Raw genomic sequence first — 44,863 nt, forward strand, 5'->3', positions numbered from 1 at the left:
TGAGCAAGAATTACACCCGGATCGCCGCTTCGGTGTCGGCGCTCGCCGCCGCCGCATTGCTCGCGTCCTGCGGGTCTAATGCGGGTCAGAACCAGAACGCGGCGGATCCTGCAGCGGACACCGAAGTTGCCGCGATGGAGAAATGCTACGGCGTGGCGCTGGCCGGCAAGAACGATTGCGCGGCGGGGCCGGGCACCAGCTGTGCCGGTACTTCGACCGTAGATTACCAGGGTAACGCCTGGAAGAATGTCCCGGCCGGCGAATGCGAACCGATGGGCGGCACGCTCACTGCGCATTCCGGAAACCCGGCACCTGTCCCCCAGGGGGCTTAAGCCCTCGGGTCGCGGCGGCTACTGGCTGGCATGAACATCCTTTCCGAATTACCCCCCTCGGTGGGAATAGGGCTCAAGCCGCAACATTATGCGGAACTCCTTGACCCAGTGTCAGCCAGTACTCGCTCCTCGGATACGCGCCCTGCCGCCAAACCGGGCTGGGTGGAGGTTCACCCCCAGAACTACTTTTGCGACGGCGGACCGCCGCACCGCTGGCTCGGCGAGATCGCGCAGCATTATCCGCTGAGTTTCCATTCCGTCGGCTTGTCTCTCGGAACGGCATCGGGTGTGGATCGCGGCGAACTCGGCCGGCTTGCGGCGCTGTGCGATCGCTATGCTCCCGCTTCCGTGTCCGACCACCTGAGCTGGAGCGGTTCCGCCAGCAATCGCTATCCCGATCTGCTGCCTGTGTCCTATACCAATCTCGCGCTCGACCATTTTGTCACTCAAGTCTCTGTCGTCCAGGACAGGCTGGGCCGGAAAATGCTGATCGAAAATCCGTCGCGCTATCTCGCCTTTGCCGGTGACGAAATGGGCGAAGTGGATTTTCTCCATCTGCTTTGCGAGCGGGCCGGATGCGGGATCCTGTTCGATATCAACAATGTCGAGGTATCGGCGACCAATCTCGGATTTGATCCCTGGGCCTTTGTGGACAGCGTCGATCCCGCGCTGGTGGGCGAAATTCACCTCGCCGGGCATGCGCATGAAGACCATCCCGAGGGGGCCTTGCTGATCGACGACCACGGATCACCGGTGTCGCCACTGACCTGGGCGCTTTTCGAGCGATTTGTCGCCCGTTCGGGTCCGAAGCCCGTCCTGATCGAATGGGATACCGATGTTCCGGAATACCCAATTCTGATGGACGAGGTCCACAAGGCGCAATCGATCATGAACGCCGCGGCTGGCTGCGCCGACGCAGAGACATCCTATGCTGTCGCTTGAACAGATGCAGGCGTCGATGATGGAGGTGCTCGATCACGGCCCTGCCTATCTTCAACCGGATATGTTCGAGGGACCGCGCGCAATCTGGCTGCGCGGCCTGAAGGTTCATGCCAATACGATTTCGCACGCGCGTCTGGTGGCGCTCGAGGAAACATTTCCCAAGACCCGAGAATGTCTTGGTCATGCGGTTTTCAACGAATTGTCTCGCGATTACGTCGAGCATCCGGGTGTGCCCGGCTTGTCCCTCGACCAGATCGGCCACCAATTCGCCCAATTTCTTGCTTCGCGGGATATCGAAAAGCAAGTGCTCGATCTTGCCCGGTTCGAATGGGAGTGGCTCGAGAGTTATCACGCTGCGGAAGCAGCGGTGCTGAACCTTTCGGATCTGGCCGGCTTGTCCGACGCAAAGGTCCTCGCACTGCCTATTGCCTTGCACCCTTCGGTTCGGACGGTCCGTTTCGAAACCTCGCCGCATGAAATTCTGGCTGCAGAAATTCCGGGCCTGGCCGATGCTGCCGGGCTGCTGATTGTTCGCCCTTTCGAGCAGGTGCTGCTATCGTCCCTCAACTCGGCGCAACTGAAAGCGATCAGTCATGCGGGCGGGCCGATCACGATCGGTAACCTTTTGACGAAAGTTGGCGAACAGCACGACGATACCGAACTTCTGCCGACATTTATCTCGTTGGTCGAGGCCGGTGCATTGACGAGAGTTTCAGGGGATTTGGCATGATTGCATTTTACGACCGGGTGATTGGCTGGATTTCCGGGAAGATTCCGGAATCTTTGATGCTGCTGTTTGTCCGGATCACGCTGGCAGGGATTTTCTGGCGGTCGGGCCGGACCAAGATCGAGGAGGGCAGCTGGTTCACGATCAGCGACACCACCTATTATCTGTTCGGCGAGGAATACGCCAATGTGCCGCTGCCGACCGATTTCGCCGCGGTCATGGCGACCGTGTCGGAGCATGTCTTTCCGATCCTGCTGGTCCTAGGCCTGCTGACGCGTCTTTCGGCGACCGCGCTGCTGGGGATGACCATGGTCATCCAGATCTTTGTCTACCCGGACGCATGGTGGTCGGTACACTCGTTGTGGACTGCGCTTGCGCTGGTGTTGATAGTGCGCGGCAGCGGCCTGCTTTCTCTCGATGCGGCCTTGCTCGCAAAGACCCGCCAATGATTGCAGACGATGCCACGATGGCGCGGCTGATGGCGATGTCGCAGGGGGGAGACCGCCAGGCCTATGCGACGCTGCTGACCGAATGCGAGAAGTGGCTCAGACGCTTCTACGCGCGGCGGATCGTTCCTCACCAGATCGATGATCTGGTGCAGGATACGCTGCTCTCGCTGCACCGCAAGCTCGCCAGCTACGATCCAGAGCGGCCCTTTCTGCCGTGGCTCGCCGCTATCGCGCGGTATCGCTGGGTCGACCATCTGCGCAAAGTCTACAAGGCGGACGAGACCGGGTTCGACGACAGCTTTGCGGCGGACAGTGCCGAACCGGCGATTGTCGCCCGGATCAGCCTGGACCGGATGTTTTCTTATCTACCACCGGCCCAGGCCCGCGTCATCGAGCTGGTCAAGATCGAGGGGCTGTCCATCTCCGAAGCCTCCCACGCCTGCGGCCAGAGCGAGTCCTTGGTCAAAGTCAATATTCACCGCGGGCTGAAGAAGCTCGCGGCCATGATCGAGAAAGAGTAATTTCCATGCGTACCAATAATCATGATCTCATCGGAGAACTGGTAGACGATCTCCAGCCGCACCGACCATTGACGCTGCGGCGAGGGCTAGCGACCGCGTCCGGCAGCACTGTGCTGACCATCGGAGTTATGGCGCTGCTCGCGGGCGTCAGGCCCGACGTGGCGGCCGGGCATTTCAATCCAGTGTTCCTGCTCGCCACCGGCCTGTTCCTGATGCTCGGCGTAGCGGCAACTTTCGCGGTCATCAGCATGAGCCGACCGCAGGTGGGAAACACCCATGGCGGCTGGATCTGGGCGGCCGCCATGGCGGCGCTACTGCCCGCGTCGGCCGCTGTGTTGGGGTTTGCCGATCGGGGCAACGCCTTCTTCCAGTCCCAGCCGGCGCAGGGGATCAGTTGCCTGGTGAACGGCAGCCTGCTGGGCCTGATCGTGGGCGGAGCGCTGACCGTGTGGCTCCGCCGCGGCGCCCCGACCTCACCCGAGCAGGCCGGCCTCCTCACCGGCCTCGCCGCCGGAAGCATAGGCATCTTCGCCTATTCGCTGCACTGCCCCTATGACGATCTCTACCACATTGGGCTCTGGCACAGCCTCGCCGTCGTCGCCAGCGCTGTGGCCGGTCGAATCTTCGTCCCCAAACTGATCCAATGGTGACGGGGCCCCTGAACCCTGCCAACGTGCCGGTCGGGTGCGGGCCCCGCACGGATTTCTGATTGGCACACAATGACACATTTCAAGCGTCTTGCACTGGCCTCGGCTATGACGCTGGGGATGTTCGGCTGCGCCGCACCAGCCCAGTCCCAATGCGCCGGGACCGTGTCTCTCCAGATACTTGGCTCGGGCGGGCCGGTTGCGGAGGGACACCGCGCGGGAACGAGCGCAATAGTGTGGGTGGACGGTAAAGCGGCGCTGCTGGTCGATGCAGGAAGCGGCGCTTTTGTCCGATACGGCGAATCCGGTGCCAAATTCACCGACCATCAAGCCATCCTGATCACCCATTTTCATGCCGACCATGTCGCCGATCTGGATGCGATCCTGAACAGTGGCGGGTTTGCAAACCGGGCCGCGCCGCTGCCGATCGTCGGGCCGAGCGGCGATGATCTGTTCCCGGGCATCAAATCCCATCTGACCGCGCTGTTCGACGAACAAACGGGGGCATTCCGCTATCTTTCCGGCTATCTTGACGGCCGCTACGGCTTGCCGGTACTCGAGGTGACCGAGGTCGATGTGACCAACCCGGCTTTGCAGACTGTCTTCGAGGCCGAAGATTTGAAAGTCAGCGCCGTCGCGGTGCATCATGGGGACTTGCCGGCTTTGGCCTATCTGGTGGAGAGCGGAGGAAAATCGGTCATTTTTGCCGGAGACCAGAGCTTTCTGAGCCAGGAATTCGTTCAGGTCTTCCGGAATTTCAAACCCGATATACTGGTCATGCACAATGTCATTCCGGAAGGCGACGGCCAGCCGCGCGGGCTTCATCGCTGGCCCGGTTCCATCGGAGAGGCGGCCGCTGCAATCCAGCCGAAAAAGCTGGTCCTCGCACACAACATGGAACGCGCACTTGCGCGTCAGGAAGAAGGCGAAGAGGCGATCCGGCAGAGCTATCGGGGGCCTCTCGAAGTAGCTGACGACCTCGGTTGCTTCCCGCTGTAATCTGATGGCAGGGACCGTGCAACGCGTGGTGCTGGCGGGCGGCGGTCATGCCCATCTGGCGGTGCTTGACGATTGGGCCCGCGCGCCGCTGCCCGGGGTCGAGAAGTGGTTGGTGACGGCGGCTCCCTTTACGGCCTATTCCGGGATGATCCCCGGATGGATAGCCGGGCATTATCCGCCAGGGGCACACCGCATCGATTTACGGCCGCTGGCGAGACGCGCCGGGGCCACTCTGGTGATCGACAGCGTGGAGGCACTCGATGCAGACAAGCGCAGACTGACCCTCGCCTCCGGCAGGACGGTCGACTTCGATGTGCTGTCACTCGCTGTTGGGGGCGAAGTGGACACCGGGCCGCTGTCGCAGCTGGCCGGCCGCCTGTTGCCGGTGCGACCGATGGACGCGTTCGCCGAAAATTGGCCCGCGGTTCTGGAAAGTGCGTCCGGGCAGCAGAACTTCAGTCTGGTCGTCGTCGGCGGAGGGGCAGCCGGGATCGAACTCGCCTTTGCCGCAGAATACGCACTTCGGCAGATTTCGGCCAATGCCAAGGTGTCGCTGGTAGCAGGGGAGCCAGGAATTCTGGCGGGCCATTCCAGAGCGGTCATCGCCTATGTCCGCGAGGAACTGGCGAGACGGAATATTGAGATATTTCCAGCTGATGCAGTCGGAACTCGCGATTCCGTTGTACTCTCGACCGGAGAGGCAATATCCGCCGATTTCGTCATCGCGGCCACTGGCAGCACGCCGCCGTCATGGCTGGCAGGATCGGGGCTGGCGCTTGACGGCCAAGGCTTCGTCGAAATCGGCAGTGATCTCAAATCCCGTTCCCATCCCAATATTTTCGCGGCGGGAGACATCGTCACGCGGACGGATGTTCAGGTGGCACGGTCGGGCGTTCACGCCGTCCATGCCGGTCCGGCGCTTGCCGCAAACCTTCGAGCGACCTTCGACGGCGCCAGCCTTCGCCGCTATATTCCGCGGAAACGGACGCTGTATCTCCTCGCGACCGGAGACAGGCGCGCAATCCTGTCGTGGGGCGGGCTCGCCGCGAGGGGGCGGAGTATCTGGCTGCTGAAGGACTGGATCGATCGCCGGTTCGTGCGGCGTCACACGGTTCGGGCCAAGGAGTCGGCGGCAAAGCTGGGCCGGCGCATGATAACAAATCCGGTGAGAGGTAACGCACTGCGTGTTGCGCTGGTGGTCGGAACATGCCTGAATGTCATTAACCAGGGTGCCGACATTTGGCTCTTGGGCGAACTGGACTTGCCGCGCTTCCTGATGAATTATGCAGTGCCATACCTGGTTGCGAGTTACAGTGCGGCAAAGGCTCGCGGATTGATGGATTCTTGAATGGACCAGCTTGTTTCGGGCAGATTTGACGCCGGCGGGCCTGGCAGCACGTTCGATGAACCGTTCATAGAGCAGGTTCGCGCCGAAATGCTGCGGTTCGCCCGGCTACAGCTCGGCGATGACGCGGAGGTGGAGGATGCGGTGCAGGAAGCGCTGGCGGGTGCCCTAAGGAATGAGCGCAGTTTCCGCGCCGAGGCGGCATTCAAGACCTGGATCATTGCCATTCTGAAAAACAAGATCGCCGATATCTTGCGGCGTCGGCAAAGGCACAAGTCACTTGCAGCGCAGGGTCCGAATGACGATTTCGAGACAGGCGAATATTCCGCAGCTTTCGATTCCCGGGGAAAATGGCAGGAGATGTCCCGACCAAGGCCGTGGGGCAATCCGGAGGAATCGCTGCACAGCCAGCAATTTCTGGCGATTTTCGATTCCTGTCTCGGCTGCCTGCCTGCCCGGCAGGCCCGCGTCTTCATGATGCGGGAAATCATTGAGCTGGAACCTGCCGAAATCTCCGCCGAGACCGGGCTGTCCATGGCCAATATCTATGTCCTGCTTCACCGTGCACGGCTCGGCCTGCGTGCCTGTCTGGAAAGCAACTGGCTGGGGACGGGAGCGCAAACATGCTGAATTGCCATGATGCAACCTTTCTGCTGTCGCAGCGTCTTGAACGCGACCTCTCGGTTACAGAACGCGCAAACTTGCGGCTTCATGTAACCATCTGCCGGGGCTGCACGAACTTCGAACGACAGCTGCCGACACTCGGCAAGGCTGCTCGCGCATTCGCTTCGCACGATCCCGGCGCCGAAGACTCCAGTTCCTGATGGCACTTGATTGGCTTCCGGCAGGATCGCGAAGGGAGGTTCAAATCCGTAATCGAATGACGGTCTTTCCAGGAATTCTCGCATGAAGAAAATTGTCATCCTTATCCTTGCCGCCCTGGCAATTTTTGCTTTCGTCTATTTCGATTTGGGCGACACACTGACACTGGCAAACCTCAAGGCCCAGCAGCACGCGATCGATGCGCGCTACCAGGCAGAGCCGCTGACCATCATTGCGATCTTTTTCCTGGTCTATGTCGCCGCCACCGCGGCATCGTTCCCGGGTGCGGCAATACTGACTCTGGCGGCTGGGGCGATCTTCGGTGTCGTGCTCGGCACGGTGATCGTATCCTTTGCCTCGACAGTCGGCGCGACCCTGGCTTTTCTGGGCTCCCGCTTCCTGTTCAGGGACTGGGTGCAGGCCCGCTTTGGCAGCCGCCTGAAGGCTCTGAACGAAGGCGTGGAGCGCGATGGCGCATTCTATCTGTTCTCGCTGCGCCTGGTGCCGGTGTTCCCGTTCTTTCTGGTCAACCTTCTGATGGGGCTGACGCCGATCAAGACTCGCACTTATTTCTGGGTCAGCCAGGTCGGTATGCTGCTGGGGACGATTGTCTATGTTAACGCAGGTACGCAGATCGCCCGGATCAATGATCTGAGCGACATTGCCTCGCCCGGATTGCTGGCGTCCTTTGCCGCGCTGGCCCTGACCCCGTGGATCGGCAAGTGGATCATGGCCGCGATCAAGCGCCGCCGGGTCTATGCACGCTGGACCCGGCCCAAAAGCTATGACCGCAATCTGGTGGTAATCGGCGCCGGGGCGGCCGGGCTGGTATCATCCTATATTGCCGCAACGGTCAAAGCCAAAGTGACTTTGGTGGAAGCATCCAAGATGGGCGGGGACTGCCTCAATTACGGCTGTGTGCCGAGCAAGGCGCTGATCAAGAGCGCCAAGCTGGCCGACCAGATGCGCCGCGGCGATGTGTATGGACTGGCGGCAATCAATCCCGAATTCAGTTTCAAGCGGGTCATGCAGCGCGTTCACGACATCATCGCCGAGATCGAACCGCATGACAGCGTGGAGCGTTACACGAATCTGGGCGTGGATGTAGTGCAAGGCTACGCCACGATTATCGATCCCTGGACAGTCGAGATCAAGCGCAATGACGGCGAAATCCAGCGGTTGACGACCCGCTCGATCATCATTGCCGCGGGCGCAGCGCCCCATGTTCCGGATCTGCCGGGGCTGGAGGATGTGGGTTATGTCACCAGCGACACGCTGTGGGAAGAATTCGCGCATTTGGAGACCATTCCCGAGCGGCTGGTCGTGCTGGGCGGCGGACCGATCGGGTGCGAATTGTCGCAGGCGTTCGCCCGCCTTGGCGCGCAGGTCACACAGATCCAGCGCGGGCCGCGGATCATGCCGCGCGAGGACGACGATGTTTCGGCAATCGCGCTGGAGGCGCAGCAGGCATCGGGGATTACCGTTCTGACCGGTCACAATGCAGTCCGCTGCGAAGTGGTCGATGGCGAGAAGCGCCTGATCGTGGAGGCAGAAGGCCAGGAACACTCGGTACCTTTCGATGCGCTGCTAATCGCGGTGGGCCGATCGGCCCGGCTGACCGGATACGGACTGGAAGAACTGGGCATCCAGACCGATGCGACCGTGGTCACGGATGACGGGCTGGCCACGCTGTATCCCAACATCTTTGCCGCCGGCGACGTATCAGGGCCTTATCAATTCACCCATACGGCAGCCCATCAGGCGTGGTTTGCCAGCGTAAACGCGCTGTTCGGCCATTTGCGCAAGTTCAAGGTGGATTACCGGGTCATTCCACATGCTACATTCGTCGATCCCGAAATTGCCCGGGTGGGGATCAACGAACGCGAAGCCGAAGAACGCGACATTGCCTATGAACTGACCACCTATCCGATGCATGAACTCGACCGGGCGATCACCGAAAGCGCCACGAAAGGCTTTGTCAAAGTGCTGACGGTTCCGGGCAAGGACAAGATCCTGGGCGTGACCATCGTGGGCGAACATGCCGGTGAATTGCTGGCGGAATATGTGTTGGCGATGAAGCACGGGCTGGGCCTGAACAAGATATTGGGCACCATCCATACCTATCCGACAATGGCCGAAGCCAACAAATATGTGGCCGGCGAATGGAAACGGAACCACGCTCCGGAAAGGCTGTTGATCTGGGTTGGGCGCTATCACCGCTGGCGGCGCGGGAAAAGCAGCGCAGAATCTTCGACAATCCTGCCGCGATCCGCATCCGCAGGTAACCAGACGCCTCTCCCCAACGAACAAGGGTAAGATACCAGGTTTGACAGAGGAGAAGCCGCATGGCCAAGTCGTTTGGATCATCCGCAATGCCTAAGGATACTGCTTCGCTGCACGCAGCGCGGAACCGCGTCAGCTACGGTCGAATCACCGACAAGCCCAATATGGTTACAGCGCGGATGGCTGCTTTTGCGGTATCCGTGATGGTCGCAATTCCCGCCTTTGAATTTGCCCGGAATTCGATGGACAGCAGCATCGCCGCCTTGATGGCGGTCAGCCTGTTGCTTATCTCACTGCTCGGCATGATGCGCTGTCTGCTTGATCCCTGCTCCCCATAGCATGACGCAGCTTGCGGTCTGGATCACGCCGCTCGCCGGATTTCTGCTTGGCGCCGCGCTGGTCCGGGCCAACAGTTGCACGGTGGCCAGCACTCGGCGCCTGGTTATCGAACGACGTCCTGACTGGATGCTGGGGTTGCTGATTGCGATCAGCTGGGCGGGAATGGTTCTGCTTGGCATGGCGTTTCTGAGTCCGCAGGATCTGCGGTTTCCCGCCGATTTGCCAATCACGATGCCGATAGTGGGGGGTAGTGTCCTGCTGGGTGCCGGCGCCTTGCTGAACCGGGGATGCTTCCTTGGAAGTGTCTCGCAGCTGTGTCGCGGCAATCTGAATTATCTGCTGACCCTTGCGGGAATTGCGCTGGCGCTGGCTCTGTTCGTTGATCCCGTGGCAGACAGCGCCCCCGTTAGCGGGCGGTTCGCTGCCGATGCTATCGATACTGTGCGCCTCACCTGGTCGGGTTGCCTCACAGCGCTGCTGTTCGCTGTCCTGATCCTCTTCAGTCTGGCGAAACTGCGCAAACGCCGGACCACCCCGTTGGTGGCGCTCGTGACAGTCGGAATTTGCGGCGGCGTGATTTACGCGCTTAATCCCGATTGGAGTTACACTTCGGTGCTCGACCGGGCGGTCAACGGAAATTTGACCGCATCCAGCTTGCCGCTCGAAATTGGGGCAATCAGCATGTTCGCCGGCGCTATTCTCAGTTCGGCACTGGGCTCCGGCTTTTCGCTTGTCCTGCCCTCCATTCCGGCAAGCGCCACTTGTCTGGGCGGGGGCTTCCTGATGGCTTCGGGAGCCCGGTTGATACCCGGGGGCAATGACACGATGATGCTCTGGTCGATACCTGGTCTCACCAGCTACGGGATCGTCGCCTACGCCATCATGATCCTCACCATTGCAGCGGGTTTGTATCTTTTGCGATGGGGAGAATCCAAGCAGCGCTGGTTCCTTCGGGGACAGGATGCCTGATCCCACCCGCCCCGCGTGGTTAGACGCCCGCGTCTAAGGGCTGCAGGTCCGACGGATCCTGCCACGCCAGGCTACGGTGGTCGAAGCCGTTTTCAAGCGTTGGCTTCACAATTTCGAAGTAGGGCGAAACATCGAAATCACGCGGTGTGAACAGGCTGTGGTGCCGGATGTGCAGCAATTCCCGGATGCAGTCGCTGCAACCGAGTTCGTTCGACTGTTCAATAGTGATCCGCGGCAGGATCGGGTAGCGGATGGATTGGAAGGACTGCGCCACCAATGTCGAGCAGATCGCCTTGGTCGGCTCTCCGCTGCCGAAGGCGATCATCCGTCTTCGCCAGGATGTTGGCACTGGCGGGGTTGGGAATAGATATCGGGCCAGATCAACCACGTTCCGCAAGTCATAGCTGTCGCCGACATGGCTGACGGCATGGGCGACCACCGCAGCTATGTCTTCTGCGGAAAGTCCCACCGGGCGGCATATTCGGGAATGCAATCCCTCGAACTCCTCGATTCCGACGAGGCGAACGCCGTCCACCGCGTCGGCTTCGATGAGCACGGGATGCGGCAATCGACCGGCGGCCGATTGAACTTCGGTGCATAAGGCAGCGTGGGACCAGGTCGATTGGGTCAGATATTTTATTGCGGTGCTGATCCGCTGCTTTCCTTCGACCAGCAACACATCACCCGGTCTGATCGAGCGAGCGAGAAGCGCCGGATCGGTGGGGGCATTGACATAGGGCGCGCGCGACGGGCCGGTCAGGAAGCCGGCCAGCAAACGACCGACCGAGAGCAGCAGGCCCATGCGCGCGCCTACCCGGTTCTACAACGAGGCGGGCAGCAGATGGGAACGCGCCATATCCCGCAGTACATTGGCTTCGAGCCGGGCTTCCTGCAATTGCGCTGCCACCAGATCCCCGATGGAAACGACCCCCTGGATCGAACTGTCGGAACCCGTCACCACGGTGTGACGGCACCGGTCACGGGTCATCTGGCTCATGACCGATCTGATGTCATCGTCCGGATCACAGACCGGGGCCGGTTTGCGCATCATCCCGGTCACACAGTGAGTCATGCTGGAGGAACCGAAGGTCGTCAGTCCTGCCAATATCTCCGGCTGGGAAACCAGCCCGAGAAGCGCGCCGCTATCGGCATGGACCACCACTATCGAGCCGATCTGCGCTTCGTGCATTTTCGCCAAAGCCTTCCCAAAATTCTGGTCATGACCGATAGAGCGTGTGGAGGTTCCCTTGGCGGCAAGAATCTGTGAAATCTTCATGTCTGACCTTTCAAGCTTCTGTTCTCTCCCCAGGATGCAATTCGCGCAACGCACCCGGCGGGTTACAAATGCGGTGAAGCTCAGGCCATTCAGGCGGCTGCTTTGACACTCGTCCCGGTATTTATGAAAAGTGCGAAATTTTTTTTGCCAATTTGTAAGATTGAGCGCCATGCCGCGACGAACTGTCATCAATCCATAAGCCGGGCGGCACTTCGCCCCGTCTCGTCTGTGTTACCGGAGATCTCGATTTGCCTATTCTGCACCGCGCCGCGCTTGGCTGCGCCCTGGTCGTTACTGCTGCCACCGTCACGACACCAGCCTTTGCCCAGCAGGCAGGCTTGCAGATTGCGGTTGTCGACGCGGAGACCGGCCTTGCGGTGGCGGACGCTGAAATCGTGATCGAAAACAAGGCCATCGGGCTGCGGCGCGTTGAAACCAGCAATGATCAAGGCATGGTCCGTGTGGAATCGCTGACGACCGGCGGGGCCTATACCGTTTCGGCACCGGGCTCGGACCAATACGAAGCTTCGGAGGCCCAGCCGGTAACGCTGCGGTCCAATTTCGCCAGCAGTGTAACCCTGCGCCTGCAACCTGTCGGGACGGCCGCGATCGTCGTCACGGGCAGCCGGGCGGTTACCGCGATAAATACTGTGAATGCCGAAATATCGGCATCGCTGTCGGATAAGGAACTGCAGGCTTTGCCGATCGAGGGCAGGGACGTGGTTGGCGCGCTTGTGCGATTGCCCAATGTTGTCGCGTCTACCGGCTTCTTCCCCGAAGCGCCGGGCATTTCCATCAACGGTTCGAACGGTCTGGACACGAATTATCTCGTCGACGGACTCGACAATAACGAGAATTTTCTCGGCGGAATGAAATTTCCGGTGCCCCTGGGCTTCACCCGGGAAGTTACCGTCCTCGCCAACAGCTATTCGGTCGCTTACGGCCGGACACCCAACGGGATCGTCAATTTCACCAGCCCATCGGGCACCAACGACTATCACGGCGAAGTTTATACGCTGGTCCGCCCGGGCCGCCCACTCGATGCACGCTCTGCCTTCGCGCGGCGTGATCTCAGCGGAAATCCGGTCGGGGAAAGTTTCGAACGCTATCAGGCCGGGGCGAGCATCGGCGGTCCGATCGCCCGCGACAAGACATTCTTCTATGCCAATTTCGAATACACGCGCGACCATAACGAACAGATCGTCGATGCCCCTGCGCTGGGCACAGTCGCCAATGTCACCGGCAACAATGAATTCTATCTCGGGTCGGTCAGGCTGGATCACCGGCTGAACGATGATTGGGCCATCGGACTGCGCGCCAACATCGGCCGGGTCACGATTGACCGCCCTGGCGGCGCATTGGGCGGCGGCAATGTCACCTTCCCCAGCGCAGGGTCGGATCAGGACCGGTTCTCAACAGTGATCGCCGCCAACGCCAGCTATTCGGGGGATGAATGGAGCTATGACGGCGCGGTGCAGTTCAGCCGCTTCCGCTGGGATTACGGCCAGCCCAAGGGCCCAGCGGGGCCGCAGGTCGCGATCCAGGATCAGAGCGGCCTGACGGTCGGTGTCGTCGGCCATCCGGGCTTCGTGTTCAACGATCTGGAGGAAACCTGGCAGACCACCCACCGGCTCCAGCGGACCCTCGGCAATCACAAGTTGAGCTTTGGCACCGATGTGATGCATTCCGATTTCGCGCTACTTGGCGGCGGCAATCCCGATGGCAATTTCACCGTGCAGCTGACCCCGGAACAACTGGCATCGCTGGCGGGCAAGGGTCTGGAGCTGTCGGCGGGCGATGTGTTGTCGCTCAATCCGGCAGTGATCAATTATTCCGTCGAATTGCGGCCGCAGAGTTTCGGCACCGGACAGACGCAGCTCGCCTTCTACGTGGAGGACGAATGGAATATTTCCCCGCAGCTTTCCGCCACCCTCGGTGTCCGGTGGGATTATGACAGCCTGACCGGCAAGGGCGCGGCTGGCAGTGACACGGATAATTTCGCGCCGCGCCTGGCGGTGAATTATCGCCCTGATGCGCGTTCGTCCGTTCGCTTCGGCGCGGGTCTTTTCTACGGCAAGCTCAGCTACGCCGTGATTTCGGATGCGCTCCAGCGCAATACGACCTCCGCGCCGTTCCTTGCGCAGCTGGGGCAATTGCAGGACCTCGCAATCATCGCGCCGGACATCAATCTGGCCGACGTAACTTTCGACGGCAATCTGACGGTTTCTCCGGCCTGCGCGACCGTGGATGCCTGTCCTTCGCCGGCAGAGGTGCAGGCGTTGAGAGATACCGCGACCATCAACGAGGCACGCATCCTTAATCCGGATGGCTATCAAAGCCCGTATAGTTTGCAGCTGAGCGGCGGCTATCAATATCAGGCAACCGACACCATCAGCCTCAGCGCGGATATCATCTATAGCCGGTCGCATAATCTGGTCCGGCTGCGCGATCTCAATGCGCCCGCACCCTTCACGCCGAATATGGCCAATCTGACGGACGCGAATATTGCGCTGCTGCGCGCACAGCCGGACAATGCAACCCGGTTCGCCTTGGCGCAGTCGCTGGGGCTGGTGCGTTCGCAAGCAGACGCAGACGCTACCCGGCCGGTTGCGCTGGTGCCCGGCGGCGCACGCCAGATCACCGTTTCCGAAACAGGCGGCACTGCCACCTACCGCGCGCTCAATCTGCAGGCAAACAAGGCGCGGGGGGATGATTTCTACGCTTTGCGCCTGTCCTACACGCTGGCAAAACTGACCAACAACACCGATGACATCAACTTCAGGGCATCCAATGCCAATGATTTCAGTGCCGACAACGGCCCTTCGGCCAATGACCGCCGCCATGTCATTTCCGCAGTCGGGTTCCTGTACCCGGTTGACGGACTGACGCTCACGGTCGCGGGATTGTTCCAGTCGGGGCAACCGATCAATCTGGTTCCCGATGCACGCATTTTCGGAACCCAGGACCTGAATGGAGACGGGGCTTCCTTTGGCGAGAATTTCGTCGGCAATTCGGATCGCTATCCCGGAGCCACGCGCAATTCGGCGCGCCTGCCCTGGTCCGCCTCGGTGGATCTGGGGGTCCGCTATGCCATACCGGCGCTGGCTGGGCGGCTGGAACTGAGTGCGGATGTGTTCAACCTGTTCAACGCCAATAACGAATCCGGCTTTGCCAATGCGGCAACAACGTCCAATCAGGTGCAATTCGGCGGCGGCGCTCCGTTTGTTCAGCGCAATGCGGGACCGCCGCGCCAGTTCCAGTTCGGCGCGGCGTGGAAATTCTAGGGGGCACGGCAAGTATGGCGATTTTGCAGCAGGGCCAGGGACTGATCGGCATCGGCTTCCTGCTGATGCTGGCCTGGGCCGTGTCGGAAGACCGCAAGACACGCCCCGGCTGGCGCTGGATCGCCGGGGCCGTGCTGCTGCAGATCATACTGGCCGTGGCGGTCACCCGGATTCCGGTCATCTGGACCATCGTCGGTTTTGCCAATCAGGGTGTCACCGCGATCGAAAAGGCCACGCTGGTCGGGTCGAGTTACATGTTCGGCTATACCGGCGGTGCGCCCATTCCCTTCGTCCTGAAGCCCGGGGCCAGCCCCCCACTGGTCATCGCATTCCAGATATTGCCGCTGATCATTACCTTTTCGGCACTGTCGGCCCTGCTGTGGCATTGGGGCATATTGCGGGCGATGGTGCGCGGCCTTTCGTGGGCCTTGCGCCGGACACTCGGGGTCAGCGGCGTGGTCGGTCTGGGCGGCGGCGCGACGATGTTCCTCGGCGTGGTGGAATCGCCGCTGGTGATGCGCGCGTGGTTCGACCGGATGAGCCGGTCCGAATTGTTCACGGTCATGGTGCTGATCATGTCGACCATTTCCGGCGCGATCCTGATCCTATACGCCACCACCCTGTCCAAAACGGTGCCCAATGCAGTGGGGCACATGATCGTGGCATCGCTGATTTCCCTGCCGGCGGCGGTGCTGATCGCGCGGCTGATGGTGCCGGGTGACGGTTCTGTCAGCGCCGAGGATGCGGAGCCTGAACTGTCGTACGAAAGCAGCATGGACGCAGTGATCCGCGGCACGATGGAGGGCGTCCAGCTGGTGCTGGCGGTCATCGGTGTGATCATCGTGGTCTTCGCCCTGGTCAGTCTGGTCGATCAGATGCTGCTGTGGTTGCCGCTCGTCGATGGGCAGCCGCTGACCCTCAAGCGGGGTTTCGGCTGGATCTTCGCTCCACTGATGTGGGCGATCGGAGTCCCGTGGGATCAGGCCCCGGCTGCCGGGGCGCTGATGGGGACCAAGGCCATTTTCAACGAATATGTCGCCTATCTCGATCTGGCTGCCATCCCCGCTGGAACACTTGATACCCGCAGCACGCTGATCATGACCTATGCACTGTGCGGCGTCGCCAATCTGGCCAGTGTCGGCCTGCTGGTTTCCACCATCGCCACCCTGGCCCCTGCACGGCGGTCCGAAGTGTCCGCCCTTGGCATGAAAAGCTGGGTTGCGGGCAATATGACATCGGCGATGACCGCCGCAGTCATCGGCCTTGTGACACAGGTTTGATAGCAGATGTTCGACGCGAAGCTCCGCCCGCTGATCGATCCGCCACTCAATGCGCTCGGGCGTCGGATTGCGGCATTGGGGATTAGTGCCAACAGCGTCACCCTGGCCGGAATGTTGGTGGGGCTAGGGGCCGGGGCAGTGATCTCGCAAGGCCACTTTGTTGCCGGACTGGCGCTCATCCTGGTTAGCCGGATGCTGGACGGGCTGGATGGCGCTGTCGCCCGCGCGACAAAGATCACCGATTTCGGCGGCTATCTCGATATCGTTGCCGATTTCGCCTTCTACATCGCCGTGCCCATCGGTTTCGCCTTCGCATCGGCCGAAAATATGCCTTTTGCTTTGTTGTTGGTTGCCAGCTTCACCCTGACCGGGATCAGCTTTCTGAGTTTTGCCGTGCTGGCAGCCAAGCGCGGCCTGGAAACCAGCGATCATGGCCAGAAGAGCTTCTTCTACAACACCGGCCTGGCCGAGGGGGCAGAGACTATCCTGGCCTTCATTCTGATGTGCCTCCTTCCCGGACACTTCGCACTGATCGCCTCGGTCTATGCGGTCCTGTGTCTGCTGACGGTGTTTCAGCGCAGCATCGCAGCCTATCTGACCTTCAAATAATTGTTTGCCCCAAGACAGGACCCCCAAGATGTCGATATTCCCTTCCTTGCCAACCGATCATCAATTGGACAGCGTTTTCAAACTCTTCCCCGCCACGGTTGGCCCATTATTGGAATATCATGACCGGGTGCTGCGCGATCCGTCGCCCCTGACTGTGGCCGAGCGCGAACTGATCGCGGCCTATGTCTCCGGCCTCAATGCCTGCACCTATTGCCATGGTTCGCACGTGCTGGCTGCAACTGCATTCGGGATCGATGAAAACTGGTTCGAAGGCCTGATCAACGATCTGGAAAGCTGCGCGGTGGATGCAAAGCTCAAGCCCTTGCTGGCCTATGTGCGCAAACTCACGCTGACCCCGAGCATGATCGTGGAAGCCGATGCTGCTGCGGTTTATGCCGCCGGTTGGGAGGAACAGGCCCTGTTCGATGCAATCAGCGTGTGCGGATTGTTCAATCTGATGAACCGGATCGTCGATGGGACGGGGACACGTATCGATCCGCTGGTAATGCCTGAAGAAGACAAGACCGCGCGAAGGGCGCGGATGGTCGAAGGCGTCGATCCCGGCGATCCCTACCGGGCGGAGAGGAGTTATTCCAAGCTCGCCGCTATCTGGGGAATTGCGCCTTAGGCAGCGGGGCAGAGTGCGCGATGGAAATCGTGAAACACCGCCATTTTTTCATTATGTAACCTAACCGCACTTTTTTCCGAATGACATTCAGGTCCGATGTCCTCCCCATCGGTACCTGCCGCGTCGATCCGGAAAGGTCGACGCGGCCAACCGGGCAGGACGGGCTATTTTTGATGGATTTTATGTCCTTCGCCGAAAATAAAGCGCACCGCGATGTGTAACCTTGCGCGTGCGCCTGCCGAATGTCCGGTTCTAAGGGGACCGTATTCTTGTCAGACCGACATACCACACCAGCAAGACGGGGGCGGAAGAATCCTTCGGCAGTTGCTGGCTTATCCGCATCAAATTCCATTCCGCCGGCTTTTCCTGCCGACTGAACCTTTCCGGCTTATGGACGCAGCCGGGAAGGCGATCGTGCGTCTGAACCTATCACCCCAAAGGGAGAATTATTTATGAAGAAACGTAACCTGGCATCGATGCTTATGGTCGCTGGTGGATTGTCACTGGCAACAGCCGCGTGCTCGAGCCCCGCAGAAGCGCCGGTTGATGAAACGACCGAAGTGGCCAGCGTGGATGCTGACGCAACCAGCGTTGCTCCATGCGGTGCTGCCAATTGTGCAGCGGCTGGCTGTGAAGCCAAGCCATGTGCTGCTGCACCTTGTGCAGCTGCTGGTTGTGAAGCCAAGCCATGTGCTGCTGCAGGATGCGCAGCGAAGAAGTAATTCACTGGCGAGTGGCAACAATTGCGACTGAACCCTGCAGCTCAACTGGCAGGGTTTGTTTCAAGGGTGCCGCTTCTTGATGAATCCAGGGGAAAATGAAATGAAAAGATCCAGACTTGCATCGATGTTCGTGGTCGCTGGCGGCCTCGCGACGGCTTTGCCCGGAGTCGCAATCGCCCAATGTGCGGCGAGCCATTCCAAGCACCATTCCGCTTGTACGGCAAAGACCTGCGGCGGCAAACATTGCGCTGCAGCAAACTGCGCAGCCAATGCCTGCGCAACCAAGCCATGCGCAGCGTCCGCTTGCGCGGCTGCGCCTTGCGCCGCTGCACCCTGCAACGCCAAGGGATGTGCCGCTTCATCGTGTGCCGCATCTTCGTGCAGCGCGAAGGCTTGTGCCCCGGCTGCCTGCGAAGCGGCGCCTTGTTCGGCAAAGCCCTGTGCGCCCAAGGCATAGACAATCTGCCTAGGCTCCGCTTATGGTCGGCGGCGGTCCAGCGCCGTCGCCGACCACCAGTACGCCTTCGGGCGGCTTCGATCATAAAGCGGAAACCGGTATGTCCATGGAGCCTCTCGACGCAGCTCATGTCGTGATCGACGCGATCACCGAAATGGCGCGCGAGGGCCGTCCGCTGATGACCCGCATTCTCCCGCCCAGCGATATTCACTGGTGGGAGCATTATCCGGACGACGATGCCCGCGACGCGCGGACCCGTTCGCGCTGGTACTACCACGTTCACGCTCCCGGTGACCGCGACCCTGCAGAGCATGGTCACTTTCATCTGTTCCTGCACCGCACACAGATGGACGACGGGAGCTTGCCCGTAGCCGCCCCTGCGGAAGGTGAAGAGGCGCTCGCTTTCGTGACGCATATCGCGGGGTTGGCGATCGACCATCACGGCATACCGGTCAATTGGTTCGCGACCAATCGCTGGGTGACGAACGAGTTCATGTATCCGGCGCCCGTCATGATCGACCATCTGGACAGGTATGATGTGGACCAGACCGAAGAGGACAAGACCGTCAACCGGTTCCTGACCGCCATGGTTGCCCTCTACCGCCAAGAGATCGGCGATATGCTGCTGGAACGCGACAGGCGGATAGCCGGGTTGACGTCCGCAGGCGCTGACCCGGAAGACATATTCGAAGTCGGCAATGACGTCCTGGCAATTTGCCCAATCGACCTCGATGCGAAGATCGAAGAGCTGGGCATCGAATAGCATCACATAATATTTCGCCACGATCTTCCGAAAGCAGATTGGCGCTCCAGCAATTTTCAAAATGCTTCGGCAAAGGGCATCCAACCGATGAACAGAATTGATTTACTATCAAACATATTCATCTTTGCGGTTGGAACCATATTCCTGTTGATCGCAATTTTGTTTGTGCTGGACGTGATCCAGACGAAGGATGCAGTCCGGCGGAATTTTCCGGTGATTGGGCGATTTCGTTCCTTGTTCACCACGCTCGGGGAGTTTTTCCGCCAATATTTCTTTGCCATGGACCGCGAGGAAATGCCCTTCAATCGCGCCGAGCGCGAATGGGTGAACCGGGCGACCCACGAACATGACAACACAATCGCATTCGGTTCGACCAAGTGCCTGACCCCAGTCGGCACCGCGATTTTCGTGAACTGCGCCTTTCCCACGCTGGATGAAGATGCGGTCGAGATGCAGCCGCTCGAAATCGGGCCCTTTTGCCGCACGCCCTTTCAAGCCGCTTCTTTTTTCAACATCTCCGGGATGAGTTTTGGCGCGCTGTCCTCCCCGGCGGTGCTGGCGCTGTCCAGGGGAGCGAAAATGGCAGGATGCTGGATGAATACCGGGGAAGGGGGATTATCGCCCTACCATCTCCTGGGCGGGGCCGACATTGTCATGCAAATCGGCACCGCCAAATATGGTGTGCGGGACCAGCAAGGCGCCTTGAGCGATGAAAAGCTGAGGCAGATCGCTGCGCATGAGCAGGTCCGGATGTTTGAAATCAAACTGAGCCAAGGGGCCAAGCCGGGCAAAGGCGGTATCCTGCCGGCGGTCAAGGTCACTGCCGAGATCGCTGCCATTCGCGGCATCCCGCAGGGCGAAGATTCAATTTCCCCCAACCGCCATCCTGAAATCGGCAGTGTCGGCGATCTACTGGACATGATCGCCCGCGTTCGCGAGGTGACGGGGAAGCCCACGGGCATCAAGGCAGTGATCGGTGCATACGGCTGGATCGAGGAACTATGCGCAGAAATCTGCCTCCGCGGAACAGAAAGCGCCCCGGACTTTTTCACCATCGATAGCGGCGATGGCGGCACCGGGGCGGCCCCGATGGCGCTGATGGACAATGTCGGCCTGACGATCCGCGAATCGTTGCCGCTGGTATCGGATATCCTGCACAAATATGGCCTGCGGGAAAGGGTGCGGATTGTCGCATCCGGCAAGCTGATCACTCCGTCCGAAGTTGCCTGGGCAATTGCGACCGGTGCCGATTTTGTTGTTTCGGCGCGCGGTTTCATGTTCTCGCTCGGCTGTATTCAGGCGCTGAAATGCAACAAGAATACCTGCCCGACCGGCATCACCACGCACAACACCCGCCTGCAGAGGGGCCTCGATCCGGAAGAAAAATCGGTAAAGGTCGCGAATTACTGCATGAACATGGTCCACGAAGTGCAGATCATATCGCATAGCTGCGGTGTCAGTCGGCCGCGCCTGATGGGGCGGAAACACGTGCGGATTGTCCAGTCGGACGGGAAATCGGTGCCGATGGACATATTATATCCCCGGCCGGAGGTCATTGCATCCCCGCGCGCCCTCGAATTACCGGCATACTGACGGGATGATTTGCGCAGGTCGCCATCGGCACTGCAATGGCCGTCAGCCGAATTGTATCGTCGGCAGAAATGCAGATCGCAGTGTCGGGTGGGACCGGGTTCCATGCGGACTGATCTTCATCGAATGGTTCGGAGGCAAGCACGGTGCCGCCATCTACCGCGCGATAATCCAGCGTGGGCGGGTGTTCCAAATTCAGACTTGGTCAGTTTACGGCGGCTAGAACAGGCGGCGAAGCGAACTCGACAGCGCGGACTGCATGCAAGACCGTGCTGTCGAAGCAAGGCAGCGACTGTGTGTCCGGATCGAGCAGCAAGCCGATTTCGGTGCAGCCGAAAATGACACTGTCTGCACCGCTATCCGCAAATTTGCCGATGATTTCAGCCATTTTGCGCCGGGAAGAATGCTCGATCCTGCCCTGGCACAATTCGCTGAAGATTATCGAATGGATGTGATCCCGATCGGCCTTCCCGGGGATCTGAACGTTGACTCCGCTCAGGGCCATCCGATCGGCGTAGAATCCATGTTCCATTGTATAGCGCGTGGCCAGCAACAACGGCCGATGAAACCCCATGGCAACCAAGGCATCGGCGGTCACGTCGATGATATTGATCAAGGGCACGGTCAGCCGTTCGCTCACCTCATTAGCCACCAGATGCATGGTGTTGGTGCAGATCAACACGCAGTCAGCGCCGGCAGCTTCCAGTGCCAATCCCGCAAGCGCCAGTTCCTCGGCTGCCGCATCCCAGTCACCCGCCGTCTGCAAAGCCACGATATCTTCGAAATTGAGCGAGCGGATAATCATGTCTGCCGAGGCGAGGCCGCCGGATCGCTGCCGGACCAGGCGGTTGATTTCCTGATAATATATGGCTGTACTTTCCCAACTCATGCCGCCGATCAGTCCGATTGTCTTCATTGTAAATCCTGTTTGGAATGTGGGCCCAGCGCCAGTCACGTAGGATTTCAAGTATAGCCCAATTTTGACGTGAATTGTGCGCAATTATCTACACTATGTCGCATTACATTGCTATATTATTGCAGCATTCATCTATATCATGCAATTTTGAGGCAAGGGAAAACTGGTGCTCGACAAGCGCAATCTCACCATTCTGGGAATTCTGCAGGCCAACGCCGACGCGTCTGCGGGGGAGATTGCCGAGCAGGTGAATCTGTCCGTTTCGTCCTGTTCCCGGCGCATCGCGCAGCTGCAGGCGGATGGTTATATCAAGCGCAGCGTGGCAATCCTCGATCGAAAGTTGATCGGGGTGCCGATGACGGTGTTCGTCCTGGTCAAGGCGGGAAGACACGCGGAGGACTGGATCGAGAAATTCAGGAACCTGATCGCCGAAATCCCTGAAGTTCAGGAGGCGCACCGTCTTGCTGGATCATTCGATTACATCATGAAGCTCGCGCTCCCAGGTATCGAGGCATATGACAGCGTTTATAAGCGCATCGTTCGCTGTATCGAACCGCTCGAGATTTCCGGACATATTTCGATGGAGCCGCTGAAGGACAGCACCAGCCTGCCCCTATGTTATTCGGGAGCGGAAAGCGCGCGAGCAGGCGGCAGTAGCTGATGTTTAGGCAATCTTACATGTGCTTGCTTGCCAAGCCGGTCGAGCGCAATCTGGCCGAGAACGAATTTCTTGCCGGACCCTATTACCTGGTCGACATTGCCGCCTATCCCTGGATCGTGGTCCACGAATGGGCCGCCGTTGATCTGGCGGATTACCCCGCGATTCAGGGCTGGCTGGAACGCGTGGGAAATCGCGCCGCCGTTCGTCGCGGGATGCAGGTGCCAGACGGCGCCCGGCTAGGTTGATCCTGCCAGCGTGAGCCTGCTTGCCAGCTAAAGTCCCGCTAGAACTTTGCGCCTACCCGCAAGCCATAGGTCCGCGGGGCGAGGAACACGCCTTTGAAACTCGGACCGACGCCGACAATCAGCGTCCCTGCCGATACCGACGAAACGACATCATCGTCTTCGATGTTTTCGATATAGGCTTCGGCGAACCAGTCACCATCGGTCTGTTCATAGCGCAGCCGTGCGTCGGTACGGGTGTAGGCCCCTTTCCGATCATGGTCCTTGTTCTGGATCCGCAGGAAGGCATTGCTTTCGTAATGGAACTGGACGCGCGGCTTGAGTGTGCCCGGACCCAGGTCGAGCGTGAACGGTTCGATACCCACCGTCCCGGTGAAGCTCGGCGCATTGACCAGCTTGTTGCCCGAAAGATCTTCGATTGCGCTCGTCAGATCGTCGAGCACATTGGGAAAGGAATCGAATTCTGCATTGAGATAGCCGAGGGCAAAATCGATCCGTGTGCTTCTGCCGAAGCGGGCCTCACCCTCTGCCTCCAGACCCCATACCGTGGCGGAGGTGGCGTTGCGGGTGATATTTTCGATCACATTGTTGGCCCCGGTTTCCACCTGCGCCAGCTGCAGATCCTTGTAATCGTAGTAGAAGGCCGACAGCCCCAGCCGCAGCCGGTTGTCGAACGCGTTGGTTTTCGCGCCCACTTCATAGGCGGTCACGGTCTCCGGATCGTAAATCGCCTGGCTCGCGCCGCGGTTGAAGCCGCCCGCCTTGTAGCCGGTGCTGACGCTGCCATACAGCAATGTGTCGTCGCTGAGCGTGTAATCGAGCGCAGCACGCCAGGTCACCTTGTCCCAATCCGCGCTCTGGTTCTGGATAATCGTCTGAAGCGGCGGCGGCCCCATCGCGTTCAGGCGGCGGATGACCTGCGCACTGTCAGGCTTGTCCTTGTCGTCGCGGGTGTAGCGTGCGCCCAGCGTCAGATCGAGCCGTTCGGACAGCGCCACGTTCGTCTGGCCGAATATGGCCCAGGATTCGTTCTTCTGGTCGCGGTCGATGAAGTCGAAATCGAGCCGGCTGAATGCGCCAATTGCTGTCGGGATCTGGACATTGAAGATGCTGTTGATCGTTTCATCGAGATAGAATCCGCCGATCATCCAGTCGAACGTCCGGTCTCCATTCGAGGTGAGCCGCAACTCGTGGGTATTGGCCGATGACCGGAATTCCTCCCCCAGTGTCGAATCCGAAATGGCTGTGCCATCCAGATCGTTGAAGGATTCGCGCTCCTCGCGCCGCCAGGAAAACTGATAGGTCGCCGTTGCACCGCCGAAATCGTAATCGGCCTGGGCCCGGAACGAATTGGTGTCGTTGTTGCGGAAGCCCCGGGTATTGAGCGGAAATCTGCGCGGATCGGTGACGACGGCATTTGGACGCGGATTGCCCGTGAAGGGCAACAGTCCCTGCACCCCGCCTACACCGTCGCGCCGGTACGTCTCATAGGTAAACAGCAGCTTCAGCGCATCGGTCGGCTGGGCCAGCAAATGGAGACGGGCAGAAAAATCATCCGCATCATCGCCGCGCCCGGCGACGGGGGAATTGTCGCGGTAGCCGTCCCGGTCTTCCGAAATGAAGGCGGCACGCAGCGCCAGCCGGTCACCCATAAGCGGAAGATTGACGGCTCCGGTCGTGAGGACTCGGTCATAGTTTCCAAACAGGATTTCGAAATGGCCGCCGAGCTCTCCGGTCGGTTTCTGGCTGACGACATTAACCGCGCCCGAGGTGCTGTTGCGGCCATACAAGGTCCCTTGCGGTCCGCGCAGCACCTCGACCCGGTCGAGATCGTAGAAATAGGCATTGGCACCCGAAAGACGCGGCACATAGGCACCGTCGATGTGGAACGCCGTGGTCGGATCGGCCTCGTTGCGATTGTCGGTTCCGGAAATGCCGCGGATTGTAATGAACACCGCATCGCGGCTGGTCTCGTTCGCGAAATTCACATTGGGCGACAGAAAGCCGATGGCGGAGGTATCGTATGCCCCGATCGCGCTCAGCGTCTCGCCGCTTACGGCGGTGACGGCAAGGGGAACACTCGACAGGTTTTCCGCACGCTTCTGGGCTGTAACGACAATTTCGGTGACGGTATTATCATCTTGCGCCGGGGCGACCGGCTGGTCTTGCGCGACCGAGGGGACAGTCCAGGCGCATCCGCCAAGGGCCAGCAGCACTTTTATCCGGTTATCCATGTTTACCTCCCAGTAGTCGCGTATTTTTTAGTTGAACCTAAAACTATCATCAGCGCGAACTGCTTGCAACTGCAATCTTATCATGGAAGGGATTGTCCATGACAATCGATCTCCAATCCCATCTGCCCTACCGCCTCGCGAAGACTTCGCTGCGCATCAAGAATGCAACCACCACGCGGTATGTGCGGCGGACCCGCATGTCCGCCCGCGAGTGGCGGGTTCTGGGTATGCTGGGGATCGTCGGATCGCAGACTCCCTCGGAACTTGCGGAACTTACAGGCATGGATCGCGCAACAATCAGTCGCGCCATAGCCCGGTTGGTGAAACTCGATTACGTCACGCGCAGGCCGAACGCGGCAGACAACCGAAGCCAGACAATCGAGGTGACCCCTGCTGGCGAGGCCAATTGCCGCGCCATCGTGCCGCGCATGAAGGGGTCGGGCGATGAATGCCGGTCTCTGTTTTCAGCGGCGGAATTCGCTCTGCTGATTGAATTTATCGACCGCATCGACAGCGCCATTCTGGAAGGGTCCATCCTATCAGACAAGGGATAATATCGTTGAAAATGCAATTATATCGTCTATAGACTTCGTTCGATCGTTCCCCAGCAGGAGTCAATTTGCATGTTGCTAGTCACGCCGCTCGAAAAAGGATCTTCGCCCGCAGTTGCAGAACTCGCGGCGTTTTTCGATGAGACGCTCGGCTTCACGCCGAACAGCGTCCTGACGATGCAGCGGCGGCCGGAAATCGCTGAAGCGTTCATCAACCTCAACAAGGCGGTGATGACCAATGCCGGCCGCGTTACTGCGGAACAGAAGCGCTTCATCGGGATGCTGACGAGCCTTTCCAGCGGTTGCCGCTATTGCCAGGCGCACACCGCGCTCGCGGCGCAGCGCTACGGGGCATCGGACGAACGGCTGGATGCAATCTGGGATTATCAATCAAGTCCCTTGTTCACCGATGCCGAACGGGCGGCGTTTAATTTCGCGATTGCTGCGGCCAGTGTGCCCAACGCCGTCACTCCGGAAATTGCCGATGAATTGCGCAGCCACTGGAACGAGGCCGAAATCGTCGAAATCCTTGGCGTCGTCTCGCTCTTCGGTTTCCTCAATCGCTGGAACGACAGTATGGGCACATCGCTGGAAGCTGCCGCCGATGAATTCGCTTCCGCTACACTTGGCCCCCACGGTTGGGAAAAGGGCAAGCACGGGTAGGGCGGCTCGGGCATAGCCGAGGGAGCCGTCGACCTTTGTAATTGATGCCGATCTTTTCTCCGTTTCGGGCTGGCAAAGCGCGATCGTCTGCGCCAAGACCGCCCTGCTAAACGCAAAAGAGGGAGCAGCTAGCGATGGGTCGCATTGGCCGAATAGCCTTGGTTTCACTTGGGGCGCTCGCGCTTTCTGCTTGCGCGGCAGAGCGCGAGAGGCTGGCGAGCGCCGACGCGGCGAGCGCGGCGGAGGAGCGGGAGCAGGGCATCGATGCGCTGTTCGAAACCTACGACCAACGCCAGCTCGAACTTTCGCCCCTTTCCAAGGCCTATCGCGGGATCCGCGACGAGGATTACGGCGCGTGGGGTGATTTTTCCGATGCGGGAGAAATCGCGCAGGAAGAACTGCTGCAAACAACCGCTGCAGCGATGCGCTCGAGCTACTCCCCCGCTACGCTTCCGGCGGACGATGCGCTCAGCTATCGTCTGTTCGACGCGATGGCGAAACGCAGTGCGCGCACCTTTCCCTACCGCGAATACGGGTACATCTTCGACCAGATGAACGGCGCGCAGAGCGATCTGCCGGCGTTCCTGATCAACATCCATTCGGTGGCGGACGCCGACCAGGCGGAAGATTACATCGAACGGATCGAGGGGCTTGGTCCGGTGCTCGACACCTTGACCGCCGAATCGCGCGAGCGCGCCGGTCGCGGGGTCATGCCGCCCCAATGGGTTTATGCCTACGTCATCTCCGACATCGAGAACCTGCTCACCGCAGGGGACGACAACGCGATGCTCGAGGATTTTGCCGGCAAACTTGGTAAACTCGGTCTCGAAGAGGCGGAAAAGACCTCGCTCCAGTCACGCGCGCAGGCAGCCTGGAACCAGTCCGCCCGGCCGGCCTACGAGCGGCTGCTCGCCGAAATGAAGCGCCAGCAGGCAATCGCGGGCACGGCGGACGGCGTCTGGCGCTTTCCCGAAGGGCGCGCCTATTACGATGCCCTGCTTTCGAATTACACCACGACCGATCTCACCGCCGACCAGATCCACGACATCGGGCTGCGCGAGGTCACACGGATCCACGGCGAGATGCGCGGGATCATGCGCCAGGTAGGGTTCGACGGCACGCTGCAGGAATTCTTCGAACACGCCCGGACCGATCCGAAATTCTATTTTCAGTCGCGCGAGGATTATCTCGCCGCGGTGAAGGCGGTGCAGGACAAGATCGAGCCGGTGTTGCCGCGTTACTTCGCCACGCTGCCCAAGGCACCGCTGGTGGTGAAGCCGGTCGAGGCCTTCCGCGAACAAAGCGCGGGCAAGGCGTTCTACCAGAGCCCGGCGCCCGACGGTTCGCGGCCCGGTACTTACTACGTAAACCTATACCGGCTCGAGGATATGAGCCGCAACGAGCTCGAGGCGCTCTTTTACCACGAGGGGTTACCGGGGCATCACCTTCAGCGTGCGGCACAGACCGAGCTCGGCGACGATATGCCCGCTTTTCGGCGCTTCGGCGGGGTTACCGCTTATACCGAGGGCTGGGGGCTCTATGCCGAAGAACTGGGCAAGGACATGGGGTTCTATACCGATCCCTATTCGGACTTCGGCCGCTTGGGGATGGAGCTGTGGCGCGCCGCGCGGCTGGTGGTCGACACCGGCATACATTCGAAGCGCTGGAGCCGCGAGCAGGCGATCGATTATCTGAAGCAGAACACGCCGAATCCCGACGGCGACATCCGCAAGGCGATCGAGCGCTATGTCGTCTATCCGGGGCAGGCGACTGCCTACATGATCGGCAAGCTGAAGATCATGGAGCTTCGCGAGAAGGCACGAACCGAGCTGGGCGCGGGTTTCGACATCCGCGAATTCCACGATGTCGTGCTGAGCAGCGGTCCCGTTCCGTTGTCGATCCTCGAGGAGAACGTCAACGCGTGGATTGTGGCCGAGCGCAGCAACTAAGCGGTTCGACCGGTTTTAGACGCACCGCGGAATTCAGTCTTGCGGTTCCGACGTTGCCTCGCGGTTCCAGCCCGACTTGTAGCGATCGAACCAGGCTAGGATCGCCGATGCCTTTGCTGCGGATTGGGAAGGGCGCGCGGCAAAGCCGCCATGGCTGGCACCGGGGACCTTGACCAGCGCGGTCGGTACACCGCGCAGGCGCAGCGCGGCGTAATACTGCTCGGATTCGCTGACCGGGGTGCGGTAGTCCTCGCTGCCGACCACTACCAGTGTCGGCGTTTCGACATTGCCGACCAGGGATAAGGGGGAAAGGCGCCAGTAGGTGTCGGGGGCTTCCCAGGGCTGGGCACCAATCCAGTACTTACCGAAGAAGGAAGAACCATCGGCGGTCAGTGCCTGGGTCGTCCAGTTGATGACCGGCTTCTGCGTCGCCGCGGCCTTGAAGCGGTTGGTTTTCCCGACGATCCAGCTGGTCAGCACACCGCCGCCCGATCCGCCGGTGACGAACAGCCGATCGGGATCGGCAATGCCGAGCGCAATCGTGCGGTCGACGATCGAGATCAGGTCGAAATAATCGTTGCCGGGGTAGGCCTTGTCGATCTCGTTCGCGAAGGCCTCGCCATAGCTCGTCGATCCGCGCGGATTGGCGGAGAGCACGGCGTAGCCGGCCGCAGCGTATAGCTGGTTGTCGGTCGAGAAATGCGGACCGTAGGCAGCGAACGGACCGCCATGGATTTCGAGGATCAATGGCACACGCTGCCCCTCGACATAGCCGGGCGGCAGAGTGAGCCACCCTTCGATCTCCAACCCGTCATGGCTCGAGGGGGTCGCTATTCGCCGAACTTCACCGAAGGACTTGACCGCGCGGAGCGACCGGTTGAGCTCGGTGAGCATCCGCGCCTCGCCGCCGCGCTGCAGCTGGACTTCCGCAGGGCGGGTCGCGGTCCCGCCGGTAAAGGCGATAGTATCGTCTGCGGCGACCGTGAAACTGCCTCCGGTATAGGGACGATCAAGTCCGCCGCCCGACAGACCTTTCGCGGCGTCGCGCACTGAACCGTCGAGCGCGATGCGGGCAACCCGCGTTTCGCCGCTGATGTCGTATTGCGCGTATAAACCCCGCCCGTCCGCATCCCACGCGATCCCGGCTGGGCTGTAGTCCCAGTCGGCGGTGAGGTTGCGCACGCCCGACCCGTCGCGGTTCATCACATAAAGGTCGCTGTCTTCATAGGCGCGCAGGGCATCGTCGAAGCCGAGATAGGCGATCATCCGGCCGTCGGGCGAAATCACCGGATTTCCATCCGGACCGTCGCGGTCGGTGAGCTGGGTCACCGCGCCGGATGTGACGTCGAGCGCATATACCTCGCTCTCAACCGGATCGTCTTCCCAGTTCGGGCGGCGATTGGCGCTGAAATAAATTGCCGCGCCATTGGGCGACCAGCTGAGAGGGCCGCCATCGTGGTACCGGCCGAAGGTGAGCTGGCGCGGCGCGCCGCCGGTGGCCGGCACAACGAAGATCTTCTCGAAGCCGGGTTCGATATAGCCCTGTCCGTCGGCGCGGTAGGTCAGCAGGTCGCGAATCTCGAGCGGCGCGGCCCATTTGGCACCTTCGGGCTTGTTGGACGGCGCAGCCCCGAGCTTCGGGCCGTCGTCCTTCACAAGCATGGTATAGGCGATCGAGCGTCCGTCGGGCGACCAGGCGATGCTCGAGGGACTGGTGGGCAGGCCGGTCAAGCGTACGGCCTCGCCGCCGTCCATCCAGTGGACCCACAGCTGCGGGCTGCCCGCTTCGGTCGAGGCATAGGCAAGCTGGTCGCCGTTCGGGGACCAACGCGGGCTGAAGGCATCGCCATTACGCCCGGCGAGCGGTGTCTCGCGTCCGGTGCCGGTATCGATCAGCCAGATCGAACTCACGGCCCGGTCGGACATGATATCGTTCGTGCGGCGAACATAAGCGATGTGGCGGCCGTCGGGGCTGATCTGCACATCACTGGCAATGGAGATGTCGAACAGGTCCGCCCCCGTGAATCGCAGCTCCGGGCCGCTGCGGTCGCTACCGAGGGCGGCACCTGACATTTCTGCCGCCGGCTCGGGCGCCACCGGCATTTCGGCTTCCACTTGGGCGAAGGCAGGTGTGGTTAACGCCAGAAGTGCAGCGGCATGGGCATATTTCATGATCGGTCGTCCCCTCGCGAAGGCGCTACTTTTATCGTTCGTACCCCAGAATTCGGATACGCGCCCTGCATTACTTACTAACCATCTCATGTCATGAAAAGGGCTGCTTTAAGCGTTTGCTTTACGTGGTGGAAACCTTTGTCGGTTACTCGCTGATCTGTGCAGGAACCAGTCTCCCCAAGACCCGATCCCAAGATCGGATTGTCAATGCGTGCCGTGCTCGGTCTGCATGATCCGGCGCGAGAGGACTGGGCGCGCTTGCGGTCCATGCAATATCCGCGCCTGGCAAACGGAAATATACTTAGGCTCATTGCACAAGTAATGGCTGCCGGATTGGCAACATTTCTCTACCGCGAAGTGATCCACCCTGTCGGCCTGATCGCCTGGGCAGTCACGCTCGGCCTGGCGTTGGCGTTCAATGCGCAGGTCAGCGCCAGCCTGTCCGATGCGGATCACCGGGATATGTCGCTGGACGAATTCCGCAAGCACGGCATCTCGATCGTAACCATCGGTCTGGTCTGGTCGATCACCTTCGTGTGGTTCGGACTGCTGGGTACGGTCAGCGACCTGATTATATTATGGGCAATAGTTTCCGCGCTGATTGCCGGTTCCACCCTGATTGTCCCGACAACCCCGCTGGCGAACATCGTTTTCGCGGGCATCACCGGTCTGGCGGCGATCCTGGGCTTTGCCTTGACCGGGCAGTATCTGATGATCGCCGTCTGCGCGATCTTCGTCATGGCCATCTCGGCGGGCAGTGTCGGGGCATCGCGGACATTCCTGGAAGCGCGGCTCGCCGAAGCCGCGATCGTGGAAAAGGACGAGGTCGTTTCGCTGCTGCTCCGCGAATTCGAGGAAAATCAGGCCGACTGGCTGTGGCAGATAGACACCGCGCGCCGGGTCCGTACCGTGTCGCCGCGCTTTGCTTTTGCGCTGGGGAAAAGCAACGAGGACGTCAACGGCAAGCCATTCCTGCAACTGCTCAGCGGAGAAACCTGGGAAAGCGGCCAATTCCATCCGAGCCTTCACGATCTGGCAGAGCGGCTCAAACAGCGCGAGAGCTTCTCCAACCTGTTGGTAAAGGTTTCCGTGGATCGTGCGCAACGCTGGTGGGAGCTGTCGGGCACGCCGATGCTTGACGAAAAGGGTGTCCATATCGGATTCCGCGGCGTTGGCTCCGATGTCACCGAGCAGCGCGAATCCAGCGAGAAGATCGCCTATCTGGCGCGCTATGACACGTTAACGGGACTGCCGAATCGCCTGATGCTCAACGAAGGACTGGGCGAGGCGCTGCGCTATGCCGAGCAGTGGCGCGCCCGCTGTGCATTTCTGATGATCGATCTGGACCGGTTCAAGGCGGTCAACGATTCCCTCGGTCACCTGATTGGGGACCAACTGCTGGCCGAGGTTTCGCAGCGGTTGAAGGAAGTGGCGAGCGATAACGAGCGCGTTGGGCGGCTTGGCGGGGACGAATTTGCCATCGTGATCCGCGATGCGAGCGAACCCGGCTATGTCGACAAGGTTGCAAGCAGAGTCATCGAGCGTCTTTCCCGCCCTTACGAAATTGCCCATCACACCCTCTATGTCGGGGCCAGCGTAGGGTCCGCGATCGGACCGGTCGACGGGACAACGGTGGAAGACATCATGCGCAATTCCGATCTCGCGCTGTACCGCGCGAAGGACGAAGGCGGCGGCGCGCATTACCGCTATGAACCCTCGCTCCATGCCTCTGCCGAAGAACGCCGCCGACTGGAATTCTCGTTGCGCCATGCGATACAGCGCGGTGAATTGCTGCTCAATTTCCAGCCCGTGGTCGATGCCTACAAGGAAAATATCGTCAGCTTCGAAGCGCTGCTGCGGTGGCAAAGCAAGGAACACGGGTTCGTCAGCCCGGCAAAATTCATCCCCTTGGCCGAGGATACACGGCTGATCGTGCCGATCGGCGAATGGGTGCTGGAACAGGCATGCCTCGAAGCGGTCAACTGGCCGGCTCACATCCGGATTGCCGTCAACGTGTCGGGCGAACAGCTGGTCGAACCGGAGTTCGCAGCCACGGTGGTGCGATCTCTGGCAAAAAGCGGGCTGGCGGCCAACCGGCTCGAAATTGAAGTGACGGAAAGCATTTTCCTGCGCGATGCAGACCTTGCCCGCAAGGCGCTCGAGGAAATCATGGCTCTCGGCTGTTCCGTGGCGCTCGACGATTTCGGCACCGGATATTCCTCACTCGGCTATCTGCGAAAGCTGAGGTTCTCCACCATCAAGGTCGACCGCTCCTTCGTCCAGGGTGCGGCGAAGCAGCATCCAGAAAGTCTCGCGATCATTCGCGCCGTCGTGGCCATGGCGGACAGCCTCGAAATGTCGACGACGGCAGAAGGTGTCGAAACGGCCGAGGAAGCGGAGATGATCCGCCAACTGGGCTGCAAGAAGATCCAGGGATATTATTTCGGGCGGCCAATGCCGGCGGAGGAAGCCCGCCTCGTCTGCCAACGGACGCCAGCTCCGCCCGTCAGAATCCTCCCACCATCAGGCGGAGACGATCGCCGACTCAACAATTCCGGCAAATAGAGCGCGTCCGTCACTGCCGCCCTGCGCGGATTCCATCGCCCGTTCCGGATGCGGCATCATCCCGAGCACATTTCCCGCGCGGTTGAGTATCCCGGCAATATCGCGGCGCGATCCGTTGCATTGCCCGTCATAGCGGAACGCGACCCGTCCATCCCCTTCCAGCCGGTCGAGCGTGGCCTCGTCCGCGAAATAATTGCCGTCGTGATGTGCGATCGGGATATGGATCGTCTGGCCTGCTTCGTACCCGCGCGTGAACAGCGTCTGGTTGTTTTCGACCTTGAGCGCCGCAGTGCGGCAAATGAAATTCTGCCCGGCATTCCGCATCAACGCGCCAGGCAGCAGCCCGCTTTCGGTCAAGATCTGGAAGCCGTTGCATACCCCCAGCACCGGCACGCCGCGTTCCGCCGCAGCGACGATTGCGCGCATGATCGGGCTGCGCGCGGCCATTGCGCCAGAGCGGAGATAATCGCCGTAGGAAAACCCGCCCGGCAGAGCGATGAAATCGAGCCGATCGGGCAATTCCGCGTCGCCGTGCCACACACGCATTGGCGCGGTTCCGCTGGCCTGCTCCACCGCGACCGCCATGTCGCGGTCGCAATTAGAGCCGGGAAAGGTGATCACGGCAGCGCGAAATGCCATTACACGGTCTCCTTCGGGCCCATTCTTTCGATCCGGTAATTCTCGATCACCATGTTGGCGAGAAGCTTGCGGCACATCTCGTCAAGAGCTTCGTCTGTGACGCTTTCATCCACATCCAGTTCGATCAGCCGTCCGGCGCGGACATCGTTCACTCCGGTGAAGCCGAGTCCCTCCAGCGCGTGGTGGATCGCGCGGCCTTGCGGGTCGAGCACGCCGGGCTTGAGGGAGACATGGATCTGGACTTTCATCGCGCGGACCTTTGTTTGGACGGGTTACCGGAGAATCGCCCGCATCCTATGGCGCGGCGCTGGCCACCGGGCAAGGTTTGCGGCGGGCTTATCACGAAGGCAGGCTGGTCTCGGGAACTACCAGCACTTCCAGCCCCGCGGCCGGTTGCAAGAAACGGTTTGCGGTTTGGCGGATGTCTTCGGGCGTGACCGCTTCGATGGCCCCGCGCGTCTTCAGAAAGCGCTCGATCCGCTCGCTCTCGCTCTGCGCACGGCTGACCAGTCCGCGCCACCCGGTATTGCTCTTCAGCGCATTGTCATAGGTTTCGAGCAGCGGACGGCGTGCGCGGTCGAGCATGTCGCGGTCGATCGGGTCACTCCGGAGCTGTCCAAGAGCGGCGGCGATGGCGCCGCGCGCTGCGTCGATGTCAGCGATGTCGACGGACGCCGCGATCGCGAAGGTGCCGTAGCCGGGGTAATCGAGGGACGTGCTGCTGCTGGCACTCGGGGAATAGGTCTTGCCGAGGCGCTCGCGAAGTTCTTCCTGAAGGGCCAGGCGGACCACCCGCTCCAGGACGGTCAGCCGTGCGTCCAGCGCCAGATCGCTATCGTCGGTGGTTGGCCAGGTGAGGCGAAGCAGCGCCTGATCTGCTTCGCCCTGGTGTGTCAGCACACGGGGTGCGCGGTCCGCAGTGAAGCTGCGCTGGCGCGCCTGGTCGCGCGGTTTGAACTCTGTGTCCCGACGGGGCAGGGCGCCGAATGTGGCCGCCACCAGCTCGATGGCAGCTTGCTCTTCGAAATCACCCACCAGCGCCACCTCAAGCGCACCACTTTCGAGGCTGTCGCCAATGGCTGCGCGCAATTTTTCGAAATTGAGCGCCCGATAGGCCGTCTCCGGCTGCAGGGTGAAGCGCGGGTCGTTGTCGGACAGGATGCCGCCCAGGGCATTGCTCAGCGCGCCAAGGGGAGTGGCGTCCTTGCTCTTGAAGAAATTTGCGATGCTGCGCTGGTACTGGACTTCCCCCTCGCGGCGATACCCGGGATCGGTGAGGCCCGCCGCGAGCAATTGCAATTGCAGCGGCAGATCGCGCGCCGTCGTGGTCCCGCTGGCGCTGAAACTGTCGGTGTCGGTGGCAAGCGACCAGCCGACGCTGCGGCCGGCGAGTATCGATTGCAGTTCATCTTGCGAATGCTTGCCCAGACCGCCCACCGGCAGGACGGTGACCATAGCGGTGGCCAGCGGGTTGTCCGCCGTGTTGAGCAGCGACCCGCCATCCACATTGACCTCGAACGCAATCCGGTCTTCCTGAAGGTCGGTCCGTTTGAGGTTCAGCATCACCCCGTTGTCGAAGCGGATTTCGCGAATGCCCAGCTTCGGCTCCACCACGTCCGACACCACCGTTCCGGGCGGGCCGAAATCGGTATAGCCGAAGGGAATTTGCGCGGCTTCTGCCACGGGCTCGATGGCAGCGGCCATGGCCTCGTCCCACGCCCGCCGCAGCGCCTCGCCGCCGCCTTCCGGCTCAGTGCGTCCGCGGACCCGGATGAGCGGATTGTCCAGCGGGGCGGCGTCGCGTCGCAGCGCCTCGAGCACGGCTGCGGGGGTGATGTAGGGCAGGAACGCCCGCAGCCGCTCCAATCCGCTCGCAGGGGTAGTGGGAATCCGCTCGTCGGTTATCAGGGCCAGCGCCGTGCCCATCAGTTCACCGTTGGTGCGGGTGGTTGCGGAAGCGGCGGCGTTTTCCTGCGCCGTCAGCACCCCCGCGACCTGTTCCGCCACTTCGGCCTGGGTGAAGCCGGAATCGAGCGAGCGGCGGAGGGTCAGGGCGGCCGCGGTCAGACCCTTTTCCCACTCGCCGTCGGCGCTATCGATGATCAGATTGGTCGATCTGGCTTCCTCGAAGATGTCGCCCGTGCCAAAGCCTGCACCACGGAACGGCGGCTCCGCCATCCTAGCCTGCGCCAGCAAGCGCCGGTTGACGGTCCCGTAACCGATGGAGCGGAGAAGGTTCTGGCGGCGGTTTGCGGCCAAATCCGGCTCATCCTGCCACGGGCTGAGACGCGTCACGGTCACCCGCTCGGACAGCGCCGGGTCGAGGTGGATGTCGGTAAACCCTGCGCGCGAGAGGTCAACCGGACCGGCTGACGGCGCAGGCGGAAGCGGGGCCGCCTGCCACGTGGTGAAATGCTTGCGGATTGCGGCTTCGATGATGTCCTCGTCAAAATCGCCGACCACCAGCATCACCGTATTGGCTGGCACATATTCGCGGCTGTAGAATCCGCGTAAGTCTTCCGCGTCTGCCGTCTCCAGCACTTCCGCCACACCGATTGGCAGGCGCGCGGCATAGCGAGCGCCAGGGGTAGTGAATTCGAACTGGTCGATCGTATCCTTGAAGGAGAAATTCATGCGGTCGCGCCGTTCGGACAGGATCACGCCGCGTTCGCGGTCCACTGCGCCCGGTGAGATCGAAAGTTCGCTGGCGGTTTCGCGCATCAGCATCAGCGCAATGTCCAGCAGGGCCGGGTCACTGCGCGGCAGGTCGAGTTTGTAGACAGTTTCCTCGAATCCGGTGCTGGCGTTGGTATCCGCCCCGAAGGCGAGCCCTTCGCGTTCCAGCAGCTTGACCATTTCCCCTTCCGGCACTTTGGCCGAACCGTTGAACGCCATGTGCTCGAGAAAATGTGCGAGACCCTGCTCGGAATCAGCCTCCGAAAGGCTTCCGGACCCGATTACCATGCGGACCAGCGCCGTCTGTTCGGGGCGGTCGTTCTGACGCAGGACATAGCGCATTCCGTTGGGCAGTTGGCCGAACCGGAAACCGGGATCGACCGGAATGTCGCTCTGCTGGAACGGCCAAATGGTCTCGTCCGACGGGACACTATCGGGCGCGGGCGCCGCCGCATCCTGTGCCGGGAGAGAAACCGGTGCGACGAATAAGGCCAGAGCCAACAGGCGGTAATGCATGGACCGACCGCTGCACGAATCCCGGTGCAGGATCAAGGGTACGGTCGCCTGAATTATTTCTTGGGCAGCGGGTTCCGCAAACGGCCGCGGTGGGCGTTCAGATCGAAGACTTCGCCCGGGCTTGCATCATCGTTCTGCAGCAGGCCAAGCCGGCGGGCAACTTCCTGATACGCCTCTTCCTCGCCGCCCAAGTCGCGGCGGAAGCGGTCCTTGTCGAGCTTTTCGCCCGAGGTCATGTCCCACAGCCGACACCCGTCCGGGCTGATCTCGTCCGCCAGGATCACCCGGCTGTAATCGCCGTCATACAGCCGCCCGAATTCGAGCTTGAAATCGACGAGCCGTATGTTGATCGCCGCGAACATCCCGCACAGGAAATCGTTCACCCGGATTGCCATGCTGGCAATATCCTGCATTTCCTCGTTCGAAGCCCAGCCAAAACAGGCGATATGTTCTTCGGCAATCAGCGGATCGCCAAGCGCATCGTCCTTGTAGCAATATTCGATCAGTGTGTGCGGCAGCGGTTCGCCTTCTTCGAGACCCAGCCGCTTGCAGATCGAACCCGCCGCGACATTGCGCACAACCACTTCGATCGGAACGATTTCCACCTGCCGCACCAATTGTTCGCGCATGTTCAGGCGGCGAATGAAGTGGGTCGGGATGCCAATGTGGCTGAGGCGGGTGAAGACGTATTCGCTGATGCGATTGTTGATCACGCCCTTGCCGTTGATCGTGCCGCGCTTCTGCGCATTGAACGCGGTCGCATCGTCCTTGAAATACTGGATGATCGTGCCGGGCACGGGACCTTCGTAAAGGATCTTGGCCTTGCCTTCGTAAATCTGGCGGCGACGGGTCATGAGCGCTTCCTATAAAACCATTTCGGACTACCAAGCGAAATTGGGGCCGAAAAACACGCTGCCCCGGCGGACGGAGATCGATTCTCCGCTTTGGCCGGGGCGCTGGACAAGCGCATTACAGCCAAACTTCCGGCAACGCAATCAATGCGCCGCGCGGCGATAGGCCCGCAGGCTGCGCGGAACAGAGTGACGCAATGTCCGGGTGATCAAGGCAAGGTCGGGATCAGTGGTGCCCGAGGGTGGATTTGAACCACCGACACCACGATTTTCAATCGTGTGCTCTACCCCTGAGCTACTCGGGCACTGGTCCAGCAGGGGCCGTACATCGGTCACCTGCTGTGGGAGAGGGGGCCTATGGCGAAGCCCACCGCGCTTGGCAAGGGGTAACCGCGAGCCCTGCAGGTGAATTATGGTCGCCGCGAATTCAATTCTGTTCTTCCCAGCCTTCACGGGCAATTTCCTCCGGATCGGCGCGGCGGCCCGGCACCGAATAGCCATCGCCGAACCATTGCGACAGATCGCGGTCGCGGCAGCGGCTGGAGCAGAACGGATAGAATTCCTCCGAACGCGCCTTCTTGCAAATCGGGCAGGTCTTGATCGTGCTCATAGCGGCACAGCTTGAGCGAAGCCGCCTTCCAGCGCAAGGCCTGGTTCCGCCCTGATCCGGATTTCGCGGCCGGTTCTGCGGGCGAGTTCCGCCTGCCATTCCGGCGTCAGATGTGCGCCCACTGCCGGATGGCAGGTGAGCAGCAATGCGCCTGGTTCCGCAACCTGCTCCGCCTGACGCAGCAGCAGGCGCGCGGCCATGCCAGTGCGCGAATGGGCCGCCCGGTGAAGGAGCGATTTGCGCGACAGGCGGCTGACCAGCTGGACGAAGCCGAACCCGTTCATCGAGGTACGCTCGTGCGGCCAGCCTGCAAGCGCGGTGTCCAGCGCCTCGTCCACTTCGCGGCGGTGCTGTCTGGTTTGCAGGGTCGGAAAATCGATCCCGATCGATCCGCCCAGATCCATGCGGTCGAGAGTGCGTGCTATCGAAGGGATAGCCGCAAGGGCCAGTTCACGCGGGGGCAAGGTACCGTCGATGTCGATGGTCACCATGGCTGGCGTAGGGCTCAGCAGCAGCGATCCGCCGGAAAAATCTACTTCGCCCGAGACGGCGTCCGCGATCACGTCTGACCATCCCGGCACCGGGAAGCGGCGCACGATTTCGGCTTCGCAACCCTCCACGGCAAGAGTTTGCGCTAGCGTGGGAGCGGTTGACCCTTTGTCGGTAGGGCGGCCAAGGGCGCGTTTCAGCCTGCCCCGTTCCGCCATGGAAGGACGGGTGATTTCGACGCGGAGTGGAGCCCCTTCGCTTGCAGCTTTGGGCAGCCGGTCCACCAGCACCTGTTCGCCGGATGGCAATTGCGCCGTCCCCCGGCTGCTTCCGCCGCTGCGTGCCAGCAAAACTGCGTCCGTAACCTGGCCCGCGAGCAATTCGCCCGGCCAGTGTAGCCGCGCGGCGACGATTTCGCCGCCAGCCACCGCGATAGCGCGGTGTTCGCCGATGCCTTCTTCGAGATACCACTTCATCGCGGCGTCTCAGGCTATCTTGAAGCCGCTGGCCTTGAGCAAGGCGCGGGTTTCGAATAGCGGCAGACCTACAACGCCCGAGTGACTGCCCTGTATCCAGCTGATGAGGCCCTCGGCAGCGCCCTGAATGGCATAGCCGCCGGCCTTGCCTTCCCATTCGCCGCCCGCGAGATAGTCGCGGATTTCCTCGTCCGACAGCACCTTGAACTTGACCACCGTGTCCGACAGCCGTTCGCGCAGAGTTCCGTCCGGCGCGCGCAGGGCAATGGCCGAGAGTACGCGGTGACGGCGGCCGGACAGCAGTTTCAGGCACTCTCGGGCGGTGGCTTCATCATCCGCCTTGGGCAGGATCCGGCGGCCGAGGGCGACCACTGTGTCCCCCGCCAGAACATACGCGCTGTCCGATGCGGCCGCGGCGGATTTTTCGCGTGCCATTCGCTTGGCATAGTCGCGGGGGAGTTCGGTTTTAAGAGGGGCTTCGTTGATATCGGCCGGCGCGATGCGATCCGGCGCAAACCCTAACCGGGCGAGTAATTCACGGCGCCGCGGACTCGCAGACGCCAGGATGAGGCGCGGCTCCGTAGATGGCGCGGCCAATCCCCCCGGCCTTATTGCGGTCCGGGGCCGCCCCGGCCGGGCATGAAGCGGTAGGTGATGCGCGCCTTGGTCAGATCGTAAGGGGTCAGTTCGCACAGGACTTCGTCGCCCACGAGCACACGAATACGGTTTTTGCGCATTTTGCCAGCAGTGTGGCCGAGCACCTCATGACCATTTTCGAGCTCCACCCGGAACATCGCGTTGGGCAGCAATTCCACTACCTTGCCGCGCATTTCGAGGAGTTCTTCTTTCGCCATAAGTAATTATTTTCCATCAGCCAGGTGCAATATCGATGCGCCTTTAGCGGGGGGCGGGATAAAAGGAAAGCCTCGTGCGCAGTGGCATAATGGCTTCACTTGCGATGCGGCGGAATAAATTCATCAGCGGCACATGTTGTATATGCAAAAGGCTGCGACATATTGTTACCCGAAAGCGGATTGCCATTCGCTCCCCACCAGAGGATTGATCCACGCATGAATATCCGCTTTTTGCTGAGTTCCTGTGCCTGTGCGGCGTTGACTGTTGCCGTGCCCGCTCTTGCTCAGGAAGGTGATCCGGTTGGGCAGGTGCTTGGCGAACAGCCGGACGAGGAACCCGATTACGATGGGTCGCTCCTCGACGAAATCGTAGTCACCGCCGACCGCATTCGAGGCCAGGTCGATACGGCACAAGCCCCGATTGTCGAATTGAACGAGGCGGATATCGGTGCCTACGGCGCGAGTTCGATCGCCGATCTGGTGGAGGCGCTGGGAACGGTCACGCAATCGTCGCGCGGGCGCGGCGGCGGCCAGCCGGTGTTTCTGATCAACGGCATTCGGGTGGGCAGTTTCCGCGAATTTCGCTCCTATCCACCTGAGTCGATCCGCAAAGTGGAAGTGCTACCGGAGGAAGTCGCCCAGAAATTTGGCTTTGCCCCTGATCGGCGGGTTATCAACTTCATTCTGAAGGATAATTACACTGCCGTAACAGCAGAAGCCGAATACGCTCAGCCGGCTCGCGGCCGCTTTTCGCGCAACGAGCAGGAGGTGACCCTGCTCAAGATCGCCAATGGGGCCAGGATCAACGTCAATCTGGAAGCCACCGACCGGTCGTTGCTGACCGAGGCCGAGCGCGGCGTCGAGCAAACCCCGTCAAGCGTCTCCCTGGTATCCGGCGACCCGGCCCAAGCCGATTTCCGGAGCCTGGTATCCGACACTTTCTCGTTCGAAGGTACCGCGAATTACGCCAGGTCATTTGCCGACAGCGGGGCATCACTTGGTCTTAACGGGACCTATGAGCGCAACGAGAGCCGCAGTCTGTCCGGGCTGAATTCCGTGCTGCTTACCGATCCGCTCGGCAACAGAGCGCTGCGCACTTTCGGCGCGGATAATCCGCTCGAACAGAGAACCTCGTCGGACACCGGTTCGGCCTCGGTCAGCTACAACCGGCCGGTCGGGGCGTTTCAGCTGACGACGACCGCCGACGCGGGGTTAACCAACAGCACCACGCAGATCGACCTGCGCCCCGATATTTCCGGCTTGGTCGAGCAAGCCGCCGATGGGTCACTGGCACTCGACGCACCCCTGCCAGGGCTGGCCGATCCCGGTTTCGCTGTCGTGACCACCAACACCAAGAACGCCAGCAGCAAGGCCACGTTGCAGGGCGCGGCGCTGCTTCTGCCGGCGGGCGAGGTGAATTTGACCTTCGATCTTGGCTACAACTGGAACGACATCGAGGGCGCAGACAGCCGGACCAATATCGAGACGGACCTGACCCGCGGCAATCTGAACGGCGGCGTCAATGTCTCCATTCCCGTTACCAGCACACGGGATAATTTCCTGGGTGCGGTGGGCGATATCAGCCTGAATGTGGCGGGTGGTTTCGATCGCTTGTCCGATTTCGGAACCCTTTATGACTGGACCGCCAGTGTCACCTGGGCACCATTCGAACAGCTCGACCTGACCGCGACCTACGTGAACCGGGAGAGCCCGCCATCGCTGAGCCAGCTTGGCAGTCCGGAAGTCGTCACATTCAACGTGTCGACTTTCGATTTCGTCAGGGGCGAGACGGTTCTGGCCACGATCACCTCGGGCGGTAACCCCTTTCTGATCGCGGAAACCCAGAAGGACTGGAATTTCTCCGCCAACTGGAAAGTTCCCTTCATCGAGAACGCCAATCTCGAGGCGAGTTTCATCCGGAACCGGTCGGACGATGTGTCGAGCGCGTTTCCCACACTCACTTCCGAAATCGAAGCGGCGTTCCCGGACCGCGTGACCCGCGGTGCGGACGGCACCCTGCTGGCGGTCGACCGCAGGCCGGTTACCTACAGCCAGACGTTGCTCGACAGACTTGCGCTGGGCCTGTCCCTGCGCGGCAATTTTGGCGAGGCCCGCGTACCCGAAGGCCGCGCGGAAGGCGGCCGGCGCGGCGCTCCTGGCGCAGCAGGCGGCCGACGCGGCAGGCGTGGGGGCGGCGGCCCGGGCGGCTTTCCGGGAACGCCCGGCGGTGGAGATGATGGGCGCGGCCGCTTTTTCGTAAGCCTCAACCATACGCTCGACTTCAAAAACGAAATCCTCATTGCACCCGGTGTCCCGGTGATCGACCTGATTGGCGGCGGCGGAGCGGTGTCGCGCAACAACACCCGGTTGGAAGCGGGCATGTTCCGCGGCGGCCTCGGCCTGCGACTTTCCGGCAGTTATCTGGGACCCACTCGGATCGATGGCAGTGATGCGCTGGGCAGCAGCGATCTGGAATTCGATGGACTCGCAAAAGTAGACTTGCGGTTCTTCGCCGATCTGGGCGAAGTTCTGAAAAAGCAGGATGGACCATTGAAGGGATTGCGGATCGCCTTGCGCGCCGACAATCTGTTCGATGGTGTGCGCCGGGTTACTGATGAAGACGGCAATGTGCCGCTAAATTACCAACCCGCCCTGATTGATCCCGTTGGACGTTATCTGGGTATCGATGTGCGCAAGATGTTCTGACGCGGGGGAGGGTCGTCCGTCCCGCTTAGTGCAGCCTGCTCTGCGGGAATACGGCACGCGCCAGCCCCTTGGCTTTGAACGGCTGCCACGTGCCCTCGGGCTGCGCCAGCCGGTCGGCAATTGCCAGCATCACTGCCGGATTGACGCCCAGTCCGCAGTGGCTTGCATGGACTTCGATATTCTCCGTCTGCGCGGCTTCGTGCATTCTGGCCTGAACCGAACCGCGCCAAGCCACGACACCGTCCGTCTTGGTCAGGATCGATGTAGTCGGGACCGGCGGGGCGACATGCAGTCCGGTAAACATGCCCCGCTCCACCGGTTCCGGCGTCTTGCCATTCAGCCATTCGAACAGGCGCGCGGCGTTGGTATGGCCGCGGTCGTCGGAAATCGGGCTACCGAGCGAAATCACCATCCGGACTTTTTCCGGCATCATCTTGGCCAGTTCGCGCGCGAACACCCCGCCAAGACTCCAGCCGACGATCGAAATCTTGCCACCGGATCGCTCATGCAGTGCTTCGACGCAGAGTTTCATCGCGTCCACCCGCTCGTTGTCGATCCGGACATTGCGGCCAAGATCCCAGCCCTGAACCTCGTAATTCAGGCTGGTGAGCAAGGAGCGCATCGGCTTGGTCGAACCGTCAGACGCCATGAAGCCGGGTAGCACGAGAACACCATGCCCGTCGCCGCGCGGCAACAGGCTCATCGCCGGACGCAGGGCGAAGAAACTGGCGAGTTCCACCAGCGCCCGCGTCGGCTCCGCCAGCGTCAACAGGCGGCTGGGTGGGCGCGCGGTGCGGGTGGTAGCGGAAGTGCCGCTTTGCGTCATGCTTTTGACTTTCTGGCTGCCGGTGCCTTTTTGGGCACCGGGGATTTTTTCGGGGCGGACCTCTTTGCGAGCGCCTTTGTGCGTTTCGGAGGCTCGGCCTTGGCGTCTCCGGATTTTTCTTTTTTGTCGGTTGCGGGCGTTGTTCTCCTTGAAGAATTCCCCGCCTTCGCCGTTGTTCCCGCAGATTCGGCGGCGGCATCGCGCAGTTCGTCAAAGCTTTCCTGGATGCATTGGGCGTAGAATTCCGGATCGGGCATGATCTTGCGGCAGGCGGTGAAGGCAATTGTCGCTTCCGCGCAATAGCTCTGCACCACATGGCCGAGACCGAGACCGTCGGTCAGGCAGAGCAGTCCCATCATGCTTTCGAGCTGGGCACCGCAGGAATAGATCGGCACCGGCGGGCCGGGCACATTGGTGACCACCGTGGTAAACGGCGGCCCGACGCGGTTGGCGAGGCCCAGCCGCGTGTATAGCTGCGCGCCCAATGCCATGAACAGGGCAGGGCTGACCTTGCTCATTTCGGTCATGTTGCGGGCACCGATGGCGTCGGTCATCGCCTTGCTGTTGGTGGTCTGCGAATGGACGAAGGCCAGCCGTTCCGCCGGGTCATCCAGATGCGTGCCAAGCGGGGCAATCATGGCGGCAACCTGATTTCCCATGTCGCCCCTTTCGGTGTCGGAACGCACCGAAATCGGTGCCATCGCCGTCAGGGTCTTGGCGGGCAGATCGTCCTTCGCCAGCAGATATCTGCGCATCGCGCCGCCGATGATCGCCAGGAACACGTCGTTGACCTTGCAACCCGGGTCGAGCGCGCGGATCGCTTTAATGTCTGCCAGCGGGACGCTGCGACCTTCCACAACGCGGGCGGCGGAGATCACCTTGTTGAAACGGGTGCGCGGGGCGAGCATCTCGCCGCTGACATTGAATTCCTTCGCCGCAAGGCCCTTGATCGCCTTCGCCAGTCCGGGCGCGGCCCGGGCTGCGACTTCCAGCTGCTTTACGGGGTTGGTGACCGCGTTGAAGTAGCTCTTGCCCAGCAGTTCAGCGCCCGTCGGTATGCGTTCCGGCTTCCAGGTGTCGGGCGCGGCTGGCGGCGGAGTGTCGGCCGCCAGCGTGTGCAACGCCTCCATCAAATCGACCCCGCTCATCCCGTCGATTGCGGAATGGTGGACTTTGGTCACCATTGCGTAGCAACCGGGATCGATGCCGGGGTTGTTTTCCAGCCCGTCGATCAGGGTGAATTCCCACGGCGGCCGGGTCAGATCCAGCGGACGGGCGAAAAT

The 44,863-nt window shown here is 61.1% G+C and carries 42 protein-coding genes and 1 tRNA gene; 27 read left to right on the forward strand and 16 right to left on the reverse strand.

Going from position 1 to position 44,863, the window contains the following annotated elements; all coding sequences use genetic code 11:
- The first annotated feature begins 20 nt into the window (after positions 1-20).
- The 13 genes from U0988_RS04015 to U0988_RS04070 all read left to right on the forward strand — a co-directional run bounded on the left by U0988_RS04015 (position 21) and on the right by U0988_RS04070 (position 10,375).
- Entirely contained in the window at positions 21-332 is a 312-nt protein-coding gene (locus U0988_RS04015) for a DUF2282 domain-containing protein (protein ID WP_416172362.1), read from the forward strand.
- A 30-nt stretch (positions 333-362) separates the two neighbouring features.
- Positions 363-1,274: a DUF692 domain-containing protein gene (locus U0988_RS04020; RefSeq protein ID WP_322291353.1), complete on the forward strand. Its 912-nt coding sequence runs from the start codon at positions 363-365 to the stop codon at positions 1,272-1,274.
- The gene (locus tag U0988_RS04025) at positions 1,261-2,004 is read left to right on the forward strand and encodes a putative DNA-binding domain-containing protein (protein ID WP_322291354.1); all 744 of its coding nucleotides are present in this window, start codon (positions 1,261-1,263) and stop codon (positions 2,002-2,004) included. Before U0988_RS04020 ends, U0988_RS04025 begins: the two co-directional genes overlap by 14 nt.
- Entirely contained in the window at positions 2,001-2,450 is a 450-nt protein-coding gene (locus tag U0988_RS04030) for a DoxX family protein (protein WP_322291355.1), read from the forward strand. The genes U0988_RS04025 and U0988_RS04030 overlap by 4 nt, the downstream gene beginning before the upstream one ends.
- Complete coding sequence (locus U0988_RS04035; RefSeq protein ID WP_322291356.1) at positions 2,447-2,971, forward strand: sigma-70 family RNA polymerase sigma factor; 525 nt, start codon at positions 2,447-2,449, stop codon at positions 2,969-2,971. The genes U0988_RS04030 and U0988_RS04035 overlap by 4 nt, the downstream gene beginning before the upstream one ends.
- A 5-nt stretch (positions 2,972-2,976) precedes the next feature.
- A complete protein-coding gene (locus U0988_RS04040) occupies positions 2,977-3,621 on the forward strand; it encodes a DUF1109 domain-containing protein (RefSeq protein ID WP_322291357.1) in 645 nt (214 codons plus the stop codon).
- Positions 3,622-3,690: 69 nt separating this feature from the next.
- Entirely contained in the window at positions 3,691-4,617 is a 927-nt protein-coding gene (locus U0988_RS04045) for an MBL fold metallo-hydrolase (protein WP_322291358.1), read from the forward strand.
- Positions 4,618-4,621: 4 nt separating this feature from the next.
- The gene (locus U0988_RS04050) at positions 4,622-5,965 is read left to right on the forward strand and encodes an FAD-dependent oxidoreductase (protein ID WP_322291359.1); all 1,344 of its coding nucleotides are present in this window, start codon (positions 4,622-4,624) and stop codon (positions 5,963-5,965) included.
- Positions 5,966-6,592, forward strand: a complete 627-nt coding sequence (locus U0988_RS04055) for a sigma-70 family RNA polymerase sigma factor (RefSeq protein WP_322291360.1) — start codon at positions 5,966-5,968, stop codon at positions 6,590-6,592.
- Complete coding sequence (locus U0988_RS13825) at positions 6,586-6,786, forward strand: zf-HC2 domain-containing protein (RefSeq protein WP_416172359.1); 201 nt, start codon at positions 6,586-6,588, stop codon at positions 6,784-6,786. The genes U0988_RS04055 and U0988_RS13825 overlap by 7 nt, the downstream gene beginning before the upstream one ends.
- A gap of 82 nt (positions 6,787-6,868) precedes the next feature.
- On the forward strand, positions 6,869-9,100 hold the full coding sequence (locus tag U0988_RS04060; RefSeq protein ID WP_322291361.1) for an FAD-dependent oxidoreductase: 2,232 nt from the start codon (positions 6,869-6,871) through the stop codon (positions 9,098-9,100).
- Between the two features lie 29 nt (positions 9,101-9,129).
- Complete coding sequence (locus U0988_RS04065; RefSeq protein ID WP_322291362.1) at positions 9,130-9,405, forward strand: hypothetical protein; 276 nt, start codon at positions 9,130-9,132, stop codon at positions 9,403-9,405.
- Position 9,406: 1 nt separating this feature from the next.
- Positions 9,407-10,375, forward strand: coding sequence for a YeeE/YedE thiosulfate transporter family protein (locus U0988_RS04070; protein WP_322291363.1), 969 nt, complete (start codon positions 9,407-9,409; stop codon positions 10,373-10,375).
- A 19-nt stretch (positions 10,376-10,394) separates the two neighbouring features.
- On the opposite strand, the gene U0988_RS04075 is transcribed toward U0988_RS04070, so the two are convergent.
- Positions 10,395-11,177, reverse strand: coding sequence for a lipo-like protein (locus U0988_RS04075; protein ID WP_322291364.1), 783 nt, complete (start codon positions 11,175-11,177; stop codon positions 10,395-10,397).
- Between the two features lie 18 nt (positions 11,178-11,195).
- The gene (locus U0988_RS04080) at positions 11,196-11,651 is read right to left on the reverse strand and encodes a CBS domain-containing protein (protein ID WP_322291365.1); all 456 of its coding nucleotides are present in this window, start codon (positions 11,649-11,651) and stop codon (positions 11,196-11,198) included.
- A gap of 248 nt (positions 11,652-11,899) precedes the next feature.
- Here U0988_RS04080 and U0988_RS04085 point away from each other — a divergent pair, with 248 nt between their 5' ends.
- The 7 genes from U0988_RS04085 (at position 11,900) to U0988_RS04115 (ending at position 20,987) form a co-directional block, all read left to right on the forward strand.
- Positions 11,900-14,935, forward strand: coding sequence for a TonB-dependent receptor domain-containing protein (locus tag U0988_RS04085; RefSeq protein WP_322291366.1), 3,036 nt, complete (start codon positions 11,900-11,902; stop codon positions 14,933-14,935).
- 14 nt (positions 14,936-14,949) lie between these two features.
- On the forward strand, positions 14,950-16,215 hold the full coding sequence (locus tag U0988_RS04090) for a NupC/NupG family nucleoside CNT transporter (protein WP_322291367.1): 1,266 nt from the start codon (positions 14,950-14,952) through the stop codon (positions 16,213-16,215).
- Between the two features lie 6 nt (positions 16,216-16,221).
- Positions 16,222-16,824 carry a CDP-alcohol phosphatidyltransferase family protein gene (locus tag U0988_RS04095; protein WP_322291368.1) on the forward strand — a complete coding sequence of 201 codons (603 nt, stop codon included), beginning with the start codon at positions 16,222-16,224 and terminating at the stop codon, positions 16,822-16,824.
- 64 nt (positions 16,825-16,888) lie between these two features.
- Positions 16,889-17,452 (forward strand): carboxymuconolactone decarboxylase family protein, encoded by a 564-nt coding sequence (locus tag U0988_RS04100; RefSeq protein WP_322291369.1) that lies wholly within the window; start codon positions 16,889-16,891, stop codon positions 17,450-17,452.
- 546 nt (positions 17,453-17,998) lie between these two features.
- Positions 17,999-18,205: a hypothetical protein gene (locus U0988_RS04105; RefSeq protein ID WP_322291370.1), complete on the forward strand. Its 207-nt coding sequence runs from the start codon at positions 17,999-18,001 to the stop codon at positions 18,203-18,205.
- A 526-nt stretch (positions 18,206-18,731) separates the two neighbouring features.
- The gene (locus U0988_RS04110; RefSeq protein WP_322291371.1) at positions 18,732-19,394 is read left to right on the forward strand and encodes a DUF6969 family protein; all 663 of its coding nucleotides are present in this window, start codon (positions 18,732-18,734) and stop codon (positions 19,392-19,394) included.
- Between the two features lie 147 nt (positions 19,395-19,541).
- Entirely contained in the window at positions 19,542-20,987 is a 1,446-nt protein-coding gene (locus tag U0988_RS04115; RefSeq protein ID WP_322291372.1) for an FMN-binding glutamate synthase family protein, read from the forward strand.
- 202 nt (positions 20,988-21,189) lie between these two features.
- Here the strand turns inward: U0988_RS04115 and U0988_RS04120 are convergent, their stop codons facing one another.
- On the reverse strand, positions 21,190-21,900 hold the full coding sequence (locus U0988_RS04120; protein WP_322291373.1) for an aspartate/glutamate racemase family protein: 711 nt from the start codon (positions 21,898-21,900) through the stop codon (positions 21,190-21,192).
- A 166-nt stretch (positions 21,901-22,066) separates the two neighbouring features.
- Between U0988_RS04120 and U0988_RS04125 the strand changes: the two genes are divergently transcribed.
- Complete coding sequence (locus tag U0988_RS04125; RefSeq protein ID WP_322291374.1) at positions 22,067-22,561, forward strand: Lrp/AsnC family transcriptional regulator; 495 nt, start codon at positions 22,067-22,069, stop codon at positions 22,559-22,561.
- 17 nt (positions 22,562-22,578) lie between these two features.
- A complete protein-coding gene (locus tag U0988_RS04130) occupies positions 22,579-22,806 on the forward strand; it encodes a hypothetical protein (protein ID WP_322291375.1) in 228 nt (75 codons plus the stop codon).
- Positions 22,807-22,844: 38 nt separating this feature from the next.
- Here the strand turns inward: U0988_RS04130 and U0988_RS04135 are convergent, their stop codons facing one another.
- Positions 22,845-25,037 (reverse strand): TonB-dependent receptor, encoded by a 2,193-nt coding sequence (locus tag U0988_RS04135; RefSeq protein WP_322291376.1) that lies wholly within the window; start codon positions 25,035-25,037, stop codon positions 22,845-22,847.
- A gap of 98 nt (positions 25,038-25,135) precedes the next feature.
- Here U0988_RS04135 and U0988_RS04140 point away from each other — a divergent pair, with 98 nt between their 5' ends.
- The 3 genes from U0988_RS04140 (at position 25,136) to U0988_RS04150 (ending at position 28,200) form a co-directional block, all read left to right on the forward strand.
- Positions 25,136-25,591, forward strand: a complete 456-nt coding sequence (locus U0988_RS04140; RefSeq protein WP_322291377.1) for a MarR family winged helix-turn-helix transcriptional regulator — start codon at positions 25,136-25,138, stop codon at positions 25,589-25,591.
- 69 nt (positions 25,592-25,660) lie between these two features.
- Complete coding sequence (locus tag U0988_RS04145) at positions 25,661-26,251, forward strand: carboxymuconolactone decarboxylase family protein (protein ID WP_322291378.1); 591 nt, start codon at positions 25,661-25,663, stop codon at positions 26,249-26,251.
- 134 nt (positions 26,252-26,385) lie between these two features.
- The gene (locus U0988_RS04150) at positions 26,386-28,200 is read left to right on the forward strand and encodes a DUF885 domain-containing protein (RefSeq protein WP_322291379.1); all 1,815 of its coding nucleotides are present in this window, start codon (positions 26,386-26,388) and stop codon (positions 28,198-28,200) included.
- 33 nt (positions 28,201-28,233) lie between these two features.
- On the opposite strand, the gene U0988_RS04155 is transcribed toward U0988_RS04150, so the two are convergent.
- The gene (locus U0988_RS04155) at positions 28,234-30,372 is read right to left on the reverse strand and encodes a S9 family peptidase (RefSeq protein WP_416172360.1); all 2,139 of its coding nucleotides are present in this window, start codon (positions 30,370-30,372) and stop codon (positions 28,234-28,236) included.
- Between the two features lie 321 nt (positions 30,373-30,693).
- On the opposite strand from U0988_RS04155, the gene U0988_RS04160 reads away from it, so the two are divergent.
- On the forward strand, positions 30,694-32,937 hold the full coding sequence (locus tag U0988_RS04160) for a putative bifunctional diguanylate cyclase/phosphodiesterase (protein WP_416172361.1): 2,244 nt from the start codon (positions 30,694-30,696) through the stop codon (positions 32,935-32,937).
- On the opposite strand, the gene purQ is transcribed toward U0988_RS04160, so the two are convergent.
- From purQ to infA, 9 genes are all read right to left on the reverse strand, one after another.
- Complete coding sequence (gene purQ, locus U0988_RS04165; RefSeq protein ID WP_322291381.1) at positions 32,896-33,576, reverse strand: phosphoribosylformylglycinamidine synthase subunit PurQ; 681 nt, start codon at positions 33,574-33,576, stop codon at positions 32,896-32,898. The two genes, U0988_RS04160 and purQ, sit on opposite strands and share 42 nt — an antisense overlap.
- Positions 33,576-33,824 carry a phosphoribosylformylglycinamidine synthase subunit PurS gene (purS, locus tag U0988_RS04170; protein WP_322291382.1) on the reverse strand — a complete coding sequence of 83 codons (249 nt, stop codon included), beginning with the start codon at positions 33,822-33,824 and terminating at the stop codon, positions 33,576-33,578. Before purS ends, purQ begins: the two co-directional genes overlap by 1 nt.
- A gap of 91 nt (positions 33,825-33,915) precedes the next feature.
- Positions 33,916-36,768: an insulinase family protein gene (locus U0988_RS04175; RefSeq protein WP_322291383.1), complete on the reverse strand. Its 2,853-nt coding sequence runs from the start codon at positions 36,766-36,768 to the stop codon at positions 33,916-33,918.
- A gap of 53 nt (positions 36,769-36,821) precedes the next feature.
- Positions 36,822-37,622, reverse strand: a complete 801-nt coding sequence (gene purC / locus U0988_RS04180; RefSeq protein ID WP_322291384.1) for a phosphoribosylaminoimidazolesuccinocarboxamide synthase — start codon at positions 37,620-37,622, stop codon at positions 36,822-36,824.
- A gap of 227 nt (positions 37,623-37,849) precedes the next feature.
- A tRNA-Phe gene (locus U0988_RS04185) sits at positions 37,850-37,924 on the reverse strand.
- Positions 37,925-38,046: 122 nt separating this feature from the next.
- The gene (yacG, locus tag U0988_RS04190) at positions 38,047-38,229 is read right to left on the reverse strand and encodes a DNA gyrase inhibitor YacG (RefSeq protein WP_322291385.1); all 183 of its coding nucleotides are present in this window, start codon (positions 38,227-38,229) and stop codon (positions 38,047-38,049) included.
- On the reverse strand, positions 38,226-39,194 hold the full coding sequence (locus U0988_RS04195; RefSeq protein WP_322291386.1) for a ribonuclease E/G: 969 nt from the start codon (positions 39,192-39,194) through the stop codon (positions 38,226-38,228). The genes yacG and U0988_RS04195 overlap by 4 nt, the downstream gene beginning before the upstream one ends.
- A gap of 9 nt (positions 39,195-39,203) precedes the next feature.
- Positions 39,204-39,758, reverse strand: a complete 555-nt coding sequence (locus U0988_RS04200; protein ID WP_322291392.1) for a Maf family protein — start codon at positions 39,756-39,758, stop codon at positions 39,204-39,206.
- A 44-nt stretch (positions 39,759-39,802) separates the two neighbouring features.
- Positions 39,803-40,048 carry a translation initiation factor IF-1 gene (infA, locus tag U0988_RS04205; protein ID WP_047806247.1) on the reverse strand — a complete coding sequence of 82 codons (246 nt, stop codon included), beginning with the start codon at positions 40,046-40,048 and terminating at the stop codon, positions 39,803-39,805.
- Between the two features lie 216 nt (positions 40,049-40,264).
- Here infA and U0988_RS04210 point away from each other — a divergent pair, with 216 nt between their 5' ends.
- Positions 40,265-42,754: a TonB-dependent receptor gene (locus tag U0988_RS04210; RefSeq protein WP_322291387.1), complete on the forward strand. Its 2,490-nt coding sequence runs from the start codon at positions 40,265-40,267 to the stop codon at positions 42,752-42,754.
- A gap of 25 nt (positions 42,755-42,779) precedes the next feature.
- Here U0988_RS04210 and U0988_RS04215 read toward each other — a convergent pair whose 3' ends face one another.
- On the reverse strand, positions 42,780-43,580 hold the full coding sequence (locus tag U0988_RS04215; protein ID WP_322291388.1) for a lipase family alpha/beta hydrolase: 801 nt from the start codon (positions 43,578-43,580) through the stop codon (positions 42,780-42,782).
- A partial coding sequence (locus U0988_RS04220; protein ID WP_322291389.1) for a WS/DGAT domain-containing protein occupies positions 43,577-44,863 on the reverse strand: 1,287 nt, incomplete at its 5' end. The genes U0988_RS04215 and U0988_RS04220, both read right to left, overlap by 4 nt.

Origin of the sequence: Allopontixanthobacter sp. (genome assembly GCF_034376665.1) — a bacterium.
Classification (GTDB): Bacteria; Pseudomonadota; Alphaproteobacteria; order Sphingomonadales; family Sphingomonadaceae; genus Allopontixanthobacter.

Excerpts from the sequence above, each read along its gene's own strand:
- U0988_RS04060 (WP_322291361.1), top strand. The coding sequence starts at position 6,869 with ATGAAGAAAATTGTCATCCTTATCCTTGCCGCCCTGGCAATTTTTGCT.
- U0988_RS04145 (WP_322291378.1), top strand. The coding sequence starts at position 25,661 with ATGTTGCTAGTCACGCCGCTCGAAAAAGGATCTTCGCCCGCAGTTGCA.
- purC (WP_322291384.1), bottom strand. The coding sequence starts at position 37,622 with ATGACCCGTCGCCGCCAGATTTACGAAGGCAAGGCCAAGATCCTTTAC.
- U0988_RS04210 (WP_322291387.1), top strand. The coding sequence starts at position 40,265 with ATGAATATCCGCTTTTTGCTGAGTTCCTGTGCCTGTGCGGCGTTGACT.
- U0988_RS04035 (WP_322291356.1), top strand. The coding sequence starts at position 2,447 with ATGATTGCAGACGATGCCACGATGGCGCGGCTGATGGCGATGTCGCAG.
- U0988_RS04040 (WP_322291357.1), top strand. The coding sequence starts at position 2,977 with ATGCGTACCAATAATCATGATCTCATCGGAGAACTGGTAGACGATCTC.
- U0988_RS04070 (WP_322291363.1), top strand. The coding sequence starts at position 9,407 with ATGACGCAGCTTGCGGTCTGGATCACGCCGCTCGCCGGATTTCTGCTT.
- U0988_RS04215 (WP_322291388.1), bottom strand. The coding sequence starts at position 43,580 with ATGACGCAAAGCGGCACTTCCGCTACCACCCGCACCGCGCGCCCACCC.
- U0988_RS04195 (WP_322291386.1), bottom strand. The coding sequence starts at position 39,194 with ATGAAGTGGTATCTCGAAGAAGGCATCGGCGAACACCGCGCTATCGCG.
- U0988_RS04095 (WP_322291368.1), top strand. The coding sequence starts at position 16,222 with ATGTTCGACGCGAAGCTCCGCCCGCTGATCGATCCGCCACTCAATGCG.
- U0988_RS04055 (WP_322291360.1), top strand. The coding sequence starts at position 5,966 with ATGGACCAGCTTGTTTCGGGCAGATTTGACGCCGGCGGGCCTGGCAGC.
- U0988_RS04160 (WP_416172361.1), top strand. The coding sequence starts at position 30,694 with ATGGCTGCCGGATTGGCAACATTTCTCTACCGCGAAGTGATCCACCCT.
- U0988_RS04020 (WP_322291353.1), top strand. The coding sequence starts at position 363 with ATGAACATCCTTTCCGAATTACCCCCCTCGGTGGGAATAGGGCTCAAG.
- U0988_RS04050 (WP_322291359.1), top strand. The coding sequence starts at position 4,622 with ATGGCAGGGACCGTGCAACGCGTGGTGCTGGCGGGCGGCGGTCATGCC.
- U0988_RS04080 (WP_322291365.1), bottom strand. The coding sequence starts at position 11,651 with ATGAAGATTTCACAGATTCTTGCCGCCAAGGGAACCTCCACACGCTCT.
- U0988_RS04075 (WP_322291364.1), bottom strand. The coding sequence starts at position 11,177 with ATGGGCCTGCTGCTCTCGGTCGGTCGTTTGCTGGCCGGCTTCCTGACC.
- U0988_RS04135 (WP_322291376.1), bottom strand. The coding sequence starts at position 25,037 with ATGGATAACCGGATAAAAGTGCTGCTGGCCCTTGGCGGATGCGCCTGG.
- U0988_RS13825 (WP_416172359.1), top strand. The coding sequence starts at position 6,586 with ATGCTGAATTGCCATGATGCAACCTTTCTGCTGTCGCAGCGTCTTGAA.
- U0988_RS04045 (WP_322291358.1), top strand. The coding sequence starts at position 3,691 with ATGACACATTTCAAGCGTCTTGCACTGGCCTCGGCTATGACGCTGGGG.
- U0988_RS04130 (WP_322291375.1), top strand. The coding sequence starts at position 22,579 with ATGTGCTTGCTTGCCAAGCCGGTCGAGCGCAATCTGGCCGAGAACGAA.
- U0988_RS04110 (WP_322291371.1), top strand. The coding sequence starts at position 18,732 with ATGTCCATGGAGCCTCTCGACGCAGCTCATGTCGTGATCGACGCGATC.
- U0988_RS04065 (WP_322291362.1), top strand. The coding sequence starts at position 9,130 with ATGGCCAAGTCGTTTGGATCATCCGCAATGCCTAAGGATACTGCTTCG.
- U0988_RS04030 (WP_322291355.1), top strand. The coding sequence starts at position 2,001 with ATGATTGCATTTTACGACCGGGTGATTGGCTGGATTTCCGGGAAGATT.
- U0988_RS04150 (WP_322291379.1), top strand. The coding sequence starts at position 26,386 with ATGGGTCGCATTGGCCGAATAGCCTTGGTTTCACTTGGGGCGCTCGCG.
- purQ (WP_322291381.1), bottom strand. The coding sequence starts at position 33,576 with ATGGCATTTCGCGCTGCCGTGATCACCTTTCCCGGCTCTAATTGCGAC.
- U0988_RS04175 (WP_322291383.1), bottom strand. The coding sequence starts at position 36,768 with ATGCATTACCGCCTGTTGGCTCTGGCCTTATTCGTCGCACCGGTTTCT.
- U0988_RS04105 (WP_322291370.1), top strand. The coding sequence starts at position 17,999 with ATGAAACGACCGAAGTGGCCAGCGTGGATGCTGACGCAACCAGCGTTG.
- infA (WP_047806247.1), bottom strand. The coding sequence starts at position 40,048 with ATGGCGAAAGAAGAACTCCTCGAAATGCGCGGCAAGGTAGTGGAATTG.
- U0988_RS04120 (WP_322291373.1), bottom strand. The coding sequence starts at position 21,900 with ATGAAGACAATCGGACTGATCGGCGGCATGAGTTGGGAAAGTACAGCC.
- U0988_RS04155 (WP_416172360.1), bottom strand. The coding sequence starts at position 30,372 with ATGAAATATGCCCATGCCGCTGCACTTCTGGCGTTAACCACACCTGCC.
- U0988_RS04140 (WP_322291377.1), top strand. The coding sequence starts at position 25,136 with ATGACAATCGATCTCCAATCCCATCTGCCCTACCGCCTCGCGAAGACT.
- yacG (WP_322291385.1), bottom strand. The coding sequence starts at position 38,229 with ATGAGCACGATCAAGACCTGCCCGATTTGCAAGAAGGCGCGTTCGGAG.
- purS (WP_322291382.1), bottom strand. The coding sequence starts at position 33,824 with ATGAAAGTCCAGATCCATGTCTCCCTCAAGCCCGGCGTGCTCGACCCG.
- U0988_RS04025 (WP_322291354.1), top strand. The coding sequence starts at position 1,261 with ATGCTGTCGCTTGAACAGATGCAGGCGTCGATGATGGAGGTGCTCGAT.
- U0988_RS04090 (WP_322291367.1), top strand. The coding sequence starts at position 14,950 with ATGGCGATTTTGCAGCAGGGCCAGGGACTGATCGGCATCGGCTTCCTG.